Raw genomic sequence first — 57,671 nt, forward strand, 5'->3', positions numbered from 1 at the left:
CTGCATGAACTCTGGCTGCCAGTCATTATTTATTATTTCCAGTGAACATTCCATACGTCAATTCTGAAATTGAAGCTTCAGGCTGATCGTACAATTGCACTCAATTTTGAAAAAGCACTGGCGCAACTGCGTGAAGAAACGCGAACCGCCAGTACCACGGTTGCCTCGGGAATTGAAAGAGCTAGCTGGTATGGTTCCTGCGTTTTTGATGATTACAAAGATGTATGTAAACGACTGAGAAGTGAAGATGTTCGTATGTTTTCAGCTCTGCCACAGGTTTTTTCACGACATGATGTCATCCTTGATATGGTTGAAATCTACTTTAGAAAAAAACCTGCGCGTCTCAGTGAACATAATGTTCAAAATCTGGTGCGCCAACTTACTGAAAAGGCGGCTAATTATACAAGCGGTAAAGCTTCAAAACTCACCATTTCATTTCTTGTCGCGCGCATAGTTACCGAATCTAAAGTTTTTAAGAGCTCGCTGGTTGATGTGATTGACCGGACTTCGCTTTATAGTGTCACAGTGTTAAAATTTTATGGGAAAATACAAATCGCTGCAACAGCAGCTCAGCATTTGAAATTTGCGGATCCGGAGTATTATTTCAATCTGTATCAACAGAAATTAGAAATGCTTTATTATCTCATAGAACCTGAAATGTCTAAAATTATTTACTTAAACAAATCCGGCTCAACAAATGATGAGCAAATACTGGCATTAGTAGAACGGTTACTGACAAAATGAAACGAATCTTTTCCTGGTTCTATGCATGGTTAAGTCAGTCTTTTCTTCACTAATACCGGTGATTGCGGCGGTAGCAGGTGGAATACTTTTGACAGCGCTTTTCCCTCATTATGGACTGTTATTGACTCTACTGTGGGTCATTGCCATGGGTGCTATCTACGTGAAATATTTTAGATGGTTTTGACGGTCAATTTCAGTTGATACTTTATGTAATCCCTTCGTTGTTAAGCGCCTGCGACAGAATTTACCATTCTATTACAAAGGCACCCGCGGGTGCCTTTGCTGTTGCTATGACAAATCAGTTACTGGTATCCAGCTCCGGGAAACTTTTAACCAGATCGTCAATCGCTTTCATCTGCGCCAGGAACGGTTCCAGCTTATCGAGCGGCAGCGCGGACGGGCCGTCGCATTTGGCGCTGTTCGGTTCCGGGTGCGCTTCGATGAACAGACCGGCGATACCTACCGCCATGCCCGCACGCGCCAGTTCGGCAACCTGCGCACGACGACCGCCCGAAGCCGCGCCAAACGGATCGCGCGTCTGCAGCGCATGGGTGACGTCAAAAATCACCGGGCTGTTGTTAGTGACTTTCTTCATCACGTTGAAACCGAGCATATCAACCACCAGGTTGTCATACCCGAAGTTGCTGCCACGATCGCACAGAATCACCTTGTCGTTGCCGCCTTCGGCAAACTTATCGACGATATTGCCCATCTGGCCCGGACTGACGAACTGCGGCTTCTTCACGTTGATCACGGCACCGGTTTTCGCCATCGCTTCCACCAGATCGGTCTGACGTGCCAGGAAGGCCGGCAGCTGAATCACATCCACCACGTCGGCGACCGGCTGCGCCTGCCAGCTTTCGTGCACGTCAGTGATAATTTTCACGCCGAACGCCTGCTTCAGCGCCTGGAAAATTTTCATGCCTTCGTCGAGGCGAGGACCACGGTAAGACTTAATGGAAGAGCGGTTGGCTTTGTCAAAAGAGGCTTTGAACACATACGGAATGCCGAGCTTGTCGGTTACCTTCACGTAATGTTCGCAGATGCGCATGGCGAGATCCTGGGATTCCAGCACGTTCATGCCGCCGAAGAGAACAAATGGCAGATCGTTTGCGACCTTGATATCGCCGATACTCACTACTTTCTGTGTCATGCCCTTTCCTTAAATGTCGGGGGACGCTTAGTGCAGCGTCACCTGTTTCTGTTCAATTGCGTGGATCTGCACTTTAATCATCTCGCTGACCGGGTCTTCAGGACACTGTTCAACGAAATAGGTCAAATCGTTCAGTGCGATATGCTCGCACTCCAGCTGGGCGTAAATCAAACCGCGGTCGCGAATCTCATAGGGATCGTCCGGGTCGATTTGCAGCAGCACCTGGCTGACGTTGAGCGCCAGTTCCATCTGCTTCTCATCCATCAGCGCTGCTTTCAGCGTGTCGAGCATTTTGCGCATTACGCTGACGGTTTTCGCTTCATCGAGGTCGTCAGAGTAGAGCTTTGCCGTCGGGCTGATGTTGCCTTTCAGCCACACTTCCAGCGTATGGGTGTCGAGCGTTTCACCGTTAAACGGGTTGATCAGCCACATTTCACCGTCGAACCAGTCGGCACGCAGGATCAGCTGCGTCGGGAAAATCACCGGCATCAGCGGCAGCTCAAGCTCATCCGCAATGTGCAGCAGAATCACGCCGAGCGATACCGCCGTCCCCTGCCGGCTCTTCAGCACTTTATCGATCCACAGCGCGTCTGACAGATTGTAGACGCCGCTGGCACCGCCAAAGCCCCACTGCTGGTAAAACAGATCGAGCAGCTTCTCGAGCTGCAGATCCGCATCCTGTTCGCTACTGACATAGCGCCGCGCCTCTTCAACCAGGTCAGCCAGCTGCTGCTGGACGGAAGGCGCGGAAAAATCATTGCGTATGGCGCAGGTCGCGCCAATCACCGCTTCACTTAACGGTGTTTCACTGTAATCAAGTTGCACTGGCGAGGTCATACTATCCCCAATAACGGCATTTTGGTCATCGCCAGTTTAATCACCAGCAATAATGCGACCACGGCGACTAAACAGGCGACCCAGCGGGTCGCCATGCTGCGCGGGCGACGACTCAATGCCACGGAACCTAAGGCGATGTAGATGATAACCGCTAACAGCTTCTCCGTCAGCCAGCTTCCTTGTGGGGTAAACGGATAAAAGTGGGTAATCAGCACCAGCAGTGCACCGCTGAGCAGCAGGCATGTATCGTTGACGTGCGGCACAATGCGCACCCAGCGGCGCTGCAGCAGGGCAGATCCGGTGGTCAGCCAGTAAAAACGCAGCAGAAACAGTGTGATGGTGATCGCGACTGTCAGCAGATGGAAATTTTTAATTAGCGGATACCAGCTGGCCATAGTGCTTCCTTAAGTAAGTTGTCCAAGCGTGACGCGCGGATTGCCGCCGTAATCCTCAACGGTGGTGACCGCCTGAAAGCCATTACGGATTAGCAGCGCGCGTACAGCCTCGCCCTGCTGCCAGCCGTGTTCCAGCAGCAGCCAACCCTGCGGCTGCAACCAGTGCGGCGCGCGCTCAATGATTAATCGTAAATCGGCCAGCCCGGCCTCCTCCGCCACCAGCGCGCTGAGCGGCTCAAAACGCACGTCGCCCTGCTGCAGATGTTCATCGGCGGCATCAATGTAAGGCGGATTGCTGACAATCAGATCGAAACGTTGGGCGGGCAGGTCGTCGAACCAGTGGCTGAGCACAAATCCGGCGTTGGTGAGGTGCAGGCGCTGGGCGTTATCCTGCGCCAGCGCAACCGCAGCGGCAATGCGGTCGCAGCCGGTAATCAGACAATCTCGCCGCTCGCTGGCCAGCGCCAGCGCAATGGCGCCGGTGCCGGTGCCGAGGTCAAGCACCGCGGACGGCGTCGCGGGCAGCCGCAGCAGCGCCTGCTCCACCAGCACTTCAGTATCCGGACGCGGAATCAGCGTGGCATCACTGACGCGCAGCGGCAGCGACCAGAACTCGCGTTCGCCCACCAGATGCGCAATTGGCTCACCGCGCACGCGGCGTGCCAGTAACGTCTCCAGCTGCGCCAGTTGCGCATCATCGAGCGGGCTGCCATCAAACGCAACCAGCCAGCTGCGCGACTTGCCGGTGACAAAACCCAGCAGAATCTCCGCGTCGCGCTTCGGGCTATCGCCTCCGCACAACGCAGCCTGCGCCTGCTGCAGCCAGCGCCGGACGTTCATCACTCCTGCCCGGCCAGTGCGGCCAGCTGGTCAGCCTGATACTCCTGCACAATCGGCTCGATCAGCGTATCCAGCTTGCCTTCCATGGTTTCGTCGAGGCGGTAGAGCGTCAGGTTAATGCGGTGATCGGTGACGCGCCCCTGCGGGAAGTTATAGGTACGGATTCGGTCGGAACGGTCGCCGCTGCCCAGCAGGTTACGCCGCGTCGAGGCTTCCGCCGCCTGGCGCTTCGCCATTTCCGCGGCGTGAATGCGTGCGCCCAGTACCGCCAGCGCTTTGGCTTTGTTTTTGTGCTGCGAGCGCTCATCCTGGCACTCCACCACGATGCCGGTTGGCAGGTGGGTAATACGGATCGCCGAATCGGTGGTGTTAACGTGCTGACCGCCCGCGCCGGAAGAGCGGAAGGTGTCGATTTTCAGATCGCCCGGATTGATGTCCGGCAGTTCGGCTTCCGGCAGCTCCGGCATCACCGCCACGGTACAGGCGGAGGTGTGAATGCGCCCCTGCGATTCGGTTTCCGGCACGCGCTGCACGCGATGGCCGCCGGATTCAAACTTCATGCGGCCATAGGCGCCGTCACCGGTGATACGCGCAATCACTTCTTTGTAGCCGCCATGCTCGCCATCGTTGGCGCTCATGATCTCCACCTGCCAGCGGCGCGCTTCGGCATAGCGGCTGTACATGCGGAACAGATCGCCGGCGAAAATCGCCGCTTCGTCGCCACCGGTACCGGCACGCACTTCGATAAAGCACGGACGTTCATCGTCGGGATCCTTCGGCAGCAGCAGCACCTGAAGCTGCTGTTCCAGCACCTCACGCTTGTCGCGCGACAGCTTTAACTCTTCCTGCGCCATGTCGCGCATTTCCGCATCGTCGAGCAGCATTTCAGCCGTCTCGACATCTTCCTGCACCTGCTGCCATTCGCGGAAACAACGGGTGACGTCGCTCAGCTGGGCATATTCACGTGATAACGCGCGGAAACGGTCCTGATCGCCAATTACGCCGGCATCACCCAGTAACGCTTCAACTTCTTCATGGCGTTCCTGCAGCGCTTCCAGCTTGGCAACAATCGAGCTCTTCATCTAATAGAGGGTATCCCAGTGATAGGTCGTGACAGACCAGATTACTCTAAACCGAGGCTGTCACGTAAGATCTGCAGGCGTTCGCTGTCGCCATCGCGCGCGGCCTGCTGCAGTGATTTGGTTGGTGCATGAATTAAACGGTTGGTGAGCTTGTGTGCCAGCTCCTGTAAGACTTTTTCGGCATCAGCACCCTGACGCAACGCCGCCAGCGCGCGATCCTGCAGCTCGGCACGCACGTCGTCGGCCTGCGCGCGGTATTCGCGGATGGTCTCACCGGCGCTTTGCGCACGCAGCCAGGCCATAAATTCACCGCTCTCCTGCACCACAATGCTTTCCGCCTGCACCGCCGCCGCTTTGCGCTGCGCCATGTTCTGCTCAATGATCGCCTGCAGATCATCCACGCTGTACAGGTAGGCGTTAGCGAGCTTGCCCACTTCCGGCTCAACATCGCGCGGCACGGCGATATCGACCAGCAGCATAGGCTGATTGCGGCGCGCCTTCAGCGCCCGTTCCACCATGCCTTTGCCAATAATCGGCAGCGGACTGGCGGTGGAGGAGATAATGATATCGGCATCGGCCAGGCGGGTTTCGATATCGGCAAGGCCGATCACTTCGGCGCCCACTTCGTCCGCCAGCAGCTGTGCGCGTTCGCGCGTGCGGTTGGCGATCATCAGTTTGCGCACGCTGTGTTCGCGCAGGTGACGCGCCACCAGTTCGATGGTTTCACCAGCACCAACCAGCAGCACGTTAACGCTGCTAAGTGATTCGAAAATCTGACGGGCTAAGGAGCAGGCAGCAAAGGCGACCGACACCGCGCTGGCACCAATTTCGGTTTCGGTGCGCACACGCTTGGCCACCGAGAAGGTTTTCTGGAACATGCGTTCCAGCTCGCTGCTCAGCGCATGGTCGCGCGAGGAGTCAGCATGGGCTTTTTTGACCTGACCGAGAATCTGTGGCTCGCCCAGCACCAGCGAGTCGAGCCCGCTGGCCACGCGCATCAGATGGCTGACCGCCGCGTTGTCCTGATGCCAGTACAGGCTGTTGCGCACGTCCTCTTCACGTAAGTCGTGATACTCGCACAACCAGCGCACCAGCTGCTCCTGCAGATCGGTCTGCTGCTCTACGCTGAGGTAGAGTTCCGTCCGGTTACAGGTAGAAAGCACCACCCCGCTCTGCACCATCGGCTGAGACAGCAAGCTGTTCAGCGCCTGGTCCAGCGTGTCTGGCGTGAACGAAACACGTTCGCGCAGCGCAACAGGTGCGGTTTTGTGGTTGATTCCGAGAGCAAGCAGCGTCATGGTGATTCGGGTTGGGAAGTCCCAATAATTGTCAGGTTTTGTGCTGCGCATTCTACAAGATGCAACAGATCAAGAAAAGCCATACAAAGCCTATGACTGTAATAAGATTAAACTGATCGTGCGCAATTATCCTGACATCGCCATTGACGGCACAGAGACGGATGGTTAGCGTTACCGGTTACGACGTAAAAACGTGTCTGAGGAGACGACCACGTGATGCATTTGCCCCCGCGCCAGCTGTTGCGCCTTTTGCCCCTTGCCAGCGTGTTGCTGGCTGCCTGTAGCATCAACAAACCCCAGCAAGGTCCCGGTCCCAGCACGACATCGCCGCAGTGGCAGCAACACCAGCAGGCGGTAGCGAAAATTACTCAGTACCAGACGCGCGGCGCTTTTGCCTATCTGTCGGATAAGCAGAAGGTTTATGCCCGCTTCAACTGGCAGCAAACAGCCGCAGACCGCTACCGTCTGCTGCTGACTAACCCGCTCGGCAGCACAGAACTGCAGCTCGACGCGCAGGGTTCAGTGGTGCAGATTGTCGATAACAAAGGCAAACGCTACGTCAGCAACGACGCGGAGAAGATGATTTCCCAGCTCACCGGCATGGATATTCCGCTGGCGAACCTGCGTCAGTGGATGATGGGTTTGCCAGGCGACGCCAGCGACTATCAGCTGAACAACAATTATCAGCTGCAAAGCCTGACCTACAGCCGCAACGGCCAGCAATGGAAGGTGAATATCAGCGATTACGACAGCAAGGTGAACCCGCCGCTGCCGGCCAACCTCGAACTGACCGAAGGCGGTCAGCGCATTAAACTGCGCATGGATAGCTGGACCACACAATGATCACCACCTGGCCCGCGCCGGCAAAGCTCAACCTGTTTCTCTACATTACCGGCCGTCGTGCAGACGGCTACCACAATTTGCAGACGCTGTTTCAGTTTCTCGATGTTGGCGACACCCTGGAGATTACCCCGGATGACAGCGGCAGTATCACCCTGCTGACGCCGCTCGACGGCGTGGCCGATGAAGACAACCTGATCGTACGGGCGGCGCTGGCGCTGCGTGCGGCGGCGGCGGACAAAGGCACGCTGCCGCCGCAGGCCGGTGCCCGGATCGCACTGGAGAAGCGCCTGCCGATGGGCGGTGGTCTGGGCGGTGGTTCGTCTGATGCCGCGACGGTGCTGGTGGCGCTGAACCATCTGTGGCGCACCCAGCTCAGCGTGGATGAGCTGGCTACGCTTGGCGTGCGTCTCGGTGCTGATGTGCCGGTATTCGTGCGCGGCCACGCGGCGTTTGCCGAAGGGGTCGGCGAGCAATTGCAGCCTGCGTTTCCGGCGGAAAAATGGTATCTGGTGGCCCATCCGGGCGTCAGCATCGCTACCCCGGATCTGTTTCGCGATCCTGAACTGACGCGCGATTCACCAATACGCACATTAGATGAACTGTTGCAGCGTCCTTTTCACAATGATTGTGAAGCGGTAGCAAGAAAACGTTTTCGTGAGGTTGATGCGCTGCTTTCCTGGCTGCTAGAATACGCGCCGTCGCGCCTGACAGGGACCGGCGCTTGTGTGTTTGCTGAATTTGACACCGAGTCCGCTGCTCGTCAGGTGCTGGAGCTTGCCCCGAAATGGATGTGCGGATTTGTGGCGCGTGGGCTTAATCTCTCGCCGTTACAGCGCACCCTTTCCGGGCTCTAAGCGTAAACGTGACAGTGTCACCCTGTTCCAGACACTGCATGTGACGCATTAACACACCCGTATGAACAGGCTCAAATGTATTCGCCGGTTATTTTTGAGCGGTTCATTCTCTGGACGCCAAGCCTGAGGTTCTTCTCGTGCCTGATATGAAGCTATTTGCTGGTAACGCCACCCCGGAACTAGCACAACGTATTGCCAACCGCCTTTACACCAGCCTCGGAGACGCCGCTGTCGGTCGTTTCAGCGATGGCGAAGTAAGTGTACAGATTAATGAAAATGTACGCGGTGGTGATATTTTCATCATCCAGTCCACCTGTGCCCCCACCAATGATAACTTGATGGAGCTGGTTGTGATGGTCGACGCGCTGCGTCGGGCTTCTGCTGGTCGTATTACTGCTGTAATCCCTTACTTTGGCTATGCCCGTCAGGACCGCCGCGTGCGTTCTGCCCGCGTGCCAATTACCGCCAAAGTTGTGGCTGATTTCCTCTCCAGCGTCGGCGTGGACCGTGTACTGACGGTTGATCTGCACGCTGAACAGATCCAGGGCTTCTTTGATGTCCCGGTGGATAACGTGTTCGGTAGCCCAATTTTGCTGGAAGATATGCTGCAGATTGGTCTGGAAAACCCGATTGTGGTTTCGCCGGACATCGGTGGCGTGGTGCGCGCTCGCGCTATCGCCAAACTGCTCAACGACACCGACATGGCCATCATCGACAAACGTCGCCCGCGTGCGAACGTGTCGCAGGTGATGCACATCATCGGTGACGTTGCCGGTCGTGACTGCGTACTGGTCGACGATATGATCGACACCGGCGGTACGCTGTGCAAAGCGGCTGAAGCACTGAAAGAGCGCGGCGCGAAACGCGTGTTCGCTTACGCTACCCACCCAATCTTCTCTGGCAACGCGGTGGAAAATCTGCGCAAATCAGTGATTGATCAGGTGATTGTTTGCGACACCATTCCGCTGTCGGAAGAGATGAAATCGCTGCCAAACGTGCGTACGCTGACGCTGTCTGGCATGCTGGCCGAAGCCATTCGTCGTATCAGCAACGAAGAATCGATTTCGGCGATGTTCGAACATTAATTGTTCGCGGAAAACCGGGCGCCTTGCCCGGTTTTTTATTGCCTGTGCGCGGGGTAACATCCCGATAAAGCCGCTTCCGCCGCCACTATTTGCGCGATAAATGGCCTCAAATTCCGCCAATCTCCCCGCCTTCCACTCTTTTTATCAGACAAGCGCATCCGGGCTTTAGCGGTCCAGTGATTAGTGATATTTTTCACCACACTTTTGCTGAGAACTCCGACCACCATGCCACTCGACATTTATACGTTGTTTATTTGCGAGCTCTACGTGCTGGGGTTTCTGAGCATTATTTTGATTTTTGCCTGGGTCGGGGCGCAGTACGACCGGGTGCTGGGTTTTACCACCCTGACGCTAATACTGACGTTTGCCGCCGTGCTGCTCAGCAGCCTGCGCAGCGCCGGTTTGCACTTTTTGCCGGTGGCGGTCGGGAATGCCATCATGCTGCTGGCCTACGGCACCCTGCTCAACGCCTTTCGTACTTTTTGCCGCCTTCCACTCGGTTTTAGCTGGATCACTGGCGCGCTGTTGTGGGCGCTGCTTTGTGCCTTTCCGCAGTTCTATTACGGCCAGCCGAAACGCGTGCTGGTCATGTGCCTGCTGTGCATCATCTTTACCGCCGCGCTGATTCGTCTGCTGTGGCAGGCGCGCGCCACGCTGACCGTCACTTTCTGGCCCGCGCAGATACTGCTGTGGATCCACTTACTGTTCCACCTGGCACGCATTTTCCTTGACGATGCGGTAGCCACCCCGGTACCGGGTGCCATTGGCGGTTCCGGCTTTTCGGTGTATGTGATTCTGGAGTCGATCCTCTTCGTCATCGGCCTCACATTCACTATCCTGGCGATGGTCAATGAGCGTACGCAGATCGCCCATAAGCTGGCGTCGCTACACGATCCGCTCACCGGCGTCTGGAACCGGCGCGCATTGTTTGAGGCCGCAGAAAAACTGCTGCTGCGCCACGCACGTTTGCCGCAGCCCTATATTTACAGTGCAGTGCTGTTCGACCTCGATCATTTCAAAAGCATTAACGATCGCTATGGCCATCAGCAGGGGGATCGGGTGCTGGTGGATTTTTGTCAGGTGGTAACAGCATTAATGCCGGTTGAGGGGCAGTTTGCCCGGCTGGGCGGTGAGGAGTTTGCCGCGTTGCTTCCTGGCGACAGTGAGCAGGCGCAGCGCATATGTGAGCGTATCCGACTGGCGACACAACTGTCGCTACCCAACGACATCGGTTATACGGTGAGCATTGGCTTTGCCACTGCCAGCCAGCGGCATCAGGCGTTTCCCGCTCTGCTGGCGCTGGCGGATGAAGCCTTGTATCGCGCTAAAGCCGCCGGACGTAACCGCGTCGAAGGTTATCAGACGCCGCAGGCGGCAATGGCTGAAGCCGGTTAGTGCGTTGAGTGGTGATCGCGACGGCAGCGTTTGTCACCGTAGTGACGCAGCCAGTAATAGCGGTCTTCCACTCTCTCACGCCCGCTGACGCGTGCGCCGACCAGCCACAGTAGCGCACCCACGAAAATACTGAACATCGCTCCATGCGCGAGGAACTGCGGCAGGTTGACCGACGGCAGCTGGTTAATAATGGAATAACCTACCCCGAGCACCATGGTTAACAAGCCGAGACACATCAAACCATTACCGACGGTGCGGCAGTGTTGACGTTTCATGATTCACCTCCATCCTTTTCAGCAACGCAGAAAACAGCACGTTTGGTTAACTGGCCATAAGTTTAGGCAATGGCTGGCGGTTAAGATGCGTACAGGATCACACATCCTTCACAATGTCTGACAAAACTTTACCGCCAGTGCCTTGATTTCGATAGAAATTGATTAGTCACCTCAGGTCATTAATCTGCCATTACGCCCTTTGTCATCCCCGCCGGCAGGCAGTAAACTATCGCCCTTTCGCAGCGAGACAGGATAAACATCGTGAGCAGCATTAAACTGATTGTGGGGCTGGCCAATCCCGGCGCTGAATACGCGGCAACGCGCCATAACGCTGGCGCCTGGTATGTGGATTTACTTTGCTCGCGCCATAATCAGTCCCTCAAAGAGGAACCGAAGTTTTTCGGCTACACCGCGCGCCTGTCGCTGGCCGGCGAGGATGTGCGCCTGCTGGTGCCCACCACCTTTATGAACCTGAGCGGTAAAGCGGTGGCGGCGATGGCAACGTTCTATCGCATTACGCCCGAAGAGATTCTGGTGGCACACGATGAAATGGACCTGCCGCCAGGCGTGGCGAAATTCAAACAGGGCGGCGGCCATGGCGGTCATAATGGCCTGAAAGACATCATCAGCAAGCTCGGTAATAACAACAATTTTCATCGCCTGCGCGTCGGTATCGGCCATCCGGGCGATCGTAACAAGGTCACCGGATTTGTGCTCGGCAAGGCACCGGCCAGCGAGCAGAAGCTGATTGACGAGGCGGTCGACGAAGCGGTGCGCTGCACCGAGCTGTGGCTGAAAGAGGACAAGATCAAGGCGATGAACCGCCTGCACGCCTTCAAAGCCAGCTAAGCCAATTCCCGCGCCGCCGCAGGGAATTCTGTGTATAATGCGCGAAAATTTTTGAATCAGTCGGCGCTGTCTGCCAGCGCTGCACACTCAGTGAGAAAGGTAAGATCATGGGATTTAAATGCGGTATTGTGGGCCTGCCGAACGTCGGTAAATCCACCCTGTTCAACGCGCTGACCAAAGCGGGTATCGAAGCAGCCAACTTTCCGTTCTGCACCATCGAGCCCAACACCGGCGTGGTGCCGATGCCTGACCTGCGCCTCGATCAGCTGAGCGAGATTGTTAAGCCACAGCGCGTGGTGCCAACCACCATGGAGTTCGTGGACATCGCCGGTCTGGTAAAAGGCGCGTCCAAAGGTGAAGGCCTGGGCAACCAGTTCCTGACCAACATCCGTGAAACAGAAGCTATTGGCCACGTGGTACGCTGCTTTGAAAACGACAACATCATCCACGTCTCCGGTAAAGTAAACCCGGCGGAAGATATTGATGTCATCAACACCGAGCTGGCGCTGTCGGATCTCGACACCTGCGAACGTGCTATTCAGCGCTGCCAGAAGAAAGCCAAAGGCGGCGACAAAGATGCTAAGGCGGAACTGGCCGCGCTGGAGAAGTGCCTGCCGCATCTGGAAAACGCCGGTATGCTGCGCTCGCTGGCGCTGGACGCCGATGAGAAAGCCGCGATCCGCTATCTCAGCTTCCTGACGCTGAAGCCGACCATGTACATCGCCAACGTCAATGAAGACGGTTTCGAGAACAACCCGTATCTCGACCAGGTGCGCGCGATTGCTGAAGCCGAAGGCTCAGTGGTGGTGCCGGTCTGTGCGGCAGTGGAATCGGACATTGCCGAACTGGAAGATGAAGAGCGCGACGAATTCATGGCCGAACTGGGACTGGAAGAGCCGGGCCTCAACCGCGTGATCCGCGCCGGTTATGCCCTGCTCAACCTGCAGACTTACTTCACCGCAGGCGTGAAAGAAGTGCGTGCCTGGACCATCCCGGTTGGCGCCACCGCACCGCAGGCAGCCGGTAAAATCCACACCGACTTCGAGAAAGGCTTTATCCGTGCTCAGACTATCGCCTTCGAAGATTTCATCACTTACAAAGGTGAACAAGGCGCGAAAGAAGCCGGCAAAATGCGTTCAGAAGGTAAAGAGTACATCGTGAAAGATGGCGATGTGATGAACTTCCTGTTTAACGTTTAAATGAAATGTGCCGTCTCATGAGGTTTCACCGAGCCTCATAGAGAGCGCAATAACTATAAAATCTACGCAATTGCGTGGATTTTATATTACATGCTTTTTACGGGCGGGGATAAATTGCCAGCGCCAGTCACATCGCACTCTTTATGGCGGCTGGTCAAAATCTCGGCTGCAGCACTACTTATAGCTCCCCCTTACCGAACCACATTACCTGTTTGATCGAAACGGGCAACCGGGCTGATGCTATTGAGGTACAGCCTGGCTGCAACCAACGGTAATCCCTGGATATATAGCAATTTAACTTATCCTGATGAACGAAAGGTTTCGAGGCAGGAGTGGCTGATAAACCTGATGGACCTAAATATACTTACGCTGCATTTGTCATTATTACAGAGCGCACTCATGAGCCGATACCATGTTGCTGGCAGTGAAGGTAAGTTTGAAAAAGACTCTGGCGAGCAGGTCATGGCCAATAAGCTGGGGCTCACCGATTCCACTGAGATGAACGAGGCAGAACTTGTTCTGTTAGAACAACTCTACCAGTCAGTTTTTGAAGAAAACTTTCCCGAAGGGAAACTTAACGTCGCGCTACTAAAAAGCTGGCATCGCCGCTGGCTGGGTAACATCTACGCGTGGGCTGGACAAGAAAGAACGGTCAATATTAGTAAGGGTGGTTTTATGTTTGCGCCCTCAGCACAATTGCCAAAACTGCTGAACGAATACAACAAGTATCTTGCGCATTACACGCCCTGTAACGACATGGACGAAGAAGAACTCATCATCGCTATCGCCGTTACCCATGTCGAGCTGATACTTATACATCCCTTTAGAGAAGGAAACGGACGTTTGTCGCGGCTGTTAGCTGATGTCATGGCGGTTCAGGGAGGATACAAACCGCTGGATTATCAAAGCTGGGAGCAGAATAAAACCCAGTATATTTCGGCTATTCATGCTGGTATGTCAATGGACTACGCGCCAATGAAATACTGGGTCAGTCGGGCACTGAGAAGGCACTAAGCCAGGCGAAGATGTGCGAATTTTTTGCGCGCGGCTTCAAGTGAAGCCTCGACGCTAGCTGAGGACTGGCCGGTTTCAACAGCCGTTGACGTCGCTACTGAACGAATGATATCGGGGCGAGAAGGTTTAGCATAACCTGAATGCGCTTTTTTTCTGTTGTTGGTCATTAAGCCCTCTCTACATCAGTGCAGTTGCGTAAGACACTATAGCCTCAAGAGTATATCAAAGCTTTGAACCAACATCACGTTCCCTTCTGGCTCGGCAATCTGATGTCCCATCAGGCTTCAAACAATCTCATGAGCCCGGTAAATAAACCCCACGCAAGGCGATGAATCGGGCCGCTACGGCTATTGTGCGAATTGCGGTTTCATTAACTGAATGGCAGCAACGCGGCCGCGCGAATGTTTTCTGAAGTCCTGTCGCCAGGCTAATTATCCGATCCGTTAGTGGCATACAGCGGCCATGACTCAAACAGGTAGCCGTCGAAATCAATGTCGTCCACATCGGAGAACTCCAGCAGCAGCTGCTTGACGTTTTCCAGGTGCTGCCACATCGCCTGTTTCGCGGCGCGCGCGTCTTTCTTGATTAAGGCGGCGAGGATCTTTTTATGATCGTCGAGCCACTTTTTGCGGTAGTTGGTGTTGATCAGATGCCGGTGCAGCTGGCTCCACATCACGTTGTCTTCGCGCCACTGCCAGGATTGTTTGAACAGCTCCACCAGCATGCTGTTGTGCGTGGCTTCGGCAATCGCCAGGTGGAAATTGCGGTCGCCGTTTTCGCTGTCGTTCACTGCGCCTGACGCCAGCTCACGCTCTTCCAGCGCCAGCGCCTGGCGCATTTTGATGATGTCTTCACGCGTCGCCTGTAACGCAGCGAATTCGGCGATATTACTCTCCAGCAGCTGACGGGCCTGCAGCATCTCAAACGGACCGGCGGCATTGCAGGCGGTTTGCGCAGCGGCACGCGGTGCCGGCGTGTCGTTGATCACGTAAATTCCTGCCCCACGTCGCACTTCAATCAACCCTTCCAGCTCCAGCATAATCAGCGCCTCACGCACCAGCGTGCGCGTGACGTTCAGCAGCATCGCCAGTTCACGCTCCGGCGGCAACCGCTCGCCAATCGCGTACTGTTTCTGCGTAATCATGTTGCGAAGCATCTCGCCCACTTCCTGATAGGGTCGCTGTGCTGAAGCTTGTGGTTTCATAACGCTCTTTTCTGCTGGTTCAGACATTAGGCCGCCAAATTTTCTACCCTGCACTATAACACAGGGCGTGATTTTCACCGTGGGTTAAGGGTGAAGTAGCGTCGGGCGTTATGGAAGCAGATATCCTGCAACATCGCGCCCAGCGCGGCTTCATCGTGCGGCACAATGCCGTCACGCACCCACTCGCCAAACAGATTACACAGAATGCGGCGGAAGTATTCGTGCCGCGTATAAGAGAGAAAACTGCGCGAATCGGTCAGCATGCCAACGAACTGACTGAGCAGCCCCATCTGCGCCAGCTGCTCCAGTTGCCGCAGCATGCCGTCACGCTGATCGTTGAACCACCAGCCAGAGCCGAACTGCATCTTGCCCGCCATCCCTGCGCCCTGAAAGTTACCCGCCATGGTCGCCAGCACTTCGTTGTCACGCGGATTGAGGCAGTAAAGAATGGTTTTTGGCAGCTGGTCATTGGTGTCCATCGCGTCCAGCAGGCGCGCCAGCGGCCAGGCAACAGGATGATCGCCGATGGAATCGAAACCGCTGTCCGGGCCGAGCTGACGGAACATGCGCGTGCTGTTATTGCGGATTGCACCGATGTGTAACTGCATCGCCCAGCCGCGGCGGGCATACTCCGCGCCCAGCCACACCAGCACAGCGGTGCTGAACTGCGCAATCTCCAGCTCGCTCAGCGCCATACCGCTACGGCGTCTGTTGAGGATGCCATCCAGCACGCTGTCGGCTGGCACCGTAGCATAGCGCAGCGTTTCAATGCCGTGGTCGGCGGCGCGGCAGCCATGGGCGGAAAAGTGGTCCAGACGGCGCAGTAGCGCCACACGCAGCGCATCAAAGCTGTCGATACTGACATCCGCGGCGGCTTCCAGCCGGGTCAGGTAATCGCTGAATCCTTCCAGCTCAATCTTGAACACCCGGTCCGGACGCCAGCTCGGTGCCACCTCAATATCAAAGCTGCTGTCTTCAGCTATCTGACGATGGTACTGCAGGGAGTCGATCGGATCGTCAGTGGTGCCCACCATGCGTACGTTCATCTGGCGCATGATGCCGCGCGCGGAAAATTCAGGCGTGGCCAGCTTCTCCGCACACTCATGCCAGATGCGCGGTGCAGTTTCCGGTCCAAACAGCGTGTCAGTGATACCGAACGGCCGGCGCAGCTCCAGATGCGTCCAGTGATAGAGCGGATTGCCAAGCGTTTTCGGCACGGTCTGCGCCCAGGCCAGGTATTTATCGTAATCGCTGGTGGTGTTACCGGTGATCAGTGATTCCGCCACGCCTGCCGCGCGCAGTGCGCGCCATTTGTAGTGATCGCCCTCCAGCCAGATTTGCCCGAGGTTGGCAAACTGACGGTCTTCTGCAATCTCCTGCGGATTGAGGTGGCAGTGATAATCATAGATCGGCATCCCCGCCGCCACGTCGTGATACAGGCGACGCGCCACCTCGCTGTGCAACAGAAAATCGTCATCCATAAAACGCTTCATTTGGCCTCCGGATTGAGGGATGCAACCGCGGCTCTGGCACCCTGCTGGCACAGGCGGTCATAGGTGTGTTGCAGGGCGGCAACAAAGGCCGGATTGGCGGGTAAGTCGTCCGCGAAGATCTCGTTAATGCCCAGCAGCGCCTGCACGCGGGCGGGGCCTGAAGGAAACTGCTGATTAATCCGCTCAAACTTAGCGACCAGCGGATCAGCCACCGGGTAGCGCTCGCCTTTTTCGTCTTCGCCGAGGATATAACGCATCCAGCCCGCGATGCCGAGCAGCAGATGCCGGCAGTCACTGCCGTGGTGCAGATGATAGCGCAGCGAATCCAGCATGCGCTGTGGCAGTTTCTGACTGCCATCGCTGGCAATTTGCGCCGTGCGATGGCGCAGCGACGGATTACTGAAGCGCTCAAGCAGTTGATGCGCATACGCGTTCAGATCGCTGCCTGCCGGCATCGTCAGCGTGGCACGCTGTTCAGTCAGCATCAGCGACAGCGCGGCCTGACGGTAAGCGGGCAGCTGCATGGTATCAGCGATAGTTTCACAACCGCCGAGGTAGCCGAGATATGCCAGAAACGAGTGCGTGCCATTCAGCAGACGCAGTTTCATCAACTCGTAGGGGGCGACATCCGGAACAAATTCAGCACCAACGCGCTGCCAGTCGGGACGTCCCGCCACGAAGTTATCTTCGATCACCCATTGACGAAACGGTTCGCAGGCGACACCGCAGGGATCGGCGATGCCCAGCAGCCCGGTAATCTCGCGCTGCGTCTCTTCCGTCACGGCCGGCACGATGCGGTCAACCATGGTGCAGGGAAACGTGACCTGTTGCTCAATCCATGCCGCCAGCGCCGCATCCTGCCGTTGTGCCAGACCGATGACCGCAGCCCGCGCGACGTGGCCGTTATCACGCAGATTGTCGCATGACAGCACGGTAAAAGGCGCTAACCCGGCTTCACGCCGCAAGCGCAGCGCCTCAACGATAAAGCCAATGGCGGATTTCGGCTGCCGGGGATGGGCCAGATCGTGCACGATCAGCGGATGGGTGCTGTCCAGTTCCCCGGTTGCGCCATGAGTGCAATAGCCTTTTTCGGTTACCGTCAGCGAGACGATGGCGGTTTCCGCGCGGGTAAGCGCGTTAAGAATGCCGTCACAACCGTCCAGTGCCGGGTGCAGCGCGGAATGCACGCAACCAATGATTTTGACGTCATGACGCGTCGCACCTTGCTCGGTGACGCTGTAGAGCAAATTCTGCGCGCGCAATTGTTCCACCAGCTGTCTGCCGCTGGCCGACATCAGGTTGACCTCGCAAATGCCCCAGTCGCTGTCGCTTATCTCCAGCAGATGGTGCTGATAGAGCGCCTGATGCGCGCGATGAAACGCACCGCAGCCGATGTGCACGATGCGCGGCACCAGCCGCTGCTGCTGCCATGCGGGCCGCGCCACCTTAATGCTGGCGTCGGCAAGGTTGTGTTGCATGTGAACTCCTCAATGTCCGGCGCGACTGCGCGTCCGCCGGGCAAGCGGTACAGGGCGATCGGCGTCAGAAAAAGGCGCGGTGTATCGCCAGCTCAACGCCACGAATCTCAGCCAGACCTTTCAGCCGGCCAATCGCGGAGTAGCCCGGGTTAGTTTTCTTATGCAGATCGTCCAGCATCTGATGCCCGTGGTCGGGCCGCATCGGGATCAGGTCTTCCTGCCCCGCATTACGACGGCGCTGCTCCTCTTCGGCAATCGCTTTAATCACCGCAAACATATCGACATCACCGCCAAGGTGCGCGGCTTCGTGAAAGGTTTTGGGGTTGGCTTCACGCCGGGTTGAGCGCAGATGGGCAAAATAGATGCGCGGCCCAAAACGTTTCACCATGCCGGCTAAATCATTTTCCGCCAGTACGCCGTAGGAGCCGGTACACATCGTGAAGCCGTTGGCCGGGCTGTCGATGGTGTCGATCATCCACTGCAGGTCGTCGGCACTGGAGACGATACGCGGCAGGCCGAGGATCGGGCGCGGCGGATCGTCCGGATGTACCGCCATACGAATACCGACCTCTTCAGCGACCGGGATAATGCCGCGCAAGAACGTGGCAAAGTTTTCGCGCAGCCGGGCTTTGTCGATGCCGTCATAGCGCGCCAGCTGAGCACGGAACTGCGCCAGCGTGTAGCCCTCTTCCGCGCCAGGTAATCCGGCGATGATGTTACGCGTCAGCCGCAGCTTGTGCTCTTCGCTCATGCTGGCGAAGCGCGCAGCGGCCTGGGCTATCTCGTCAGCGCTGTAATCATTTTCTGCGCCCTGACGCTGCAGGATATGCAGCTCGAATACCGCAAATTCAATCTGATCGAAGCGCAGCGCTTTCGCGCCATCCGGCAGCTCGAACGCCAGATCGGTGCGCGTCCAGTCCAGAATCGGCATGAAGTTGTAGCATACGGTGTGGATGCCGCACTGCGCCAGATTGCGCAGCGACTGCTGATAGTGGCTGATCCACTTTTGGCACTGCCCGCTGCCGGTTTTGATCTCCTCATGGATCGGCACACTCTCCACCACCGACCAGACCAGCCCGGCCGCCTCAATCATCGCTTTGCGCTGCAAAATCTCCTCAACCGGCCACACCTCGCCGTTCGGGATGTGATGCAGGGCAGTCACAATGCCGGTAGCGCCCGCCTGTCGGGCATCGGCGAGTGAAACGGGATCGTCAGGGCCATACCAGCGCCAGGTCTGCTTCATGTCGTTTTCTCCTGCGGGCCTGAGCATCACCCTCAAAGCCCTTTCATTTTGGTTGACCAATTTCACAAGCAAAGCGCTTTCTGAGTCATAAAAAGTGCCTGCGCAGCGTCAAATTCGGCTTTTCACCGGTGGAAGTCAACCTGATAAATGATTTTGGTTAACCAGATCACAAATACCGCATCAGGCTGGCGACCACCTGGCCTAACTGTGGTTCACTCCCGGCGGATGGTTAAAACAGGACGCATCACGCCACGCCCGGCAATCAAGGCCCAGGGGTGATGCGCTGGCCGGTATGGACTCCACCTCCGGCCAGGCAGTCACAGACGTTGCTCACACATGCTGTTAATAATGAATGGAGAATCCGATGAACCGCAGTTTGAACCCAGGGATTGCCGCAACCGGCACGAAACGCGTCATCCGTCATCTGCGCTGGTGGGTGCTGGTGCTGTTTCTGGCCGGTGTCACCGTCAACTACATTACCCGTAACTCGTTAGGCATTCTGGCCCCCGAGCTGAAAACCAGTCTCGGCATCACCACAGAACAATATTCATGGATAGTCGGCGCTTTTCAGCTGGCTTATACCTTCTTTCAACCGATCTGCGGCTGGCTGATTGACGTCATTGGCCTCAAACTCGGCTTCTTCATCTGCGCCACCATCTGGGCGCTGGCCTGTCTGTTCCATGCCGGCGCCGCCAGCTGGTTGCACCTGGCCATTTTGCGCTTTGTCATGGGCGGAGCTGAAGCGGCCGCCACGCCGGCCAACGCCAAAGTGATTGGTGAATGGTTCCCGAAAAAAGAGCGCCCGATCGCGGCCGGCTGGGCCGGCGTCGGCTTCTCGATTGGCGCTATGCTGGCGCCTCCCATCATCTACTTTGCCCACGCCTCGTTCGGCTGGCAGGGCGCGTTCCTGTTTACCGGCTGTCTGGCTCTGGGCTGGGTGGTGCTGTGGTGGCTGTTGTATCGCGATCCGGAACGTAACCCGAATCTCAGCAGCGATGAGCTGGCCTTTATTCGGCAGGATAATGAGCCACCGGCGGTCAAACTGCCCTTCTTCAAAGCACTGAAAACCGTCTCCAGAAACAAGCGTTTTTACGGTATCGCCATTCCCGCTTTTATGGCTGAACCGGCATGGGGCGTGCTGAGCTTCTGGGTACCGCTCTATCTGGCAAAAGATCTGGGAATGGACCTGAAACAGATTGCCATGTTCGCCTGGCTGCCGTTCCTCGCGGCGGATCTCGGCAGTGCAGCCAGCGGCTACCTGACGCGCATCTATACCCGGCTGTTTGGCTTCAGGCAGGTAAATTCCGTTGTCGCCAGCTCGGTCACCGGCGCCTTTCTGATGCTGTCGCTGGCGCTGGTGGCGATGACCAAAGACCCCTACGTCGCGATTGCCCTGATCTCGATTGGCGGTTTTGGTCATCAGATCATTTCCTGCATGTTGAGTGCGCTGGTGGTGGAAAAATTTGATAAGGGCCAGATGGCCACGGTGAATGGCATGCGCGGCTCGTTTGCCTGGATCTCCAGCTTCCTGTTTTCGCTGGTGATTGGCGTGACGGCTGACAAAATCGGCTTTAACCCGCTGTTTGTCGCCATGGGCTTCTTTGACCTGATCGGTGCAGTCTTCCTGATTGCGTTTATTGCTGAGCGTCGTTCAGCGACCCAATGAAGTAGGTAACGATGAAAACCTTAAAAAACTGGTCTTTAGCCCATTCTGATCGTCACCATGTGGTGCTTAACGTCGATGGCAAACACCATCTGTGCCTGTACGTGCTGGAAAAAGGTCTGTTCCGCGTGGTGATCAAGCGCCACGGCAACTACAGTCTGGACCGCACCTGGAGCATTGCGCCGGAACAGGATGTTCCGTGGGAAGGGCGTCCGCGCGACAGCCTGGCCGGGTTTAGCCTGCCCGGCTTTACGCTGGAGGAAGAAGCCAATTGTCTGACCATCAGTACCGACACGCTGCGCGTGATAGTGCATCAGCCGCTGGCGCTGGAGTGGCAATACCGTGATGCCGCAGGCGACTGGCAACTGCTGACCGGCGATCGCCCCACCAGCGCCTATCAGATCAACGCACACGGCGACGGCGTGGCGCACTATCAGCGCCGCATGGCGGACGACCGCTACTACGGTCTGGGGGAAAAAACCGGCGATCTGCAACGCAACGGCAAACGCTATGAGATGCGTAATCTGGATGCCATGGGTTACAACGCTTCCTCCACCGATCCGCTGTACAAACACGTGCCCTTCACCCTCACGCGGCGTAACGACGTTAGCTTTGGCCTGTTCTACGATAACCTCAGCACCAGCTGGTTCGATCTGGGTAACGAGCTGGATAACTATCACCAGCCGTATCGCCGCTGGCAGGCGGAGAGTGGCGATATCGATTACTACCTGTTTGTCGGTAAGCGGGTGGTGGATATCACCAAAACCTTCGTACGCCTGACCGGCAAAACGCTGTTCGGCCCCAAATGGAGTCTGGGATACAGCGGCTCGACCATGCACTACACCGATGCGCCGGATGCGCAAAACCAGCTGATGAACTTCATCCGCCTGTGCGAAGAGCACGCTATTCCGTGCGACTCCTTCCAGCTCTCCTCGGGCTATACCTCCATCAATAACAAGCGCTATGTGTTCAACTGGAACTACGACAAAGTGCCGCAGCCGGAAGCGATGAGTCAGGCGTTTCACGATGCCGGGCTGCGCCTGGCGGCCAACATCAAACCCTGCCTGCTGCAGGATCACCCGCGCTATGAAGAAGTCGCGGCTCAGGGACTGTTTATCCGCGATTCGGAAGAGGATGTGCCAGAGCGCTCGGTGTTCTGGGATGATGAAGGATCGCACCTCGATTTCACTCATCCGCAAACAGTCGCCTGGTGGCAGGAGAATGTCACCCGTCAGCTGCTGGAAAAAGGCATCGACGCCACCTGGAATGATAACAACGAGTATGAAGTCTGGGACGGCGAAGCGCGCTGTCACGGCTTCGGCACGCCGATTGCCATCAAGCATATTCGCCCGGTGATGCCGCTGCTGATGATGCGCGCCTCAATGGAGGCGCAACAGCGCTTTGCCCCCGAACAGCGACCATTCCTGATTTCGCGCTCCGGCTGCGCCGGGATGCAGCGCTACGTGCAAACCTGGAGCGGCGATAACCGCACCAACTGGACCTCGCTACGCTACAACATTCGCATGGGCCTTGGCATGAGCCTGTCCGGCTTGTATAACGTCGGTCACGACGTCGGCGGCTTCTCGGGCGATAAACCCGACGCGGAGCTGTTTGTGCGCTGGGTGCAGAATGGCGTCATGCATCCGCGCTTCACCATTCATTCGTGGAATGACGATCACACTGTGAATGAGCCGTGGATGTATCCTTCGGTCACGCCCGCGATTCGGGCGGCCATCGCGCTGCGCTATCGCCTGCTGCCGTATCTTTACACGCTGCTGTGGCAGGCGCATGCGGACGATGAACCGATGCTGCGTCCGACGTTCCTCGATCATGAACACGATGCCCAGACCTTTGCTGAGTGTGATGAATTCCTGCTCGGCCGCGATCTGCTGGTCGCCAGCGTGGTGGAACCTGGCCAGCGTGAACGCCGCCTGTGGCTGCCCGACAACCAGACAGGCTGGTATGATTTCGCCACGCAGCAGTGGTACAGCGGTGGTCAGTGGATCACCTTGCCTGCGCCCCTGGAAACGCAGCCGCTGCTGGTGCGCGCAGGTGCGGCACTGCCACTCAGCGAGCGTATTGCTCACGTCGACGCCGCCGCAGACGATCGCCGCACGCTGCAGCTTTATCCATTGCAGGGCAAAGGCGTTAGCCACGGCGAACTGTTCGAAGATGATGGCGAATCCTGGGGCTATCAGCAGGGCAATGCGCTGTGGCTGCAGTGGGAAATGCGCTGCGAAGCCACAGCTATTCACCTCAGGTTACGGCGCAAAGGTGACTATCAGCCGGCATGGCAAACGTTGCAGATTGCCCTGCCCACCGGTGAACAGCGTGCGCTGTTTATCGACGGTGTTGCCGCAGGCGCTGCGTCAGCCGACGTGACGCTGGCGCAGATTTCCCGCAGCTGATAAACCACAAGAGCGCACCGATGTCGGGTGCGCCTGATTACCTTCATCGCAGCCCGCTTTTCTCTCCCTCAGCAGCTTATACCACCACGATATCTGCCTGTTTTCTGTCCCGACGTTATCCCGCTAATAAATCTATCCGGTTTAAGCAATATTCAACTGTGGCGCGCTATTAGTCATTAAGACGACATATAACCGGATAATTCCCGACTTCACAGAGGGCCTCTGTGATGAAAAGATTGCTGTTACCGATGACAGCTTTACTTGCCAGCCACGCCACCCTTGCCGCCGACGGTCAAATCACGTTCGTCGGCGCGATCGTTGAACCCTCCTGTGATGATGCCGTAACGCGCAGCGTCTCGCTGAACTGCACGCGCGAAGGGATTAAAAAGAGCGAAACCCTGCAGGTTAATGGTGCCGCGCGTGAATTACCTTACGCGCTGGGCACCGCGCGCATTATCCGGGAGCGTGGTTTGACTTTTCTGCAGGTTGAATATAATTGATGGTTTTAAGCCTGATTTACTCAGCTGCTCATTATCGTAGTCATTATCACTGCATGGCAAAGGAATGCTTTATAAAATAGTGTTTCTCTTAACCTACCCTGGCATTTCACTTCCAAAATAACAGGCACCTGATTAATCTGGCATCCAACGCTTCAGTCTGCAGATATTTTTAACTGCATGATGAGGGATATAAGCATCATTTGCGACTTCATGATTTTATATAAATATAGCGCCTGAACCAACAGGCCGGTGCCGACCAGCGCCTGTACGGTGCCGCCGGTAGAGCCCCGTCTGATGGCCGCGGCCGGGTATTCAGCTCGCGCGCCTGATAGCCCTTGCTACATTGACTTCTTTCGTGGTGCAGGTACATTTTACGCCATGAAAACCTTTCTGATTATTGTCCCGGACGGCGGCATGCTGTTCGAAGCGGCGGGTATCGCCGACATCCTGATGCACGCCAACCTGCACCTGCCGGTGGGCGTCGCTGGCGCACGCTATCGCATCAGCATTGCAACCACGCAGCCGCACCAGGTGATCCACGGCCAGTCCGGCCTCAATCTGCTCGCCGACCTCAAACTGGCTGAACTCGATCCGCGCGAACGCTGGGACACCATCATGATTACCGGCCGCGGTGATAACCCTGAAGAACGCAACATGGTGGTGGACTGGATTAAGCTGGCTGCCCCGCAGGCGCGCCGCGTGGTGTCAATATGCGGTGCGGCAATGCTGCTGGCGGAGGCGGGATTGCTGGATGGCCGGCGCGCCACCAGCCACTGGCGTCTGCTGGACACGCTGCAGGCCAGCTATCCGCGCGTGCAGGTTGAAGGCGGCCCGCTGTATATCCAGGATGGCCCAATCTGGACCTCTGGCGGCGTCAGCTCCGGCTTCGATCTGACGCTGGCGCTGGTAGAGGAAGATTTTGGTTTCAGCGTGGCGCGCGACATCGCGCAGGATATGGTGATGTATCTGCGTCGTCCCGGCGGCCAGATGCAGTTCAGCCGCTTTCACCTGCAGTCCGTCAGCGAGTCGGGGCCGATTGCTCAGTTGCAGAGCTGGATCGCCGCCCATCTGGCGGAAGACCTGTCGGTGGAGAAACTGGCGGCCCAGGTGGCGATGAGCCCGCGTAACTTTACCCGTGTGTTCAGCCGCGAAACCGGCGTTTCACCGGCGCGCTATGTGGCAGAAGCGCGGCTGGCGGCGGCGCGCGAACGGCTGGAGCAGACGCGCGAGACGCTGGAACGCATCGCCATTGCCACCGGTTTTGGCAGCAGCATTAACCTGCGGCGCAGCTTCGAGCGCCAGCTGCATCTCACGCCTAACGAATATCGCCAGCGCTTTCACAGCCGCAAAATGGCGTAAAGTGATCCTTTTTTGTCGTTTACGCCAGTGCACGCCAGGCCTACAGTGACTGCAGTAACTTCACTAAGGAGTCAGTCATGATCAAGGTAGGCATTAACGGTTTTGGCCGTATCGGACGTAACGTATTCCGCGCCGCGCTGGGCAGCAGCGACATCGATATCGTGGCGATTAACGATCTCACCGACAGCAAAACGCTGGCGCATCTGCTGAAGCACGACTCCCTGCTGGGTCGGCTGCCGGCCGAAGTCAGCGCTGGCGACGGCGAGCTGCGCATTGATGGCAAACCTGTGCGGGTGTTCAGCGAGCGCGATCCGGCCAATATTCGCTGGCGTGAAGTGGGCGTGGATATCGTCATCGAAGCCACCGGCTTTTTTACCGAGCGTGACAAGGCCGCGGTGCACATCACGCACGGCGGCGCCAAACGCGTGATCATCTCTGCGCCGGGCAAAAATGATGATTTGACGATTGTGATGGGCGTCAACGACCAGCGCTACGATCCGCAGCAGCACTTTGTGGTGAGTAACGGCAGCTGTACCACTAACGGCCTGGCGCCGGCCGCGCAGGTGCTGCATCAGGCGTTTGGTATTGAACACGGTCTGATGAACACCACCCATGCCTATACCAACAGTCAGGCGCTGCACGACCAGCCAGAGAAAGATCTGCGCGGCGCGCGTGCGGCGGCGCTGTCGATTGTGCCCTACTCTAGCGGCGCGGCTAAAGCGCTTGGCCGGGTGATTCCGGAACTGGAAGGCCGCTTAACCGGTTACTCGCTGCGCGTGCCGGTGCCGGTGGTGTCGGTAGTGGATCTGACGGTGACGCTGAAACGCGACGTGACGGCCGAAGAGGTGAATGACGCCTTTAAAGCCGCTGCTGCTGCCGGCCCGCTGCAGGGTATCCTCGGCTACAGCGATGAGCCGCTGGTCTCCAGCGATTATCAGGGCGATGCGCGCTCATCGATCATCGACGGCTTATCGACGCTGGTTATTGGTGGCAACCTGGTGAAGATCCTTGCTTGGTACGATAACGAATGGGGCTTCTCCAACCGTCTGGTTGACCTCGCGCGCCTGATGGCACAGCGCGGTCTGTAATCTCCCCGGCGGCGTGCGCCCGACCCGCGCACGCCGCGCTAATGCGCCAGATAGAAGATCAGATGCATACCCGGTGCCTGCTCAATTTGCAGCGAGGTAAAGGTATATGTCTGCATCCTCCCTTCGACATCAATCAGAGTTTTATTGCCCGCGCCAATTTTCCCCACATCATGGTCATTCCACAGCGTGCGAAACCCGGCGCTGCGCGCCAGTAAATCCTCGATCACCACCTCGAATTCCTGCGCCTGATTGCTGGCGGCATAACCGGCGCGAAACGCCGACAGCGTATGGCGCGCCGCCTCTTCCCAGCCATGAATGCGCTGCTGGTAGGCTTCACTGATGAACATCAGCTTGAGCGAGTTGCGATCCGCCAGTGGCAGGGCCGCCCAGTCGACAATCAGCGACTGCGCTGCCGGATTCCAGTAGACAATATCCATGTTGGCGCGGCGCACAAATGCCGGATGCGGGTCCAGCGCGTCCACCATCGCCCTCACCTCAGGCGGCAATTCATGGCTGAAGGGTTGCGAATGCGCATTACCAAACACCAGCGCTTCAAGATACTCCTGCTCGGTGACCGAGAGCTGTAGCACTTTGCCGATGCGCTGCAGCGCGGCGGGCGAAATACTGATGTCGCGACCCTGCTCGAGCCAGGTGTACCAGCTGACGCTGACCGCCGCCAGCTGTGCCACTTCTTCGCGCCGCAGTCCGCTGACGCGCCGGTTTTGCTGGCTGAAGCCATAGATCTGCGGATCAATACGCGCGCGCTGGCGGGTAAGGAAGTTTTTAACATCTTCACCACGCGATTTTACGGCATGGGTATGAGCTGTAGTCATAGGATAAACCACCCCATTTTTCACTGACTGATTGACATTTACTATCACCGGACAGAGTAAGGTATCTCAGCGGAGTAAAGCAAAGTATGTCAGCAGATTCAGTTTCCACCGGACGGCAAGCAGTCCGGCACACCCGGGTGAGCCTGATCACCATGCTCACCGGCATGGTGACCCTGATTGTGGTAATGGGTATCGGCCGCTTTTCACTCACGCCGCAGATCCCGCTGATGATCGCCAACGGTCACCTGACGCTCTCCAGCGCTGGCGTGCTGGCGGCGATGAATTACATCGGCTATCTACTGGGCGCACTGCACGTGAGCCGGATGACCGCCCATCACGCGCGCTACCTGAAGGCCGGTTTGCTGGCCACCGCGCTGGTGACTCTGCTCTCCGGCTTTAGTCATGCCTGGGTGCTGCAGTGCCTGTTCCGTGTGGTGGCGGGTATCGGTGGTGCCTGGGCCCTGATTATCGTCACCTCCTGGACGCAGATGGTGCTGGCACAGCAGCAGGCCCCGCGCATGTCCGCCGCGGTATTTGCCGGCCCGGGAGCCGGCATCACCCTGAGCGGCGTGCTGGCGTGGCTTATCACCCGGTTACACCTGAATGACGAACGCGCCTGGCAATGCTACGGCGTGGTAGCGCTGGCTGGCGTGCTGCTGGTGTGGCGCGCGCTGCCCGCGTCGCTCCCCGCCCGGCAGCGGGAAAGTGCGTCGACGGCACCGGGTCGCGAGGTAAAACGGCTATGGCTGGCCTATACGCTGGCCGGTTTCGGCTACATTTTACCCGCGACGTTTTTGTCACAAATGGCGCACAGCCTGTTTGTTCAGGGTCAGCTGGCAGCGCTTTTCTGGCCGCTGTTTGGACTTTGCGCAGTGGCTGGCGTGGTGCTGATTATGCTGTTTTCAGCGCGCCTGAATACGCGCCTCAGCCTGGCGTGGGTTATGATCCTGCAGGGGCTGGGCGTGGCTAGCGGCGTGCTCATCCCGGGCGTGAGCGGGCTGCTGATCTCAACGGTGATGGTCGGGCTGGGGTTTCTTTCGATTATGCAGCTATCGATGCAGCTGGCGCGCGCCGTCTCCAATATCAGCGTGGCAAAAACCGTGGCGATATTGACGTCAGGCTATGCCACTGGTCAGCTAATCGGGCCGCTGATCTCCGCCGCCAGCGTGCAGATTTTTGCTTCCCTGCACCCCGCGCTGCTGCTGGCCGCTGGCGGACTGGTGCTGGGCGGGCTACTGGTGCTGCGCATCCGCCCGCACTGACACGCTTACTTCAGTGCCATCGCCTGCTTCAGCGTGAAGAACAGGTCGGTCTGATCGGTCAGGCCGACCACATTCGCCGCATGCGGCCCGTAGGCCGCGATGCGCAGCTGGGTGCCGGTGTGCTCCTGTGAATCCTCTTCCGAGTTACCGTAGCTGATGGTCATCACCGCGCCATCTTTGGTGTTGAGCGCCTGAGTCAGACCCGGCGCTTTGGTGCCGTTTTCGACGATCTGGCTACTGTGCGCGTGATCGGCGGTTACCACCACCAGCGTATCGCCGTGCTCGCGCGCATACGCCAGCGCCACCTGCACCGCCTCATCTAAATCAACGGTTTCACCAATCTGACCGCACGGGTTAGCAGCGTGATCCTGCTTATCAATCGACGCGCCCTCCACCTGCAGGAAGAAGCCATGACGGTTGTGGCTGAGCAGGTCGATGGCTTTTTGTGTCATCTGCGCCAGGGTTGGCATTGATGCCGGACGATCTTTGTTGACCTCACAGGTCACCACCGGTTTATCCAGATTGCCGTGATAGCTGGCTTTCGGCCCCTGCCAGCGCACCGGCATGTTGCCCTCCGAGAACAGCCCCAGCAGTGGCGTCTGTTGATTCGCCTGCTGTACCGCATTCAGCGCGGCGAGATTATCGACCAGCTGGAATCCCCGTACTTCGGCCTGCTCGCGCAGGGTTTTGCCCTGATAGACACCCGCTTTAGCTCGCTCAGCGAAGGATTTGGCACCGCCGCCCAGCGTGACGTCGGGACGGGTTTGCAGCAGCTGCTCGCTGATCGATCCTTTCCCGCCCTGCTCCAGCGCGTTACCCGGACATAGCTCGCTGGTTTTTTCCGGGCCGTAGCATTTGCGCGAGGTAACGTGCGCCATCAGCGCGGCCGGCGTGGCATCCTGCAGTTCTGCGGTGGAGACGTTGCCGGTGGCTTTGCCTGCTGCTTTCGCCAGCTCAAGCAGCGTGACCTGATCTGTGCCGTTGACATCGACGCCAATCGCGCCGTTATAGGTTTTCGTGCCGGTGGCCCAGGCGGTGGCCGACGCGGCAGAATCCGTTACGTAGTTTGGCTTATGCGTTTTCTTGTCCAGCGAGTAATGGGTGTACTGGCCGGTGAGCGGCAGCGCATCAATACCAGCAAAGAAGCCGCCGGCCCCCATCGCCTGATTGCGCGCCACGGTGATTTCGGAATCGCCCATGCCATCGCCAATCAGCAGGATGACATTCTTCGCCGTGCTATTGCTCAATGAGGCTTTCAGCGCTTCGGTCTGGTCACCGCTCAGGCGACGCGCGCCGCCGTGCTGGGTGATATCGCCGGTGGCGGCGCGTTGATAGCTGGCGCTCTCTGCCAGCGCGGACGTGGTGGTGAGTGAAGCCAGCAGAGAGAGCGTGAAAAGAGGTAAGCGTTTCATTTATCAGCATCCTTATCCGTAGATATAACCCAATGTTTCCGCCGACAAGTCTGCGACAATGCGGTGACACTTTTGTGTCAGTTAAGGAATGTTTTGATGACAAAAGCGGCAAAGTGGAGAGGCTTAAGGCAATCTGCGCAGAGGTTAAGCGAATAGAAAAAAAGGAGAAAATAGCCCTTGACCCTTATCGCTGAACTCCCTATAGTAGCGCCCCGTTGACCCAGTGCGGTCAGCAAACAAAATGTGGTGAGGTGTCCGAGTGGCTGAAGGAGCACGCCTGGAAAGTGTGTATACGGCAACGTATCGGGGGTTCGAATCCCCCCCTCACCGCCATCATTTATATAAAAGTGCCCAGTTAATAGCTGGGCATTTTTATTTGTATATTCTCCAGACGTGGGGGGGATGAGAATCCCCGATGGGGGGTTCGACAACTGGCGCATGCCAGTTGGACAGCGGAGCCTGCGACGCTGCCCGCAGGGTGAGCGAAGCGAATCAATCCCCCCCTCACCGCCATCATTCAGAGAAGAGCCTGTACGCAAGTACGGGCTTTTTTCATTTATATTCTCCAGGCGCGGGGGGATGAGAATCCCCGATGGGGGGTTCGACAACTGGCGCATACCAGTTGGACAGCGGAGCCTGCGACGCTGCCCGCAGGGTGAGCGAAGTAACAAAATGGCAGGATAGCCGTTTTGCATGGCTGCAAGCCACCCGAAGGGCGAGGCACAAGGATGTGTCGAGTGACATCAATCCCCCCCTCACCGCCATCATTTATATAAAAGTGCCCAGTTAATAGCTGGGCATTTTTATTTGTCTGTTATCCAACCGCTTTTGTGCCACAGGACGCATAATCGAAAGATCCCTTTTCGCTGCAATATCGCATGGGCAGCGGACCGTGTACTCTTACCGGAAATTCTGCAGGGTATCCTTTTCATCCACTGATGATGTCTTTGAATTAAGAGGGAATGCGCGATGACCAGACTGAAAAAGCACCGGCCCTGTTCCGGCCACTCTTTTCGCTGTTTACTGAGAGGGACGAACCCTTGCCTGAGGGGAGAGCGTTAACATGGCCGTTCAGTCACATGTCACCCATATTCTTACGGAACTCGCCCACAACGCCCGGCAGATAGACGAGAGTCAGGCGCAGGCATTGATCGCACAAATTCGCAGTGCCAAACACATTTTCCTGCAGGGTGCCGGGCGCAGCGGCATTGCTATCCGCGCGTTCGCTAACCGTCTGTTGCATTTGGGTTTCTCGGTCAGCATGGTGGGTGAAATCTCGTCACCCCACTCCAGACCTGGCGATTTATTGATTATTGGTTCTGGCAGTGGCGAAACCGCGAGCCTGAAAGCGCTGGCGCTGAACGCCGTTGAGCGCGGTGTCGATGTGGCGCTGATTACCCTGAAAGCTGATTCAGGCATCGGCAGACTGGCCAAATGCGTGTTGGTGTTACCCGGCAACGTTAAAACCGATAACGCACGCAGCGCCGGACGATTCTCGCAGCCAATGGGCTCGGCCTTTGAGCAGCTTTGCTTTATCACCTGTGACGCCATGGTGCTTGAAATCATGCATCAGTGTGGTGAAACCAGCGAGAGCATGTTCAGCCGCCATGCGGACTTCGAATAACAGCATAACGCGTTCCCGAACGTCGCTGATTTATACACGGCAAACCTGACACCGAAAGCCTGTGTGCTGACACGCTGTCGCCGCTGATACGGGTGTGCAGGTTAGATAATTTATTCTGTTTATATTTAAGCGTAATTGATTTCCCTGGTGCCGGACTCAGTTATTGATGTGGATAAGGCCACGCATGATCGAGGCCGGTTGATGACATGATGCCCGTGACGGCCAGCCAGGCGATCACCAGCGCGAAGACAATAATTGCTGTAATTTCAATTGATTTAATCCAATGACGCTTAGCCATAAATACCCCCTTCTCAGTTCAGGTGTTTGTACACGCTTCTCTGAAGATAAGATGTTACCGGTAAAGCGCAAGCGTTGATCACATCATGAAACATAAAGCACAGCTTATTGATTATTTGCGGCGCGAAAATTTGACATAACCGTTTGCCTGTCTGCTGGCATCCTGGTGCATCCGGGTTTTTGGTGGGGTGAGTGATGTGATCATTCAGACGCTGCGTGCACCGGGCTGACCGCATCCGTTGCCGCTAACCCATTTTTGTGACGCACAATATCCGCCATGATTGCCAGCGCGATCTCCGCCGGGGTTTTGCTGCCGATATCCAGCCCAACCGGTGCGTGAATGCGCTGCAACTGCGTCGGCGTCAGCTCCGCAATCGCGCTCAGGCGCGCTTTGCGTTTTGCGCTGTTGCGCTGCGAGCCCATCGCACCAAGATAAAATGCCGGCAGATTGACCGCTTCCATCATGGTGAGATCGTCAATACGCGCATCATGCGTCAGCGAGAGGATCGCCGTAGCGGCATGACAGCCCTCGCGTTCCAGATACACCGCCGGAAACTGCTGCACCAGTTTGACGTCCGGCGCCAGTTCGGCCGCCATATTGCTCAGCACCTCTTCACGGTGTTCACAGACGATGGTTTCGAATCCCAGCGCCAGCGCGAAGTTGGCACAGTAAACGGCGACGCTGGAGAGTCCGGCAAGAATCAGGCGCGGCGCAGCACTCAGGGTCAGAACGATTTCATCATCAGTGACCTGGGTGCGGGTGCGGCGGGTATAAGGTGCCGGTTCGAGCGCGTGACACGGCTGGGGCAGCGTCAGGCGTTTGGTGATGGCACGCGCGCCGGTCAGCGCATCCTCCAGTTGCTGTAAATAGCGCAGCGTAGCGGCACCGGCAGGCAACCGTTCGACCAGAATATCCAGTACGCCGCCGCACGGCAGCGCGCGGTCAGGCGTGTCGCCTCCCTCACCATAGCGCACCAGTTGACTGGCGGCAGAGAACGCCTGCTGCTGAACGCGGGTGATAAAATTCTCCTCGACGCAGCCACCGGAAAGGGAACCGCTAAAGCGCCCATCGGCGCGAATCACCATCATCGCGCCCGGCGGGCGCGGCGATGAGCCGTACGTGCTGAGCACGGTACACAGCCACACCGGCTGCGCTTCCGCCCACTGCTGCGCCATCCTTACCACCTGCACATCAAGAGAGTGCATGACTTTCTCCGCTCATCGTTTCCGCCCTTTTTCTTCCCGTAAGCATAGCAATGAAAAACCCGGCCGCAGCCGGGTTGAGATTAGCTATTTTTTCAAGGTTAACTGTAAGCATGCAGCGTGCGCTGGCACAGTGCCGAGCGAACGCAGTCGTCTTTACCGAAACGCACCACGCCAATCATCTCATCCTCTTCGAAGCGCGCCAGCGCATCGGCAAGGCCAGATTTGACGCTGGCGGGCAGGTCGCACTGGGTGACATCACCGTTGACAATGACGGTGACGTTTTCGCCCAGGCGGGTCAGGAACATCTTCATCTGCGCAGCGGTGACGTTTTGCGCCTCATCCAGAATCACCACCGCATTCTCAAAGGTACGTCCGCGCATATAAGCGAAGGGCGCGATCTCTACCTTGGCGATTTCGGGTCGCAGGCAGTACTGCATAAAGGAAGCGCCGAGACGTTTAACCAGAACGTCGTAAACCGGTCGGAAATAGGGAGCGAATTTCTCGGAGATGTCTCCTGGCAGGAAACCGAGATCTTCATCCGCCTGTAAAACCGGGCGCGTCACAATGATCCTTTCGATGTCCTTATTGATCAGGGCCTCGGCTGCTTTCGCAGCGCTGATCCAGGTTTTACCGCAGCCGGCTTCACCGGTCGCGAATATCAGCTGTTTCGTTTCTATGGCGTTAAGATAGTGCGCCTGAGCATCGTTTCTGGCCTCAATTGGTGACCGGTCACGCACATCGCGCGCCATGCCAATTGCATCCAGCCCACCCATCTGCACCAGCGAAGTGACCGATTCTTCTTCACGCTGACGATGACTGCGAGAGTCACTGCGAAGCACTCGGCGGGCTTCACGACGCGCTTTGATCACTGCTTTCTGTCTTCCCATAGTGGCACCTTACAGTTGGTTTCATTTATCGCGGCGGATCACCCGCGGCGATGATTTGAACGCTTTAGAGGTTTTGTTGGCTTCCTTGTAAGCCGTATCGAGCCAGTGAGAAAAGTGTGCAACAACGCCGAAACGCTGCCGCGCACCGGTAAACATCGGAAAAGAATTCGAAGGCAATAAAAGAAAAGTGAAGAGGATTCTCACGCGGGAGGCCATCCCCCGCAGCGTACTGCGCTAGCTGAAGTGTATTTAACTGTCCGTATAAGGACCGGGCCATGCGCGAACTCCAGTGGACTTAGCCACACAACTGACGACGCTATGACTAAAGTTCATCATATTTCCGCCGATTTGCAACACTATTTTTACTTTACGGCAAAGAAAACCCGCGTGGCGCTGCCCTAGCCCGGTGCGCTTAAATTAAATTAATAATAATATTCAGTAAGATAGGTAATTCGGCATTTAACAAACTGTTTCAGAAAATTCGGACATCACAGCGAGACAGGAGAAATTTAAGGCGGGCTTAACAGCAGCGCCTGGCACCGCGAACGGTGGACAAGCGCTGTATATTAATTAATCAGGCTTCGAGCAACGGCTGCCCCAGATAATGATTTTTGTCCGCCACGCCGGGCAAAACAAAAAAGTATCCGCCGCCGATAGGACGAATATATTCTTCCAGCGCTTCGCCGTTCAGCCGTTTCTGCACGGTAATAAAGCCTTTGCTTAAATCGTGCTGATAACAGACGAACAGCAGCCCCATATCCAGCTGCCCTGCCCCGGTAATCCCCGAGGAATAACTGTAGCCGCGCCGCAGCATCAGGCTGCTGTCGGTTTGCGGCGTGCGCGGATTGGCGAGCCGGATATGCGCATCCAGCGCAATAATTTCGCCGTCAGGGTCGCGGGCGTAATCCGGCACGTCGTGCTCGTGCTGCATCCCCAGCGGCGCACCAGACAACTTCTCACGACCAAAAATGGTTTGCTGCTCGCCCAGCGGCGTGCGGTCCCACATTTCAACGTGAAAACGGATGATGCGTACCACCTGATAGCTGCCGCCGTGCGTCCACGCCGGTTCCTGCTGTTCCGGTGTCACCCACAGCAGCTGGTCCATCAACTGCGCATTATGCGTATCCGGATTGGCGGTTCCATCCTTGAAACCCAGCAGGTTGATCGGCGTTTCGCGCCCTTTGCTGCGTGCAGCGTGATCGGCGATAAAGCCGTCGCGCCGCCAGCGCACCGCCAGCAGATCCGGCGTGTGCTTGATGATATCGCGCAGTGCGTGAATCACCGTATCCTGGGTATTGGCGCAGATCTGAATCAGCAGGTCGCCATGGCACTGTGCGGCGTCGAGCGAATCGTTGGGAAAGCGTGTCATCGTCTGCAGCTGGCTGGGCTTATGCGCGGCCAGCCCGAAGCGCTCGTCGAACAGTGAATCACCCACCGACAGCGTCAGGGTCAGGTTATCGGGCGCAATGTCCGCACCCAGGATGCCGGAGTCGAGCGGCGGCAGCTGCGGATTGGGCACCGCCGGCGCCGGTCCGCCCTGGGTGAGAAAGGCAAAGCGCTGCGTCAGCAGCCGCAGCAGGCGTTCCAGTTCGGCTTTATCACCGGCCAGCACATCAAACGCCACCAGCATCATAGATGCCTGCTGCGGCGTCAGGATGCCGGCCTGATGAGCGCCGTAAAACGGTTGCGCCTGCTGGCGCGCATCGGGTGCAACCGTGGCGGGTGAGAAACTCTCTGCCGCGCTGGCGGCATGGAACGGACAGCCGCCGCCCAGTGCCGCCGCGCCACCCAGCATGCCCAATCCCTGTAACAGACGACGACGCGACGGTTGCGCCGCGTCATTTTTTTTACTCATGATTAATCAAGACCTAAAGTGCCGCGCAGCAGGGAGAGATCTTCCGCCAGCGTGGTGATGGGCCCTTTCAGCGCATTACGGTCGCTGGTGGTCAGCTTTTCATAGGAAGCAAAACCGTCTTTGGTGCGGTATTTGCTGAGAATGCCATCCACCTTCTTAAAGTTCGCGTCCACTTTCGCCAGCAGCTGCGGATTGGCTTTTTGCAGCAGAGGACGCAGCAGATCAACGATTTTCTGTGCGCCGTCGATGTTGGCCTGAAAATCGGACAGATCGGTACGGCTGTAGCGATCTTCCTCACCGGAGATTTTGCTGGACGCTACCTCTTCAATCAGGCCTGCCGCGCCACCGACCACTTTCGCCGGCGGGAAGGCCAGCTCGCTGACGCGGGTTTGCAGATCCTGCACATCCTTATACAGCTGGCCAGCGAACGCGTCCGCGCCTTTGGTGGTGTTGTCGGCGAACAGCAATTTTTCCAGCCGGTGGAAGCCGGTAAATTTCGGATCTTCCGCTTTTTTCTCGAAGTCATCTTCACGCGCGTCAATACTGCCGTCGAGGTCAGAGAACAGTTCGGCAATCGGCTCGATGCGCTCATAGTGCACGCGCGTCGGCGCATACAGCGCTTTGGCTTTTTCCACGTCACCGGCTTTTACCGCGTCGGTAAAGGCTTTGGTGCCGGCCACCAGCGCGCTCACTTCTGCCATCACGTAGACTTTGTAATCGGCAATCGGCCCGACCAGCTGCAGCACGTCTGGCTTGCCGCTGCTGGCGGTTTGGCTGTCACCGCTGACCACCAGCTTGCCTTTCGGATTGGTGAGCAGGCCGCAGGTCATGTCATATTCACCCGCTTCCAGGTTGGCGGTGAGCTTCTGGCTGAAGCCGGGCGCGATGTTTTCGCGCTCTTCCACCACCATCACGCCTTTGAGGATTTCCCACTCCAGCGCTTTCTGGCTGTTGTTTTTGATGATGAACTGGGTTTTACCGGCCTGCACGTTGAGCGACATCGGCTCGCACTGCTTGTCAGTGACCGTCACCGTGACCTGCGGTACGGCAGCGGCAGAAGCGGCACCGGACAGCGCCAGCATGGAGAGCAACAGCGCCTTACGGCGGAAGCGAATCGTCATAGTCATATCCCTGTTACATGAAGGTACAGGCGCACGCGCGCCTGCGAAAAGTTAGCGCACCGACCGTGCAGCGCTGGGTGCCGGACGCGCCGGGAAGAAAAACAGCAGCAGCGCTGGGATCAGGTAAATCAGCCATACCGCGACTTCGCTGACGCTCGGCGCTTCCTGATAACCCAGAATGCCTTCCAGCAGCGTGCCGAAGATCGAATGGGTCGAGAGCGTGTTGCTGAAGTCAAACGCGGTCGCCTGGAAGTGGTTCCACAGTCCCGCCTCGTGGAAGGCGCGGATCGCCCCCGCTGCCAGTCCGGCCGCCACCAGCAGGATGAACAGGCTGGTCCAGCGGAAGAAATGCGCCATGTTAAGGCGCACGCCGCCGTAGTAAATCAGCATGCCCAGCACGATGGCGGTCGCCAGACCCAGCACCGCGCCAATCGGTGGCGCATAGCCAACATCCTGGGTAAACGCGGCCAGCAGAAAGAACACCGACTCCAGCCCTTCCCGCGCCACGGCGAGAAACACCATCAGCACCAGCGGCAACCCGCTGCCGCCCGGCTTCTGCAGCGCCTGATCGACGGATTTTTCCAGCGTGGCTTTGATATTGCGCGAAACCTTGCGCATCCAGAACACCATCGAGGTGAGGATCACCACGGCAATCACCGCCACGATGCCCTCAAACAGTTCCTGCTGTTTCTGCGGGAACTCACCGGTGGTTTCGTTGATGAAAATACCGAGCGCGAGACACAGCACCGCAGCGATAAACACGCCGGCCCACATCGCGGGGAACCACTGGCTGCGCTGGGTGCGTTTGAGATAGCTGGCAATCAGGCTGACGATGAGTGCTGCCTCGAGACCTTCGCGCAGCATAATGAGAAAGGGAACGAACATCACCAACCTCTTGAATGTTAAGGAGGGTAAACCTTAGGTAAAAATACGTAAAGTGCGAACGATATCGATTATCATTATCGCGGATGAAAATACAAGTCACCGCGCGAAATTAATTTTGCTTTTGCGGGTCAGGTAGCGATGCGGGAAAGTCAGGGTGGAGTGACAGATTAGGCGATAAATCGCGCGCAGAGGACGTGACACTAACAGTGCGGGGAGCACGGCACTCGCGCTCCCCGCTTTACTCAGGCCAACACCGTTATTTGGTGTTGTATTCCGCTTCGGCAGCAATAAAACGCTGCTGCGCTTCAGCCGACGGTTCGCGACCGGCCAGGCTCACCACGACAATCGCGATGCTGGCAAACAGGAAGCCCGGGATGATTTCATACAGATTGAGCCAGGCGTACTGCTTCCAGATCAGCACCGTGGCGGCACCGATAATCATGCCGGCCAGCGCGCCGTTGCGCGTCATGCGCTTCCAGCACACGCCGAACAGCACCACCGGACCGAATGCGGCCCCGAAGCCTGCCCAGGCGTAGCTCACCAGGCCGAGCACGCGGTTCTCCGGGTTGGAGGCCAGCGCAATCGACACCAGCGCAATCACCAGCACCATTAAACGGCCAACCCACACCAGCTCTTTCTGGCTGGCATTTTTACGCAGGAAACCTTTATACAGGTCTTCGGTCAGTGCGCTCGAGCACACCAGCAGCTGACAGCTCAAGGTCGACATCACCGCCGCCAGAATAGCTGACAGCAGAATACCGGCGATCCACGGATTGAACAGAATACGTGCCAGCTCGATAAACACGCGCTCGCCGTTTTCGCTCACGCCCGCCGCCTGATCCGGATGGTTCTGGAAATAGGCGATGCCGAAGAAGCCCACCGCGACGGCACCGGCCAGGCACAGGATCATCCAGGCCATGCCGATGCGGCGTGCAGTACGAATAGAACGGTGCGAGTCTGCGGCCATGAAGCGCGCCAGAATATGCGGCTGGCCGAAGTAGCCAAGGCCCCAGCCGAGCAGTGAAATCACCGCCACGAAGTTCAGGCCCTTCAGCATATCGAGGTTTTCCAGGCTTTTCGCTTCAATCACGGCCAGCGAATCATCCAGGCCACCGACGGCGATAATCACAATTACCGGCGTCAGAATCAGGGCAAAAATCATCAGGCTGGCCTGTACGGTATCGGTCCAGCTCACCGCAAGGAAGCCGCCCACCAGCGTATAAAGAATGGTTGCTGCCGCGCCAGCCCACAGTGCGGTTTCATAACTCATGCCGAAGGTGCTTTCAAACAGGCGCGCACCCGCAACCACGCCCGAGGCGCAGTAAATGGTGAAGAAGATCAGGATTACCAGTGCCGAGATGACGCGCAGAATTTTGCTGTGGTCTTCGAAGCGGCTGGTGAAAAAGTCTGGCAGGGTTAAGGCGTTATTGTGATGCTCGGTCTGCACGCGCAGGCGACCCGCAACAATTTTCCAGTTCAGCCACGCGCCAATCGTCAGGCCGATGGCAATCCAGCTCTCAGAGATCCCGGAGAGAAAAATCGCGCCCGGCAGTCCCATCAGCAGCCAGCCGCTCATGTCCGAGGCCCCGGCCGACAGCGCGGTTACCACGCTGCCCAGGCTGCGACCGCCCAGAATATAGTCGTCAAAGTTTTTGGTTGAGCGGTACGCGATAAAACCAATCAACACCATCCCGAGGATGTAAATGATAAATGTCACCAGCATCGGTGTACTTACTGTCATCTGTCTCTCCACTTATTATTTGATCTCTTAAGAGAAATCTTTTTCCTGCGTTACCGGAACGGGATAACGTCAGGGCTTTACCGCATCCAGAGAAAGCGATTTCTCATAAGGCGCGGTATCCTGCCGCAAAGGTGCGACGCGCACAATGCATTTAACACAGCTGTTACCTGGGTTTCACCTGACTTTGCATTTTTCATGCTCACAGGTTGCGCCTGTTCACATTTTAAGTTGCACCTGATGTTAGCCAGGAGGCGTCCTGTTGCAGTGGGTTGCAACTCTGGCGAGATTCTTGCAGCAAGTTCTGTGCCGCTTTTGCTGCGTTAACAAAAAAGCCGGTTAAAAACGTGCAACCGGGGTCACATTTAACACGGTTGCACAAAGTTGCAACATGAGTGATAGTGCAGCCCACGCTGACGTTGATTCACATTTTGAGGACGAGGAAATCATGGGAACCACCACCATGGGGGTGAAGCTGGATGAAGCCACCCGCGATCGCATTAAACTGGCGGCGCAAAAGATTGACCGCACGCCACACTGGCTGATCAAGCAGGCAATTTTTAACTATCTCGGCCAGCTGGAAGCGGGAGAAACGCTGGCGGAGATCCCGCTGCAGCTGAATGATGCCGCAGACGATGAGCGCGTGCCGGAAGAGAGCTTCCAGCCTTTCCTCGACTTCGCTGAACACATTTTGCCACAGTCGGTCAGCCGCTCGGCCATCACCGCCGCGTGGCGTCGTCCGGAGACCGATGCGGTGCCGATGCTGCTGGAGCAGGCGCGTCTCCCTGCCCCGCTGGCAGAGAAAACCCACCAGCTGGCTTACAGCCTGGCGGACAAGCTACGGCACCAAAAAGGGGCAACCGGACGCGCCGGCATGGTGCAAAGCCTGCTGCAGGAGTTCTCGCTCTCGTCTCAGGAAGGCGTGGCGCTGATGTGCCTGGCGGAAGCGCTGCTGCGTATTCCTGACAAGCCCACCCGCGATGCGCTGATCCGCGATAAAATCAGCAACGGCAACTGGCAGTCCCATCTGGGCCGCAGCCCGTCGATGTTCGTCAACGCCGCCACCTGGGGCCTACTGATTACCGGTCGTCTGGTCTCCACGCACAATGAAGCCAACCTGTCTAAATCGCTGAACCGCATCATCGGCAAGAGCGGCGAACCGCTGATCCGCAAAGGCGTGGATATGGCGATGCGCCTGATGGGCGAACAGTTCGTCACCGGCGAAACCATCGCCGAGGCGCTGGCCAACGCGCGCAAGCTGGAAGAGAAAGGCTTCCGCTACTCGTATGACATGCTGGGCGAAGCGGCACTCACCGCCAGCGATGCCAAAGCCTATCTGATCTCCTATCAGCAGGCGATCCACGCTATTGGTAAAGCCTCCAACGGGCGCGGCATTTATGAAGGTCCGGGCATTTCCATCAAGCTGTCGGCGCTGCATCCGCGCTACAGCCGCGCGCAGTATGAGCGGGTGATGGAAGAGCTTTACCCGATCCTGAAATCGCTGACGCTGCTGGCGCGCTCGTATGACATCGGCATCAACATCGATGCTGAAGAAGCCGATCGCCTGGAGCTGTCGCTCGATCTGCTGGAAAAACTCTGTTTTGAGCCGGAGCTGGAAGGCTGGAACGGCATCGGTTTCGTGATTCAGGCTTATCAGAAGCGCTGCCCGTTTGTGATTGATGCGCTGGTGGATCTGGCGCAGCGCAGCCGCCGTCGTCTGATGATCCGTCTGGTGAAAGGCGCTTACTGGGATAGCGAAATCAAGCGCGCGCAGATGGAAGGCCTTGAAGGCTATCCGGTTTACACCCGCAAGGTGTACACCGACATCTCCTACCTCGCCTGTGCGCGTAAACTGCTGGCGGTGCCTAACCTGATTTATCCGCAGTTTGCTACTCACAACGCCCACACCCTGGCGGCGATCTACCAGCTGGCGGGCAACAACTACTATCCTGGCCAGTACGAATTCCAGTGCCTGCACGGCATGGGCGAACCGCTGTACGAGCAGGTGGTGGGCAAAGTGGCCGATGGCAAGCTGAACCGGCCGTGCCGGATTTATGCGCCGGTCGGTACCCACGAAACGCTGCTGGCCTACCTGGTGCGTCGCCTGCTGGAAAACGGCGCCAATACCTCGTTCGTCAACCGCATCGCTGACAACACGCTGCCGATTGACGAGCTGGTGGCCGATCCGGTGGCTGCAGTGGAAAAAATGGGGGTCGCAGAAGGCGCCATTGGCCTGCCGCATCCGAAGATTCCGCTGCCGCGCGATCTGTATGGCGACAAGCGTGTTAACTCTGCCGGTCTGGATCTGGCCAACGAACACCGCCTGGCGTCGCTCTCCAGCGCCCTGCTCTCCAGCGCCAGCCAGCCGTGGCAGGCTCAGCCGATCATTGATGGCGAGCTGGGTAGCGGCAGCAGCCGCGCGGTGATCAACCCGGCCACGCCGGCAGATATCGTCGGCAGCGTGCGGGAAGCTACCCCTGAAGAGGTCTCCTGTGCGCTGGATGCCGCAGTGAATGCCGGACCGATCTGGTTCGCCACGCCGCCGCAGGAGCGCGCCGCGATCCTCGAACGTGCCGCCCAGACGATGGAAGATCAGATGCAGCAGCTGATTGGTTTGCTGGTGCGTGAGGCAGGCAAAAACTACAACAACGCCATTGCCGAAGTGCGCGAAGCGGTGGACTTCCTCTACTACTACGCCGGCATGGTGCGTGACGATTTCGATAACGAAACCCATCGCCCGCTCGGTCCGGTAGTGTGCATCAGCCCGTGGAACTTCCCGCTGGCGATTTTCACCGGCCAGATTGCCGCCGCCCTGGCGGCCGGCAACAGCGTGCTGGCGAAACCCGCCGAGCAGACGCCGCTGATTGCCGCGCAGGCGGTGCAGATCATGCTGGATGCCGGCGTACCGGCCGGCGTGCTGCAACTGCTGCCCGGCCAGGGCGAAACGGTGGGTGCGCAGCTGACCGGCGACGAGCGGGTGCGCGGCGTGATGTTCACCGGCTCAACCGCAGTCGCCACCCTGCTGCAGCGCAACCTCGCTGGCCGCCTCGATCCGCAGGGTCGTCCGACGCCGCTGATCGCCGAAACCGGCGGCATGAACGCCATGATCGTCGACTCTTCCGCGCTTACCGAACAGGTGGTGGTGGATATCGTCGCGTCCGCGTTTGACAGCGCCGGCCAGCGCTGCTCGGCGCTGCGTCTGCTGTGCATCCAGGACGATGTGGCGGACCACACGCTGAAAATGCTGCGTGGTGCCATGGCCGAATGCCGCATGGGCAATCCGGAGCGTCTGTCGACCGACGTCGGTCCGGTGATCGACGCTGAAGCCAAAGCCAACATCGAGCGTCATATCCAGGCGATGCGCAATAAAGGCTTTACCGTGTATCAGGCGGTGCAGGAGCATCCGCAGGACAGCAAAGAGTGGCACAGCGGCACCTTTATCAAACCGACGCTGATTGAGCTCGATCAGGTCAGCGATCTGGATAAAGAGGTGTTCGGTCCGGTGCTGCACGTGGTGCGCTTTGCGCGCAACAACCTGCCGCAGCTGATTGAGCAGATCAACGCCTCGGGCTATGGCCTGACGCTCGGCGTGCATACCCGAATCGATGAAACCATTGCGCAGGTGACGGCCGGGGCGAAAGTCGGCAACCTGTACGTTAACCGTAACATGGTCGGCGCGGTGGTCGGCGTGCAGCCGTTCGGTGGCGAAGGTCTGTCGGGCACCGGTCCGAAAGCCGGCGGTCCGCTCTATCTCTACCGCCTGCTGGCCCATCGTCCGGATGGCGCCCTGCGCATCACCTTTGATCGTCAGGATGCCGAACGGCCGGTGGACAGCAGCGTGCGCACCACGCTGCTGAGCGCGCATCAGGCATTGCAGAGCTGGGCACAGGATAAGCCGGAGCTGCTGGCGCTGTGTCAGCGTTACGATGCGCTGAGCCAGGCCGGAACCGTGCGACTGCTGCCGGGCCCGACCGGTGAGCGCAACACCTTTACGCTGCTGCCGCGCGATCGGGTACTGTGTATCGCGGACAATCAGCAGGATGCGCTGATTCAGCTGGCGGCGGTCACCAGCGTCGGTAGCCAGGCACTGTGGCAGGATGACGAGCTGCACCGGACGCTGCGCCAGTCGCTGCCGGCCGCGGTGCAGGCGCGCATCACGCTGGCGAAAGATGTGCTGGCGGCGGAGTTTGATGCGGTGATCTATCACGGCGATGCCGATCAGCTGCGCAGCCTGTGCGAACAGATTGCCGCCCGCGAAGGCGCGATTGTGTCAGTGCAGGGCTTTGCCCGCGGCGAGACCAATCTGCTGCTGGAACGTCTGCTGATTGAGCGCTCGCTGAGCGTCAATACCGCGGCCGCCGGCGGCAACGCCAGCCTGATGACCATTGGTTAAGTAAAGCAGGATCGCCATGGATGGCGCAATGGGGATCGGTGAAGGACACCGCAAGTTGCAACGAGGCCGTAGCGGCGCCATTCATTGTGCGATGAATCGCGCCGCTACGAAACGTGCCCTCGTTTTTGTACCACTTTAAAACTTACCAGCGCACATCACGCCACCGACTTACTGCGTTTCAAACCAATCAGCGTCGGGAACACAAACAGCGACTGCCCCAGCCCGCGGTTGGTCAGCGACCACACCGCCACCGAACACAGCGAACAGATGCCGACAATTGCCAGCGGATAGAAGCACGCCCACAGCAGCGCAAACCACACCTGCTCAAACAAATGATGGCGCTGCGCAAACAGAATCGCTGACATACCGAAGAACTCAATAAAAATGCGGTGGATAACGTAGATCTGCAGCGTGTTGCGGCCAATCCAGTTGAAGTAACGCATGCTGAAGTGCGCGTTGAGCCAGCGGCACGCCGCCACGCTCACCAGCACCGCGATGATGCACATGAACAGGCTCTTATCGAGGCCAAAAATCACGTGCAGACCGGACAGTGCAGCCAGCGCGGCCCACGGCAGAAGGTTCTCGCGGCGCAGCTGACTCAGGCGCAACATCAGCGGGCTCCAGAACGCGCCCAGCAGGAAGAACAGGAAATACTGCGCCACGCTCTGCGGTCCCCAGTAGGGAATGATCTTCTCCACCGCCAGATAATTCAGCACCACCGCCGCGACCAGCAGCGCCACTTGGTGCTGGCGGAAGATTTTGGCGCACAGAAAGTAGATCGCCAGACCGTACAGGTACCACGAGGTACTCATTGCCAGGAAGGTCAGCTTAAGGAACTCCAGCAGCGAACCGGCGTAAGCCGCGTTGAGATTCTGCGAGATACGCTGGCCGGTGATTTCAGTCGAAATGCCGACAATCGACCACCACTGAATAAAGCCCCATAGCACATAGAGATAGAACAGATTAGTAATGCGACTGGTAAACACCTGTTTCCACGGCCGGTTGAGAATGCCGTTGGTGGCAAGCAGGCCGGAGACGAAGAAAAAGGCGGGCATACGCAACGGTGATAACACCGTATTAAACTGCACCCATATTTCCGCCGGGATCCAGCCGGCGCTGAGATATTTAACCGTGCCTTCAAAGCCTGGTAATACGGTGTGGTACAGCACCACCAGCAATATGCACCCCCCTTTCAGGGTATTCACCCATGCAATATCTTCTTTCCTGGCGTTATTCATATTTTTGACTCCTGCTGCGGTGTAGGTCTTAAAGGAGAAGAATGAAGAAACAGGCAGTAAAGCCTTTATGGTTATTCAACGATTATTCAACAAGCAGCAGGGACTGACTCTAGCGAAACTCCTAAAACTTTTTCGCTGGTCCTGATATAACAATACTTTACAGTACCAGAGATAAATTGACCGCCCGGCGGGTTAGCCGTGAATAGCTGTTATTTAAGCATTCATGGCATAATTTGACGCCGCGCCGCGCACGTAATGCCGCGCGGAAATTAAGAACATTCCGCAGCGGAGTAAACCAGCATTAATTATATCACCGGGAAATAAATTTATTAATGCGTCAAAAAGGTAAGCGCGGTATTTAATATTTTGCTAAAGGGAAAATAATTCGGGCCAGCGAACCGGCCCGGAGAGATTATTGATTGAGAAACTTATCGAGAAATTGCCGGGTGCGTGCCTGCTGCGGATTGCTGAACAGCGCTTTAGCCGGGCCCTGCTCCACAATACGCCCCTGATCCATAAAAATGGCGCGATCGGCGACGTCACGCGCGAAGCTCATCTCATGCGTGACGATCACCATGGTGCGTTTCTCCTGCGCCAGCGCGCGGATGGTGCTGAGCACCTCGCCCACCAGTTCAGGATCCAGCGCCGAGGTTGGCTCATCGAACAGAATCACCTGCGGGCGCATCGCCAGCGCCCGGGCAATTGCGACGCGCTGCTGCTGACCGCCGGAAAGCCGGCGCGGGAAACTCTCTTCCTTACCGTGCAGACCGACCTTCTCCAGCAGCGTGCGCGCGCGCGCAATGGCTTCCGCCTTCGCTTCGCCTTTGACGATCACCGGCCCTTCAATGATGTTCTCCAGCACCGAACGGTGCGGGAACAGGTTGAAGTTCTGGAACACAAAGCCGACCTGCTGGCGCAGCTGCCGCACTTTATCCTTCTGCTTATGCAGGCCGAGGCTGGCGTCGATGCTGATGTCACCAACTTTGACCTGGCCGCTTTCCGGCACTTCCAGCAGATTAATACTGCGCAGCAGCGTGGTTTTGCCCGAACCGCTCGGACCGATGATCGCCACCACTTCGCCGGGCGCGACATCGAGATCGATACCGTGCAGCACCGTCTGGCCGTGAAACTGTTTCACCAGCTGACGGACTTCAATTGCACTCATCTTGCCTCCCGATCCTGACGATTGACGTGCGCTTCCAGCCGGTTTTGCAGCGCCGACAGCACCGTAGCCATCACCCAGTAAATCAGCGAGGCCGCCAGATACATGGTGAACACTTCCAGCGTGCGCGAGGTGATCAGCTGCGCCTGCCGGAACAGCTCCGGCACCTGAATGGTGGCCGCCAGCGAGGTATCTTTCACCAGGCTGATAAAGCTGTTACCGAGCGGTGGCAGCGCAGTGCGCGCCGCCTGCGGCAGAATAACGCGACGCAGCGTCTGCCACGGCGTCATGCCGATACTGGCGGCCGCTTCCCACTGACCGCGCTCAATAGCCGCAATCGCGCCGCGCAGCGATTCCGAGGCATAGGCCGCGGTGTTGAGTGACAAACCAATCATGGCTGATGGAATCGGGTCGAGCTCAATGCCAAACTGCGGCAGACCGTAGTAGATCATAAACAGCTGGGCAATCAGCGGCGTGCCGCGAAAGATCGACACATAGAAACGCGCCAGCCAGTTAACCGGCCAGAAGCGTGACAGGCGCATCAGCGCCAGCACGAAGCCGAGTATCAGGCCGAAGAACATCCCGCCGATACTCAGCTGCAGCGTGAACAGCGCGCCTTTCAGCAGAAAAGGTGCTGAATCCAGCACCAGCTGTAAACTTTCCTGCATTATTTCGTGACGTCCGCGCCGAACCACTTCTCAGACAGCTTGCTCAGCGAGCCGTCTTTCTGCATGTCGGCAATGGCACCATCAATCGCTTTCAGCAGCGATTCATTGCCTTTACGCAGCGCCACGCCCGCTTCCAGACGGGAGAACGCCGGGCCCGCCACCGCCATGGTATTGCCGGTTTTCTTCACCAGATCCAGCGCGGCTAAGCGGTCGACCAGAATGGCATCAACGCGGCCTGAACGCAGATCCTGATATTTGGTTGGGTCATCGTCATAGGTACGGATATCGACGCCTTTGACGTTGTCGCGCAGCCACTGCTCGTAGTTAGAACCGAGACCCACGCCAACTTTCTTGCCGGACAGATCTTCCGGTTTGGTGATGGAGCCCGCGTTCTTCTTCAGCGTCAGCGCCTGCACGCCGGAGATGGTGTACGGCGTGGAGAAGTCATACTTCTTCTTGCGCTCGTCGGAGATGGTCACCTGGTTGATCACCACGTCGATACGTTTGGAATCCAGCGAGGCCAGCATACCGTCCCATTTGGTCGGTTTGAGATCCGCTTTCACGCCGAGGTGTTTTGCCAGCTCCTGGGCAAACTCGACTTCAAAACCGGTCAGCTTGCCGTTTTCATCCTGGAAGCTGAACGGCGGATAGGTGCCTTCCAGCCCGACGCGCAGCTCACCTTTGCTCTTGACCTGCGCCAGCAAATCTTCTGCCGCAAAGCTTTTTACGTTCACGCCCGCCACCAGTGCGACCGCCATCATTCCCATCACCAGCTGGCGACGAATCGGAGAGAAAGCCATGTTTACCCCATTATTGTGATGTGTTGTGTGCTTATGGTTAATTAACGCTCATTTTGGGCGCGGCGCGCTTTATCTCGCAATAAAGGGTGCCGCTCCGCGATGTGCTCTTTGTAATAACCGCTGGATTATAAACCTTTTTTTGCTGCTGTCTCATACCGAAGGATGATAAGCAAATAACGCCGGTGCGCCACCGGTATGCACAAACAGCAGCGGCCCTTCCCGGCGGAAACGGTTCTGGCTGATGCCATCGATCAGGCCCGCCATCGCTTTGCCGGTGTAGACCGGGTCGAGCATGATGCCCTCCAGCCGCGCCAGCAGGCGCACCGCTTCCATGCCTTCGTCATTGGGTTCGCCGTAGCGCGGCGCAAAATAGTCATCCCACAGGGTTACCGGCGCACGCGCTTCCAGCTCCAGCTGCTGTGCCAGCGCGCTGCGAATGCGCTCCACCACCGGCAGCTGCGCCTCGACCTTGCGCGACACCGTCACGCCCACCAGCTCGCTATTCGGCAGCAGCTGTTCCAGACCGACCGCCAGCCCGGCATGCGTCCCGGCACTGCCCGACGCTACCACCACCGCAGCGAAATCCACCACGCCTTCGCTTTGATGGGCAATCTCCTGCGCGCATTCGACGTAGCCGAGCGCGCCAAGCGCATTCGAGCCGCCTACCGGCACAATGTAAGGCCGGAAGCCCTGCGCTTCCAGCCGTTCCGCCTGCTCTGCCAGCTGCTGCGGCGGATTGTGCAGCGCATCAACCATCACGACCTCGACATCCATCAGGTCCAGCAGCAGGCGGTTGCCGTTGCTCAGGTAGTTGGCGGCGTCGGTGCCAATCGGGTTCTCCAGCAGCGCCACGCATTTCAGGCCCAGGCGCGCCGCCACGGCTGCCGTCTGGCGCACGTGGTTGGACTGGATCGCACCGGCGGTCAGCAGCACATCGGCGCCTTCACGCAGCGCATCGGCAGCGAGAAATTCCAGTTTACGCAGCTTGTTACCGCCCAGCGCCACCGGCGTGACGTCATCACGTTTAATAAAGATATCGCGTCCGAGGTAATCAGACAGGCGTGGCAAATGCTCTAACGGCGTCGGTGCGCCAAGCAGTTCAAGACGGGGAAACTGGTGCAGAAGATGTAAGGACAATGCAGCCTCCATTCGGGCAATGTGCAGTTATCCTTACAGTGTTGCAGAAGATGAGAAAAGTCGCATCCGGAATTGATCGCGACGCGCCCCGGTTGCTGGCATGCTCACCAGTAACCGGGGCTGAATCACCCTCAGCCGCGCTGCCAGCCTAAGAACTGGTCATATTTGCGCAGTGCAATACGGTAGTTATTGTTGCCCGCATCGGGCAGATCGTTTTGCAGACACTCATGCCAGCTGTTGCCCCGTAACCTTTCTGCCGGGAAATTTTTCGCTTTCAGCATGTCATCAAGACGACGCAGACGCACCACATATTCACGAATGGTACTGTGACTCATCTCGGTCTGCTCAAACAGATATTGTTTGAACGCCATGATATCGAAGTAATTCGGATGGGTATTACAAAAAATATCGCTGCAGAAACGGCACAGCGCCGTCAGTTCCGGCTGGAGTTTCATCCATACCTGATCGTCAATCATCTGGTCCATGCGTGCGATGGCCTCTTTATTGATGATCTGGCCGCGAAACACTAACGCCATACGGTCTAAAACTTTGCCACAGTGTGAACAGTTGCTTTGGCTGTGTTTGTAGTCTTTAAGGTAGCGACTTAACGGTCTGGCTTTAACTTTGGCTCCCATTGCTGAGTCCCCGGTTTTTTTATTTTTGGTTCCCCAGGAACTGAGTCTGTTAGCGCGCTCCCGTCAAACGGGCCCGCAGGCGTTTGATCGCCTGACTGTGCAACTGGCTGACGCGGGATTCCCCCACTTCCAGCACCGCGCCAATCTCTTTCAGGTTCAGTTCTTCCTGGTAGTACAGTGTGAGCACCAATTTTTCGCGTTCAGGCAACGCCTCAATCGCTTCAATCACGCGTTCACGCAGGTTTCCTTCCATTAACTGATGCAACGGGTTGGCTTCCTCATGCCCCTCCGTGACCAGTTCCGCACTGTCGCCGTGTTCTTCCCGATACTCGTCGTACGAGAAAAGCTGGCTGTTATTGGTATCCAGCAGAATCTGCCGGTACTCTTCCAGCGAAACATTCAACCGCTCAGCCACTTCCTGCTCGGTAGCCGCGCGCCCCAACGCTTGCTCTACCTGATGCATAGCGCCGGCCACCTCGCGCGCATTACGACGTACGCTGCGTGGTGCCCAGTCGCGGCTGCGCAGCTCATCCAGCATTGCGCCCCGGATACGCTGCACGGCGTAGGTGGTAAAGGCGGTGCCCTGCAGCGCGTCATAGCGCTCCACGGCATTCAGTAAGCCAATACCACCGGCCTGCAGCAGATCGTCAAGCTCAACGCTGGCTGGCAAACGCACCTGCAGGCGCAGCGCTTCATGCCGCACCAGAGGAACGTAGCGCTGCCAGAGCGAATGTTTATCCATCACGCCATCGGCGGTATAGAGATCGTTCACGTTGACTACCCTGCGTTAATAAAGTTATCGGCATGATTATCCAATTCTGTAGCGGTTTCGATTGGCAGAATAGGCAGGCAAAAGCGAGGTTATTTCAAATTTGTTATAGATGGCGGTGGATCGCACCGCCATTGTGCGCAGGTTCAGCGCAGATTACGCAGCCGCTGCCTTGTGCCAGGCGGGACGGCGTCCCACAGCGCACAGGTTTTGCCCTCAAGCGCCTGATAAAAAGGGCTAATGGACTCATCGCATTCCAGCGCGGAATTAAACAGCACCTGACCGGTTTCTGCGTCAATGCTAATCATTTTGTTGATAAACAGCCGCTGCAGGTCGCTGCGCAGGAACAGGCCGTTGTCGACGCTGTTATCCGCCAGAAAGCCCTCTTCATTCTCCTGGGTATCGATATGGCAGGCTTCCACCCACGGCCAGCTGTGGCGCTCGGTTAAGCGCGTGCCGGTAATAATGCAGGCACCATAGCGCGCTTTCACCGCCGCGCTGAACTCCGCCTGGCTGGCGCGCTGGAAAACTTTCGCCTTGACGCGCCGCCCCACTTCGGTACCCGGCATCACCGCGCTGGGCATTTTCTGCTGCGGCGTGCTGAGCACCACTAAAAACTGGATCTTGCGCGACAGCGGGAAACAGGGGTGCGCCTGCGGATCGAACAGCTGCCAGTACTCATCCTCTTCGGTCTGACGCATCAGCACCAGCTTAAAACCGCGGCTGTTGAGCAGGTTTTGCGCTTCCGCCGAGCGGGGATCGAGCATCGCATACACCCGGGTTTCGCCAATCACTTTCCAGCGTCCGCTTTTACGCGCTTCATCGTTACGACGAAAATAGAGAAACGCCTGCTGGTTTTTAAGGTAATGCTCGAAGCGGCGCAGGTAGTTTTTGCGCTCGTTATCGTCAGAGACGAACAGCAGATCCTCCAGCGGACTGTTCAGCTCCTCCTGCGCAAACAGCGCGCGGATCACCAGGTTGCGGTAGCTGGTTGACGGGCTGAGCAACCCGCGGGCGGTGAGCTCCTTCTCCTCCGGATGCTGCTGCGCATAGCGCAGCGCGATCTCATCGAAGGTCAGTTGCTCACCCGGTAACAAGTCATAATTGAAGCGCATAGACACCCCAGAAACAGGAAAAATAGAGCGTAAAAATTGGAATGATTCTGAAGAGGGTTATCGGCAGTTCTGACCCGGGCTGTAACAGGATGGTTACTTTTTTGAGGTTATGATGCGCAAGGGGAAATCGTCTGCCGCGCAAGAGCCCAATTTGATTTAGCTCAGCAGGAATGCCCACGCGCTGCTTTTCTCTCCTTCCGCTTATCCCCGGCAATGCCCGCTTTTTTATCGGTTATTCGCGCCATCAATTATTCCTGCGCGCTCGTATGCTCACAGCATGACTCTGTGGAGAGCAGAGACGCGTAATAAGGAAGGCAATGATGAAAGGTATAGTGCTGGCGGGCGGGACAGGTTCCCGCCTGCATCCTGTAACCTGCGGCGTATCGAAGCAGCTGTTACCGGTTTATGACAAACCGATGATTTACTATCCACTTTCGGTGCTGATGCTGGCAGGCATTCGTGACATCCTGGTGATTACTACCGCTGAAGATCTGGCGGGATTCCAGCGTTTGCTGGGCGACGGCAGCCATTTCGGCGTCAATCTGCAGTTCGCGGTGCAGCCATCGCCCGATGGCCTGGCGCAGGCGTTTATCATCGGTGAGTCTTTTATTGCCGGTGAGCACTGCGCATTAGTGCTGGGCGATAACATTTTCTTTGGTCAAAGCTTTGGTAAAAAGCTCGAAGATGTGGTCACGCGGCCGCAGGGCGCTACGGTATTTGGCTATCAGGTGATGGACCCCGAGCGCTTCGGCGTGGTGGAGTTTGATAAGCAGTTCCGCGCGCTGTCCATTGAAGAAAAACCGCCTCAGCCAAAATCGAACTATGCCGTCACCGGCCTCTATTTTTACGATAAAAACGTCTGCGCCATGGCGCGGGAAGTTCGCCCTTCTCCCCGCGGCGAGCTGGAAATTACCACCCTCAATCAGATGTATCTCGACGATGGATTGCTCAACGTCGAAGTGCTGGGACGTGGCTTTGCCTGGCTCGACACCGGTACCCACGAGAGCTTACTCGAAGCGTCACACTTCATTCATACCATTGAAAAGCGCCAGGGCTTCAAAATTGCCTGTCTGGAAGAGATCGCCTGGCGCAAGCGCTGGATCGGCAGCGAGTCGCTGCTGCAGCGCGCCGCCTATCTCGGCAAAACGCAGTATGGTCACTATCTGAAGATGCTGGTGGAGGAGTGAGATGGAGGTCATCACCACGAAAATTGCTGATGTAAAAATCATCCAGCCTAAAGTATTTGGCGATGCCCGCGGCTTCTTCCTCGAAACCTTTGAGAAGCGGCGTTATCAGCAACTGCTGGATATTGACCTGGATTTTGTGCAGGACAACTACTCCCGTTCGGCGCGTAACGTGCTGCGCGGGCTGCATTTTCAGAAAACCCAGCCGCAAGGCAAACTGGTGCGCGTGGTACGCGGCGCGGTATTTGACGTTGCCGTCGATATCCGTGCGGATTCGCCCACCTTTGGCCAATGGACCGGGCTGGAGCTGTCTGAAGAGAACAAAACCCAGTTGTGGATCCCACCGGGTCTGGCACACGGTTTTGTGGTGCTCTCCGAGGTCGCCGACTTCGAATACAAATGTACTGATTACTACAACCCACAGGATGAAGCCTGCCTGATGTGGAATGACGCTGAAATTGCGGTGCAATGGCCGGTAGCGACGCCTCTGCTATCGGTAAAAGATCAACAAGGACTCTCCCTGCAGGAGTTAGTGCAATGCGCGTTTTGTTAACCGGTGCTTATGGCCAGCTTGGCCGTTGTTTACTGGATCGGGTGCCGGCAGAGTGGGTGCTGCTAGCCTGTGGCTCTGCCGAGTTAGATATTACCGACCGCCCGGCGGTGGAACGGGTGGTGAAGAAATTCCGTCCCGATGTGATCATCAATGCCGCCGCGTATACCGCGGTCGATAAGGCAGAAACCGACCGTATCCGCGCCATGAAGGTCAATGCCATCGGCCCGGAAAATCTCGCCATCGCCGCTCACCAGCAGGGCGCCCGCTTGATTCATCTCTCCACCGATTACGTGTTTGATGGCAGTAAAAAAACGCCTTATACCGAAAGCGATCTGCCCTGCCCGATTAATTTCTACGGCCTGAGCAAATGGGAGGGTGAGAAACGCGTATTCTCCGTGCTGCCGGACGCCGTAGTGATTCGCACCTCATGGGTGTTCAGTGAGTACGGTGCAAACTTTGTCAAAACCATGCTGCGGCTGGCAGAAACCCGCAGCGAAATCAGCGTGGTAAACGATCAGTTCGGCTGCCCGACCTATGCCGGCGATCTGGCACAGGCGATTATCACCCTGGCATCCCGCGCGGAAGCAGCCGGCGTTTATCATTACTGTGGCGATGTGGCGGTCAGCTGGTGCGAATTCGCCCAGGCGATTTTTGTGGCCGCGCAGCGGGATGTGCTGGTGAAAGGGATTGGCAGTGCGCAATATCCGATGGCGGCGGCAAGGCCGGTCAACAGCGTAATGAATACCGCCCGGATAGCGGCGCTGGGGGTTGAGGCTTCGGACTGGCAAAACCGCGTGCAATCCGCCTGCTTAACCGGTGATTCAGCCACCGTTCAGCCTGTTCCTGACATCACCGCCCTGCAATAATATCAAACAAGGCGTCTCAGACGCCTTGTTATTATCCCACCAGAGGTAACGCGCGGCTCGTTAGCTTTTGCTCAGCCAGGCGGTGAATGATTTGCACAATATTGTCAACTTCGGCCAATGCTAAGCCAGGATAGACCGGCAAACATAACACGCGCTGAGACATTTGTTGTGCAATCGGTAAGGCCGCTTCATCAGCACTGGGTAATCCACGATACATCGGGAAACTGGTAATCAGCGGATAGAAATAACGACGGGCAATAATGTTGTGCTCACGCAGATGAGCATAAAGCTCATCACGACTCAGCGGAAAATCTTCCGTTACCATCACCGGCAGATAAGAGTAGTTCCATTCAACATCAGCCGGAATATGCGGCAGCGTAATGCCATCGATTTCCGCGAGCAAATCATAATAGTGCGCCTGAATACGCGCCCGCTCCGCTAATGCCTGGTCGATGTGCTTTAACTGCAGCAGGCCAAAGGCCGATTGCACCTCGTTCATCTTGCCGTTAATGCCGGTCGCCACAATGGTGGTTTCATCTGCAAAGCCAAAATTCTTCAGGTAATCGATGCGCTTTTTGGTTTTAGCATCCGGGCAAATAATTGCGCCACCTTCAATGGTATTGAAAACCTTCGTTGCGTGAAAACTTAAAATCGACAAGTCACCATAATTCAATATGCTGTTGCCGTTTTTACGGACGCCAAAGGCGTGAGCCGCATCGTAAATGACTTTCAGCCCGTACAGGTCAGCGATGCGCTGAATATTCTCCACGTCGCACGGATTGCCGTAGCAGTGCACCGGCATAATGGCTGTGGTTTGCGGTGTAATGGCCTGCTCTATTTTGGAGGCATCAATATTACAGCTTATCGGGTCGATATCGACAAACACCGGGGTTAACCCATTCCACAACAGAGAATGCGAGGTGGCGACAAAAGAATAAGGTGTGGTGATGACTTCACCGGTAATACGCAACGCCTGCAGCGCCGTCAGCAATGCCAGCGTGCCATTGGTAAATAAGCAGAGATGCTCAACACCTAAATAGCGTGCCAGTTCCTGTTCAAGTTGCTGATGGAAGGGCCCGCCGTTGGTCAGGACTTTATTCTGCCAGATCTGTTCAAGGTAAGGCATGAACTCTTCCAGCGGTGGCATAAGCGGGCTGGTTACATACACAGGTTTATTATTCATAATCGTTCACCTCAGCAGAGTGCCTTTTCACACCAACTCACCCTGAAGGTTATCAGCCGGGTCATTCCCTGCAGAACAGGTATTCGCCTCAGCCAGCGATGAGGCGGTGAATGACCGCAGAGTGTGGTGTTATCCAGATAGATTGAAACTGCATTGACCCGCTGCGGTGCAGCAGGTCAAAAATTAACGCTTCAGCGTCCAGGCTTGTGACCAGCTTTGCAGGTTCTCGCCTTCCAGCATCCAGTCCTGGCGAATTTCCTGCTGCAGCCTGGCGCCCATTTGGGCACTCGCTGCGGGGTCCAGCAGATGCATATTGATGGCGTCCACCCAGTCTTTGTGGCGGTTCTTCACGCGCGTGACGGTTAAATCACCGCGATAACACGCCACATCACTGCAAATCACCGGAATGCCGCAGGCACCATATTCCATCAGGCGCAGATTACTTTTACAGGTGTTGAAAAAGTTATCTTCGACAGGCGCTAACGCGAGGTCGAGATTAAGCGAAGCCAGTTTGGCCGGATAACGCTCAATTTCTACACCGTGATGATATTCATGAATAAAAGGCCGCAGCTTTGGCGGGCACATGCCAAAAAACACCCATTCCACGTCATTAGCAAAATGGCGCACCACATCGACAATCATTTCCAGATCGCCGGTATGACTGGAGCCCCCGGCCCAGCCAACGCGTGGTTTTTTCCCCTGATTGCGCAGCGACTGCAGCTTGCCCCACCAGTCATGCGAAAGACGGTTTTTACGCACCACAATATCGTGGTGCATATCCGCGAACGCTTCGGCTAGGGGTTCGGTGGATACGACAAAGCGATCCATATAACTCAGGCTGCGCCGCATCAGTTTTTTAACATCGTTGCCAAACTGTGAGCGATGATGGTTTTTGAGCGGAATATTGGGCAGGTAGTCGTCGAGCTCATAAATTTTGAATGCCTGCGTATGCTTACTGACTTTCTCCAGCCATTCATGGAACTCGGCGTCAATCCGACGCTGGAAAATCAGGCTATCGGGCGCGAAACGATTGAGCTCGGCAACATTAATCAGCGTGGAGGAGAGTTTGCCATCCACCAGGCCGGCATCACGCATCGCCTCATAGGGCTTGATGATGCGATAGTAACCACAACCGGCAAAATCAGCCATGAAAGGCATAACCACCGGCAAAGGCCGCCACGAAAGCGGACGCCATGTCAGTTCGCTGTCGGAGGACACGCTAAAGTTGATGTTGTTGAGCGTCAGGTTGGGGTTATACGCTGGATCCTGGGTCACGATGGCCTGCCATTTTTGCAGCTGACGATCTTCCTCCTGGCTTCGACTCTGCGTGTCGATCGTTAGTTCAGGATTAACCTGCCGCAGCATACGCACGTACGGTGTCCAGACCGTCATCAACCCGGCTTCGCGCACGCGCAGACAGAAGTCGACATCGTCGAAATGCTGCAGCGTCTCATCCAGACCCTCAACGGCGCGAAACACCTCGGTACGCACCATCATCAGATCGCCTGACACCGCGCTGTAGTTCTGGTCGGCTTGCAAACGCGCCATGTGTCCCGCGGTTTCATGGCTCTCACCATAGAACGGCTCACCCACCAGACCGTTAATCCCCAGCACATAACCGGCGTGGCGTACCTGGCCATTTGCGTAGATTTGCCGGGCGCCAACAATAGCGACTTCCGGACGTTGTGCATGGTTAAGCAGGTTTTCCAGCCAGCTGTTATCAAGCATGGCTAAATCGCTACTCAGCAGTAGCAGGTAATCGCCTCTGGCCACAGCGGCGGCGGCATTGACCATTCTGGCGCGATGAAAACCGCCCTCAATCTGCAATGCGCGAATGCGCGCCGGGTCGATCTCAGCGATACCGCGCAGCCATTCGTCCTGGGCGGCGCTTCCGCCCTGAGCAGAAACCAGGAGCAATTCATAATTCTGTGAGGTGGTTTTTTCCATCAGCGAGGTGACGCAACTCACCAGGTTCGCCAGGTGATTACTCACCAGGACGATGATGGAAACCGGGGCCGACTGCGGGTGACCATAATGCAGCTGATAAACATTGTGTGGGCTCAGGCTGACATCGGCCTGTGCGTAGCCGCGGTGCTGCAGGTGGGTGCGGATGAGGGCGCGCTCTTCATCCACCGGCTGTCGTAATGAGGCGGTCTGCACTAACGGCTCAGCCAGATGCCCAATCACGTTAAAAGGCTGGCTTTCGATGGTGCGCAGAATCACGTCCAGTTCAAAACAGCCCGGCCAGTGCGTGGCAAACCCGCCTGTCTGTTGCAAAAATTCGCGGCGGAACAGCCAGTGGCAGGCCATTCTCGATGGATTACTGAGCAGCAGGTCAAGGTTAAAGTCAGGGCGGAAGGATGCGCCAACCGGACGGCCATTGACCGGATACACCTCATCGGCATAAATCAACTGGCAATGACCGACCTCCGGCAGCACCGTTCCCAGCGCCTGCAAACCTGAGGTATACAGCTGACTGCCGGCCCGTAATACTATCAGCCAGTCGAAATGTCCCTCTTCGGTCAGCGTGTTGAGCGCAGCGACTACCT

General features: G+C 57.2%; 50 protein-coding genes and 1 tRNA gene (1 of these 51 only partly in view). 20 read left to right on the top strand and 31 right to left on the bottom strand.

Annotated features, from left to right (window positions below):
• Positions 1-69 precede the first annotated feature (69 nt).
• The gene (locus tag F3J36_RS05105) at positions 70-744 is read left to right on the top strand and encodes a hypothetical protein (RefSeq protein ID WP_247653127.1); all 675 of its coding nucleotides are present in this window, start codon (positions 70-72) and stop codon (positions 742-744) included.
• A gap of 298 nt (positions 745-1,042) precedes the next feature.
• Here F3J36_RS05105 and kdsA read toward each other — a convergent pair whose 3' ends face one another.
• From kdsA to hemA, 6 genes are read right to left on the bottom strand one after another with little or no spacing between them, the layout of a single operon-like run.
• On the bottom strand, positions 1,043-1,897 hold the full coding sequence (gene kdsA / locus F3J36_RS05110; protein ID WP_166719070.1) for a 3-deoxy-8-phosphooctulonate synthase: 855 nt from the start codon (positions 1,895-1,897) through the stop codon (positions 1,043-1,045).
• A gap of 27 nt (positions 1,898-1,924) precedes the next feature.
• Positions 1,925-2,734, bottom strand: a complete 810-nt coding sequence (gene sirB1 / locus F3J36_RS05115) for an invasion regulator SirB1 (protein ID WP_166719071.1) — start codon at positions 2,732-2,734, stop codon at positions 1,925-1,927.
• Complete coding sequence (locus tag F3J36_RS05120; RefSeq protein ID WP_166719072.1) at positions 2,731-3,129, bottom strand: SirB2 family protein; 399 nt, start codon at positions 3,127-3,129, stop codon at positions 2,731-2,733. Before F3J36_RS05120 ends, sirB1 begins: the two co-directional genes overlap by 4 nt.
• 9 nt (positions 3,130-3,138) lie before the next feature.
• Complete coding sequence (prmC, locus tag F3J36_RS05125; protein WP_166719073.1) at positions 3,139-3,969, bottom strand: peptide chain release factor N(5)-glutamine methyltransferase; 831 nt, start codon at positions 3,967-3,969, stop codon at positions 3,139-3,141.
• Positions 3,969-5,051, bottom strand: a complete 1,083-nt coding sequence (prfA, locus tag F3J36_RS05130) for a peptide chain release factor 1 (protein ID WP_058780680.1) — start codon at positions 5,049-5,051, stop codon at positions 3,969-3,971. Before prfA ends, prmC begins: the two co-directional genes overlap by 1 nt.
• 41 nt (positions 5,052-5,092) lie before the next feature.
• Positions 5,093-6,349, bottom strand: a complete 1,257-nt coding sequence (gene hemA / locus F3J36_RS05135; protein ID WP_021509939.1) for a glutamyl-tRNA reductase — start codon at positions 6,347-6,349, stop codon at positions 5,093-5,095.
• A 216-nt stretch (positions 6,350-6,565) separates the two neighbouring features.
• On the opposite strand from hemA, the gene lolB reads away from it, so the two are divergent.
• From lolB to F3J36_RS05155, 4 genes are all read left to right on the top strand, one after another.
• Positions 6,566-7,192, top strand: coding sequence for a lipoprotein insertase outer membrane protein LolB (gene lolB, locus F3J36_RS05140; RefSeq protein ID WP_021509937.1), 627 nt, complete (start codon positions 6,566-6,568; stop codon positions 7,190-7,192).
• Entirely contained in the window at positions 7,189-8,046 is an 858-nt protein-coding gene (ispE, locus tag F3J36_RS05145) for a 4-(cytidine 5'-diphospho)-2-C-methyl-D-erythritol kinase (RefSeq protein WP_166719074.1), read from the top strand. The genes lolB and ispE overlap by 4 nt, the downstream gene beginning before the upstream one ends.
• Before the next feature lie 137 nt (positions 8,047-8,183).
• Positions 8,184-9,131, top strand: coding sequence for a ribose-phosphate diphosphokinase (gene prs, locus F3J36_RS05150; protein ID WP_006118899.1), 948 nt, complete (start codon positions 8,184-8,186; stop codon positions 9,129-9,131).
• A gap of 225 nt (positions 9,132-9,356) precedes the next feature.
• Positions 9,357-10,526, top strand: a complete 1,170-nt coding sequence (locus F3J36_RS05155; protein WP_166719075.1) for a diguanylate cyclase — start codon at positions 9,357-9,359, stop codon at positions 10,524-10,526.
• On the opposite strand, the gene ychH is transcribed toward F3J36_RS05155, so the two are convergent.
• Entirely contained in the window at positions 10,523-10,801 is a 279-nt protein-coding gene (ychH, locus tag F3J36_RS05160) for a stress-induced protein YchH (protein ID WP_021509933.1), read from the bottom strand. The two genes, F3J36_RS05155 and ychH, sit on opposite strands and share 4 nt — an antisense overlap.
• Positions 10,802-11,062: 261 nt before the next feature.
• On the opposite strand from ychH, the gene pth reads away from it, so the two are divergent.
• The 3 genes from pth (at position 11,063) to F3J36_RS05175 (ending at position 13,863) form a co-directional block, all read left to right on the top strand.
• Entirely contained in the window at positions 11,063-11,650 is a 588-nt protein-coding gene (gene pth, locus F3J36_RS05165) for an aminoacyl-tRNA hydrolase (RefSeq protein ID WP_021509932.1), read from the top strand.
• Between the two features lie 107 nt (positions 11,651-11,757).
• The gene (gene ychF / locus F3J36_RS05170) at positions 11,758-12,849 is read left to right on the top strand and encodes a redox-regulated ATPase YchF (protein ID WP_021509931.1); all 1,092 of its coding nucleotides are present in this window, start codon (positions 11,758-11,760) and stop codon (positions 12,847-12,849) included.
• 399 nt (positions 12,850-13,248) lie between these two features.
• A complete protein-coding gene (locus F3J36_RS05175) occupies positions 13,249-13,863 on the top strand; it encodes a Fic family protein (protein WP_166719076.1) in 615 nt (204 codons plus the stop codon).
• Here the strand turns inward: F3J36_RS05175 and F3J36_RS05180 are convergent.
• The 5 genes from F3J36_RS05180 to uxuA all read right to left on the bottom strand — a co-directional run bounded on the left by F3J36_RS05180 (position 13,860) and on the right by uxuA (position 19,281).
• Positions 13,860-14,030, bottom strand: coding sequence for a hypothetical protein (locus F3J36_RS05180; protein ID WP_166719077.1), 171 nt, complete (start codon positions 14,028-14,030; stop codon positions 13,860-13,862). The two genes, F3J36_RS05175 and F3J36_RS05180, sit on opposite strands and share 4 nt — an antisense overlap.
• Positions 14,031-14,290: 260 nt before the next feature.
• A complete protein-coding gene (gene uxuR, locus F3J36_RS05185; protein ID WP_031280188.1) occupies positions 14,291-15,067 on the bottom strand; it encodes a Uxu operon transcriptional regulator in 777 nt (258 codons plus the stop codon).
• A gap of 74 nt (positions 15,068-15,141) precedes the next feature.
• On the bottom strand, positions 15,142-16,560 hold the full coding sequence (uxaC, locus tag F3J36_RS05190) for a glucuronate isomerase (RefSeq protein WP_166719078.1): 1,419 nt from the start codon (positions 16,558-16,560) through the stop codon (positions 15,142-15,144).
• Positions 16,557-18,038 (bottom strand): fructuronate reductase, encoded by a 1,482-nt coding sequence (locus F3J36_RS05195; protein ID WP_166719079.1) that lies wholly within the window; start codon positions 18,036-18,038, stop codon positions 16,557-16,559. The genes uxaC and F3J36_RS05195 overlap by 4 nt, the downstream gene beginning before the upstream one ends.
• A gap of 64 nt (positions 18,039-18,102) precedes the next feature.
• Positions 18,103-19,281 (bottom strand): mannonate dehydratase, encoded by a 1,179-nt coding sequence (gene uxuA, locus F3J36_RS05200; RefSeq protein ID WP_166719080.1) that lies wholly within the window; start codon positions 19,279-19,281, stop codon positions 18,103-18,105.
• Between the two features lie 364 nt (positions 19,282-19,645).
• Between uxuA and F3J36_RS05205 the strand changes: the two genes are divergently transcribed.
• The 5 genes from F3J36_RS05205 to gap all read left to right on the top strand — a co-directional run bounded on the left by F3J36_RS05205 (position 19,646) and on the right by gap (position 26,299).
• Complete coding sequence (locus F3J36_RS05205) at positions 19,646-20,947, top strand: MFS transporter (RefSeq protein WP_021509925.1); 1,302 nt, start codon at positions 19,646-19,648, stop codon at positions 20,945-20,947.
• Positions 20,948-20,958: 11 nt separating this feature from the next.
• Positions 20,959-23,352: a TIM-barrel domain-containing protein gene (locus F3J36_RS05210; RefSeq protein WP_166719081.1), complete on the top strand. Its 2,394-nt coding sequence runs from the start codon at positions 20,959-20,961 to the stop codon at positions 23,350-23,352.
• 248 nt (positions 23,353-23,600) lie between these two features.
• Entirely contained in the window at positions 23,601-23,852 is a 252-nt protein-coding gene (locus F3J36_RS05215) for a type 1 fimbrial protein (RefSeq protein ID WP_166719082.1), read from the top strand.
• A gap of 378 nt (positions 23,853-24,230) precedes the next feature.
• Positions 24,231-25,211: a GlxA family transcriptional regulator gene (locus F3J36_RS05220; protein WP_059009576.1), complete on the top strand. Its 981-nt coding sequence runs from the start codon at positions 24,231-24,233 to the stop codon at positions 25,209-25,211.
• Positions 25,212-25,288: 77 nt separating this feature from the next.
• Complete coding sequence (gene gap / locus F3J36_RS05225) at positions 25,289-26,299, top strand: type I glyceraldehyde-3-phosphate dehydrogenase (RefSeq protein WP_021509920.1); 1,011 nt, start codon at positions 25,289-25,291, stop codon at positions 26,297-26,299.
• Positions 26,300-26,337: 38 nt separating this feature from the next.
• Here gap and F3J36_RS05230 read toward each other — a convergent pair whose 3' ends face one another.
• Positions 26,338-27,132: a helix-turn-helix transcriptional regulator gene (locus F3J36_RS05230; protein WP_166719083.1), complete on the bottom strand. Its 795-nt coding sequence runs from the start codon at positions 27,130-27,132 to the stop codon at positions 26,338-26,340.
• An 86-nt stretch (positions 27,133-27,218) separates the two neighbouring features.
• Here F3J36_RS05230 and F3J36_RS05235 point away from each other — a divergent pair, with 86 nt between their 5' ends.
• A complete protein-coding gene (locus tag F3J36_RS05235) occupies positions 27,219-28,394 on the top strand; it encodes a YbfB/YjiJ family MFS transporter (protein ID WP_166719084.1) in 1,176 nt (391 codons plus the stop codon).
• A gap of 5 nt (positions 28,395-28,399) precedes the next feature.
• Here F3J36_RS05235 and phoA read toward each other — a convergent pair whose 3' ends face one another.
• On the bottom strand, positions 28,400-29,806 hold the full coding sequence (gene phoA / locus F3J36_RS05240; RefSeq protein ID WP_166719085.1) for an alkaline phosphatase: 1,407 nt from the start codon (positions 29,804-29,806) through the stop codon (positions 28,400-28,402).
• A 245-nt stretch (positions 29,807-30,051) separates the two neighbouring features.
• On the opposite strand from phoA, the gene F3J36_RS05245 reads away from it, so the two are divergent.
• Positions 30,052-30,139 (top strand) — tRNA-Ser (locus F3J36_RS05245).
• A gap of 730 nt (positions 30,140-30,869) precedes the next feature.
• Entirely contained in the window at positions 30,870-31,430 is a 561-nt protein-coding gene (hxlB, locus tag F3J36_RS05250; RefSeq protein ID WP_166719086.1) for a 6-phospho-3-hexuloisomerase, read from the top strand.
• 160 nt (positions 31,431-31,590) lie between these two features.
• Here hxlB and F3J36_RS05255 read toward each other — a convergent pair whose 3' ends face one another.
• From F3J36_RS05255 to putP, 7 genes are all read right to left on the bottom strand, one after another.
• Positions 31,591-31,728, bottom strand: coding sequence for a hypothetical protein (locus F3J36_RS05255; RefSeq protein WP_166719087.1), 138 nt, complete (start codon positions 31,726-31,728; stop codon positions 31,591-31,593).
• Between the two features lie 200 nt (positions 31,729-31,928).
• Positions 31,929-32,933 carry an XdhC family protein gene (locus tag F3J36_RS05260; protein ID WP_166719088.1) on the bottom strand — a complete coding sequence of 335 codons (1,005 nt, stop codon included), beginning with the start codon at positions 32,931-32,933 and terminating at the stop codon, positions 31,929-31,931.
• Between the two features lie 98 nt (positions 32,934-33,031).
• Positions 33,032-33,820, bottom strand: a complete 789-nt coding sequence (gene phoH / locus F3J36_RS05265) for a phosphate starvation-inducible protein PhoH (RefSeq protein ID WP_021509913.1) — start codon at positions 33,818-33,820, stop codon at positions 33,032-33,034.
• 574 nt (positions 33,821-34,394) lie between these two features.
• Complete coding sequence (gene efeB / locus F3J36_RS05270) at positions 34,395-35,675, bottom strand: iron uptake transporter deferrochelatase/peroxidase subunit (protein ID WP_166719089.1); 1,281 nt, start codon at positions 35,673-35,675, stop codon at positions 34,395-34,397.
• A gap of 2 nt (positions 35,676-35,677) precedes the next feature.
• Positions 35,678-36,796 carry an iron uptake system protein EfeO gene (efeO, locus tag F3J36_RS05275; RefSeq protein ID WP_166719090.1) on the bottom strand — a complete coding sequence of 373 codons (1,119 nt, stop codon included), beginning with the start codon at positions 36,794-36,796 and terminating at the stop codon, positions 35,678-35,680.
• A gap of 51 nt (positions 36,797-36,847) precedes the next feature.
• Positions 36,848-37,681, bottom strand: coding sequence for an iron uptake transporter permease EfeU (efeU, locus tag F3J36_RS05280; RefSeq protein WP_058757424.1), 834 nt, complete (start codon positions 37,679-37,681; stop codon positions 36,848-36,850).
• A 256-nt stretch (positions 37,682-37,937) separates the two neighbouring features.
• On the bottom strand, positions 37,938-39,422 hold the full coding sequence (gene putP / locus F3J36_RS05285) for a sodium/proline symporter PutP (RefSeq protein ID WP_058780697.1): 1,485 nt from the start codon (positions 39,420-39,422) through the stop codon (positions 37,938-37,940).
• A 445-nt stretch (positions 39,423-39,867) separates the two neighbouring features.
• Between putP and putA the strand changes: the two genes are divergently transcribed.
• Entirely contained in the window at positions 39,868-43,812 is a 3,945-nt protein-coding gene (gene putA, locus F3J36_RS05290; RefSeq protein ID WP_166719134.1) for a trifunctional transcriptional regulator/proline dehydrogenase/L-glutamate gamma-semialdehyde dehydrogenase, read from the top strand.
• Between the two features lie 155 nt (positions 43,813-43,967).
• Here putA and F3J36_RS05295 read toward each other — a convergent pair whose 3' ends face one another.
• The 8 genes from F3J36_RS05295 to F3J36_RS05330 form a co-directional block, all read right to left on the bottom strand.
• On the bottom strand, positions 43,968-45,050 hold the full coding sequence (locus F3J36_RS05295) for an acyltransferase family protein (RefSeq protein ID WP_166719091.1): 1,083 nt from the start codon (positions 45,048-45,050) through the stop codon (positions 43,968-43,970).
• A gap of 412 nt (positions 45,051-45,462) precedes the next feature.
• On the bottom strand, positions 45,463-46,215 hold the full coding sequence (tcyN, locus tag F3J36_RS05300) for an L-cystine ABC transporter ATP-binding protein TcyN (protein ID WP_021509905.1): 753 nt from the start codon (positions 46,213-46,215) through the stop codon (positions 45,463-45,465).
• Positions 46,212-46,880 carry a cystine ABC transporter permease gene (gene tcyL / locus F3J36_RS05305; protein ID WP_058757420.1) on the bottom strand — a complete coding sequence of 223 codons (669 nt, stop codon included), beginning with the start codon at positions 46,878-46,880 and terminating at the stop codon, positions 46,212-46,214. The genes tcyN and tcyL overlap by 4 nt, the downstream gene beginning before the upstream one ends.
• A complete protein-coding gene (gene tcyJ / locus F3J36_RS05310) occupies positions 46,880-47,680 on the bottom strand; it encodes a cystine ABC transporter substrate-binding protein (RefSeq protein ID WP_021509903.1) in 801 nt (266 codons plus the stop codon). The genes tcyL and tcyJ overlap by 1 nt, the downstream gene beginning before the upstream one ends.
• Positions 47,681-47,830: 150 nt before the next feature.
• Positions 47,831-48,817: a D-cysteine desulfhydrase gene (locus tag F3J36_RS05315; protein ID WP_021509902.1), complete on the bottom strand. Its 987-nt coding sequence runs from the start codon at positions 48,815-48,817 to the stop codon at positions 47,831-47,833.
• Between the two features lie 131 nt (positions 48,818-48,948).
• Positions 48,949-49,452, bottom strand: a complete 504-nt coding sequence (fliZ, locus tag F3J36_RS05320) for a flagella biosynthesis regulatory protein FliZ (RefSeq protein ID WP_031280184.1) — start codon at positions 49,450-49,452, stop codon at positions 48,949-48,951.
• 49 nt (positions 49,453-49,501) lie between these two features.
• A complete protein-coding gene (locus F3J36_RS05325; RefSeq protein ID WP_021509900.1) occupies positions 49,502-50,224 on the bottom strand; it encodes an RNA polymerase sigma factor FliA in 723 nt (240 codons plus the stop codon).
• Positions 50,225-50,367: 143 nt separating this feature from the next.
• The gene (locus tag F3J36_RS05330; protein ID WP_088517721.1) at positions 50,368-51,336 is read right to left on the bottom strand and encodes an HNH endonuclease signature motif containing protein; all 969 of its coding nucleotides are present in this window, start codon (positions 51,334-51,336) and stop codon (positions 50,368-50,370) included.
• Between the two features lie 320 nt (positions 51,337-51,656).
• On the opposite strand from F3J36_RS05330, the gene rfbA reads away from it, so the two are divergent.
• From rfbA to rfbD, 3 genes are read left to right on the top strand one after another with little or no spacing between them, the layout of a single operon-like run.
• On the top strand, positions 51,657-52,523 hold the full coding sequence (gene rfbA / locus F3J36_RS05335) for a glucose-1-phosphate thymidylyltransferase RfbA (RefSeq protein ID WP_166719135.1): 867 nt from the start codon (positions 51,657-51,659) through the stop codon (positions 52,521-52,523).
• A gap of 1 nt (position 52,524) precedes the next feature.
• Positions 52,525-53,073 (top strand): dTDP-4-dehydrorhamnose 3,5-epimerase, encoded by a 549-nt coding sequence (gene rfbC / locus F3J36_RS05340; protein ID WP_021509897.1) that lies wholly within the window; start codon positions 52,525-52,527, stop codon positions 53,071-53,073.
• A complete protein-coding gene (gene rfbD / locus F3J36_RS05345) occupies positions 53,058-53,939 on the top strand; it encodes a dTDP-4-dehydrorhamnose reductase (RefSeq protein ID WP_166719092.1) in 882 nt (293 codons plus the stop codon). The genes rfbC and rfbD overlap by 16 nt, the downstream gene beginning before the upstream one ends.
• A 31-nt stretch (positions 53,940-53,970) precedes the next feature.
• Here rfbD and F3J36_RS05350 read toward each other — a convergent pair whose 3' ends face one another.
• Positions 53,971-55,122 (bottom strand): DegT/DnrJ/EryC1/StrS aminotransferase family protein, encoded by a 1,152-nt coding sequence (locus F3J36_RS05350; RefSeq protein WP_021509895.1) that lies wholly within the window; start codon positions 55,120-55,122, stop codon positions 53,971-53,973.
• A gap of 183 nt (positions 55,123-55,305) precedes the next feature.
• On the bottom strand, positions 55,306-57,671 hold the 3' portion of the coding sequence (locus tag F3J36_RS05355) for a glycosyltransferase (protein ID WP_166719093.1). It continues 1,147 nt past the right edge of the window; the window shows 2,366 of its 3,513 coding nt (coding positions 1,148-3,513); its start codon lies beyond the right edge, outside the window — the gene reads right to left on this strand; the stop codon is at positions 55,306-55,308.

The sequence above is a fragment of the Pantoea sp. Cy-640 genome (genome assembly GCF_011752635.1).
Taxonomy (GTDB): Bacteria; Pseudomonadota; Gammaproteobacteria; order Enterobacterales; family Enterobacteriaceae; genus Pantoea; species Pantoea dispersa.

What these genes read in the sequence shown, in the direction of transcription:
- kdsA (WP_166719070.1), bottom strand. Translation starts at nt 1,897, where the DNA reads ATGACACAGAAAGTAGTGAGTATCGGCGATATCAAGGTCGCAAACGAT.
- sirB1 (WP_166719071.1), bottom strand. Translation starts at nt 2,734, where the DNA reads ATGACCTCGCCAGTGCAACTTGATTACAGTGAAACACCGTTAAGTGAA.
- F3J36_RS05120 (WP_166719072.1), bottom strand. Translation starts at nt 3,129, where the DNA reads ATGGCCAGCTGGTATCCGCTAATTAAAAATTTCCATCTGCTGACAGTC.
- prmC (WP_166719073.1), bottom strand. Translation starts at nt 3,969, where the DNA reads ATGAACGTCCGGCGCTGGCTGCAGCAGGCGCAGGCTGCGTTGTGCGGA.
- prfA (WP_058780680.1), bottom strand. Translation starts at nt 5,051, where the DNA reads ATGAAGAGCTCGATTGTTGCCAAGCTGGAAGCGCTGCAGGAACGCCAT.
- hemA (WP_021509939.1), bottom strand. Translation starts at nt 6,349, where the DNA reads ATGACGCTGCTTGCTCTCGGAATCAACCACAAAACCGCACCTGTTGCG.
- lolB (WP_021509937.1), top strand. Translation starts at nt 6,566, where the DNA reads ATGCATTTGCCCCCGCGCCAGCTGTTGCGCCTTTTGCCCCTTGCCAGC.
- ispE (WP_166719074.1), top strand. Translation starts at nt 7,189, where the DNA reads ATGATCACCACCTGGCCCGCGCCGGCAAAGCTCAACCTGTTTCTCTAC.
- F3J36_RS05155 (WP_166719075.1), top strand. Translation starts at nt 9,357, where the DNA reads ATGCCACTCGACATTTATACGTTGTTTATTTGCGAGCTCTACGTGCTG.
- ychH (WP_021509933.1), bottom strand. Translation starts at nt 10,801, where the DNA reads ATGAAACGTCAACACTGCCGCACCGTCGGTAATGGTTTGATGTGTCTC.
- ychF (WP_021509931.1), top strand. Translation starts at nt 11,758, where the DNA reads ATGGGATTTAAATGCGGTATTGTGGGCCTGCCGAACGTCGGTAAATCC.
- F3J36_RS05175 (WP_166719076.1), top strand. Translation starts at nt 13,249, where the DNA reads ATGAGCCGATACCATGTTGCTGGCAGTGAAGGTAAGTTTGAAAAAGAC.
- F3J36_RS05180 (WP_166719077.1), bottom strand. Translation starts at nt 14,030, where the DNA reads ATGACCAACAACAGAAAAAAAGCGCATTCAGGTTATGCTAAACCTTCT.
- uxuR (WP_031280188.1), bottom strand. Translation starts at nt 15,067, where the DNA reads ATGAAACCACAAGCTTCAGCACAGCGACCCTATCAGGAAGTGGGCGAG.
- uxaC (WP_166719078.1), bottom strand. Translation starts at nt 16,560, where the DNA reads ATGAAGCGTTTTATGGATGACGATTTTCTGTTGCACAGCGAGGTGGCG.
- F3J36_RS05195 (WP_166719079.1), bottom strand. Translation starts at nt 18,038, where the DNA reads ATGCAACACAACCTTGCCGACGCCAGCATTAAGGTGGCGCGGCCCGCA.
- uxuA (WP_166719080.1), bottom strand. Translation starts at nt 19,281, where the DNA reads ATGAAGCAGACCTGGCGCTGGTATGGCCCTGACGATCCCGTTTCACTC.
- F3J36_RS05205 (WP_021509925.1), top strand. Translation starts at nt 19,646, where the DNA reads ATGAACCGCAGTTTGAACCCAGGGATTGCCGCAACCGGCACGAAACGC.
- F3J36_RS05210 (WP_166719081.1), top strand. Translation starts at nt 20,959, where the DNA reads ATGAAAACCTTAAAAAACTGGTCTTTAGCCCATTCTGATCGTCACCAT.
- F3J36_RS05215 (WP_166719082.1), top strand. Translation starts at nt 23,601, where the DNA reads ATGACAGCTTTACTTGCCAGCCACGCCACCCTTGCCGCCGACGGTCAA.
- F3J36_RS05220 (WP_059009576.1), top strand. Translation starts at nt 24,231, where the DNA reads ATGAAAACCTTTCTGATTATTGTCCCGGACGGCGGCATGCTGTTCGAA.
- gap (WP_021509920.1), top strand. Translation starts at nt 25,289, where the DNA reads ATGATCAAGGTAGGCATTAACGGTTTTGGCCGTATCGGACGTAACGTA.
- F3J36_RS05230 (WP_166719083.1), bottom strand. Translation starts at nt 27,132, where the DNA reads ATGACTACAGCTCATACCCATGCCGTAAAATCGCGTGGTGAAGATGTT.
- F3J36_RS05235 (WP_166719084.1), top strand. Translation starts at nt 27,219, where the DNA reads ATGTCAGCAGATTCAGTTTCCACCGGACGGCAAGCAGTCCGGCACACC.
- phoA (WP_166719085.1), bottom strand. Translation starts at nt 29,806, where the DNA reads ATGAAACGCTTACCTCTTTTCACGCTCTCTCTGCTGGCTTCACTCACC.
- hxlB (WP_166719086.1), top strand. Translation starts at nt 30,870, where the DNA reads ATGGCCGTTCAGTCACATGTCACCCATATTCTTACGGAACTCGCCCAC.
- F3J36_RS05255 (WP_166719087.1), bottom strand. Translation starts at nt 31,728, where the DNA reads ATGGCTAAGCGTCATTGGATTAAATCAATTGAAATTACAGCAATTATT.
- F3J36_RS05260 (WP_166719088.1), bottom strand. Translation starts at nt 32,933, where the DNA reads ATGCACTCTCTTGATGTGCAGGTGGTAAGGATGGCGCAGCAGTGGGCG.
- phoH (WP_021509913.1), bottom strand. Translation starts at nt 33,820, where the DNA reads ATGGGAAGACAGAAAGCAGTGATCAAAGCGCGTCGTGAAGCCCGCCGA.
- efeB (WP_166719089.1), bottom strand. Translation starts at nt 35,675, where the DNA reads ATGAGTAAAAAAAATGACGCGGCGCAACCGTCGCGTCGTCGTCTGTTA.
- efeO (WP_166719090.1), bottom strand. Translation starts at nt 36,796, where the DNA reads ATGACGATTCGCTTCCGCCGTAAGGCGCTGTTGCTCTCCATGCTGGCG.
- efeU (WP_058757424.1), bottom strand. Translation starts at nt 37,681, where the DNA reads ATGTTCGTTCCCTTTCTCATTATGCTGCGCGAAGGTCTCGAGGCAGCA.
- putP (WP_058780697.1), bottom strand. Translation starts at nt 39,422, where the DNA reads ATGACAGTAAGTACACCGATGCTGGTGACATTTATCATTTACATCCTC.
- putA (WP_166719134.1), top strand. Translation starts at nt 39,868, where the DNA reads ATGGGAACCACCACCATGGGGGTGAAGCTGGATGAAGCCACCCGCGAT.
- F3J36_RS05295 (WP_166719091.1), bottom strand. Translation starts at nt 45,050, where the DNA reads ATGAATAACGCCAGGAAAGAAGATATTGCATGGGTGAATACCCTGAAA.
- tcyN (WP_021509905.1), bottom strand. Translation starts at nt 46,215, where the DNA reads ATGAGTGCAATTGAAGTCCGTCAGCTGGTGAAACAGTTTCACGGCCAG.
- tcyL (WP_058757420.1), bottom strand. Translation starts at nt 46,880, where the DNA reads ATGCAGGAAAGTTTACAGCTGGTGCTGGATTCAGCACCTTTTCTGCTG.
- tcyJ (WP_021509903.1), bottom strand. Translation starts at nt 47,680, where the DNA reads ATGGCTTTCTCTCCGATTCGTCGCCAGCTGGTGATGGGAATGATGGCG.
- fliZ (WP_031280184.1), bottom strand. Translation starts at nt 49,452, where the DNA reads ATGGGAGCCAAAGTTAAAGCCAGACCGTTAAGTCGCTACCTTAAAGAC.
- F3J36_RS05330 (WP_088517721.1), bottom strand. Translation starts at nt 51,336, where the DNA reads ATGCGCTTCAATTATGACTTGTTACCGGGTGAGCAACTGACCTTCGAT.
- rfbA (WP_166719135.1), top strand. Translation starts at nt 51,657, where the DNA reads ATGAAAGGTATAGTGCTGGCGGGCGGGACAGGTTCCCGCCTGCATCCT.
- rfbC (WP_021509897.1), top strand. Translation starts at nt 52,525, where the DNA reads ATGGAGGTCATCACCACGAAAATTGCTGATGTAAAAATCATCCAGCCT.
- rfbD (WP_166719092.1), top strand. Translation starts at nt 53,058, where the DNA reads ATGCGCGTTTTGTTAACCGGTGCTTATGGCCAGCTTGGCCGTTGTTTA.
- F3J36_RS05350 (WP_021509895.1), bottom strand. Translation starts at nt 55,122, where the DNA reads ATGAATAATAAACCTGTGTATGTAACCAGCCCGCTTATGCCACCGCTG.